Origin of the sequence: Salinisphaera dokdonensis CL-ES53 (assembly GCF_040361215.1) — a bacterium.
In the GTDB taxonomy this organism is placed as follows: domain Bacteria; phylum Pseudomonadota; class Gammaproteobacteria; order Nevskiales; family Salinisphaeraceae; genus Salinisphaera; species Salinisphaera dokdonensis.
Genome location: NZ_APND01000002.1, coordinates 518685 through 576355 on the forward strand (window position 1 = coordinate 518685; position 57671 = coordinate 576355).

The 57671-nt window shown below is 62.5% G+C and carries 52 protein-coding genes (1 of these 52 only partly in view); 25 read left to right on the forward strand and 27 right to left on the reverse strand.

All coding sequences use genetic code 11. The features are described 5' to 3' along the window. Positions 1-107 precede the first annotated feature (107 nt). The 4 genes from SADO_RS08240 (at position 108) to SADO_RS08255 (ending at position 2891) form a co-directional block, all read left to right on the forward strand. Positions 108-587 (forward strand): nuclear transport factor 2 family protein, encoded by a 480-nt coding sequence (locus SADO_RS08240; RefSeq protein ID WP_353110697.1) that lies wholly within the window; start codon positions 108-110, stop codon positions 585-587. 33 nt (positions 588-620) lie between these two features. Further along, positions 621-1874: an Nramp family divalent metal transporter gene (locus SADO_RS08245; RefSeq protein ID WP_353110698.1), complete on the forward strand. Its 1254-nt coding sequence runs from the start codon at positions 621-623 to the stop codon at positions 1872-1874. 83 nt (positions 1875-1957) lie between these two features. Next, entirely contained in the window at positions 1958-2383 is a 426-nt protein-coding gene (locus SADO_RS08250) for a VOC family protein (protein WP_353110699.1), read from the forward strand. A 25-nt stretch (positions 2384-2408) separates the two neighbouring features. Continuing rightward, positions 2409-2891, forward strand: coding sequence for a GNAT family N-acetyltransferase (locus tag SADO_RS08255; protein WP_353110700.1), 483 nt, complete (start codon positions 2409-2411; stop codon positions 2889-2891). 61 nt (positions 2892-2952) lie between these two features. On the opposite strand, the gene SADO_RS08260 is transcribed toward SADO_RS08255, so the two are convergent. Then, positions 2953-3747 (reverse strand): helix-turn-helix transcriptional regulator, encoded by a 795-nt coding sequence (locus SADO_RS08260; RefSeq protein ID WP_353110701.1) that lies wholly within the window; start codon positions 3745-3747, stop codon positions 2953-2955. 136 nt (positions 3748-3883) lie between these two features. Here SADO_RS08260 and SADO_RS08265 point away from each other — a divergent pair, with 136 nt between their 5' ends. Next, positions 3884-4933 (forward strand): MBL fold metallo-hydrolase, encoded by a 1050-nt coding sequence (locus SADO_RS08265; RefSeq protein ID WP_353110702.1) that lies wholly within the window; start codon positions 3884-3886, stop codon positions 4931-4933. 51 nt (positions 4934-4984) lie between these two features. Here the strand turns inward: SADO_RS08265 and SADO_RS08270 are convergent, their stop codons facing one another. Next, positions 4985-6295: an MATE family efflux transporter gene (locus SADO_RS08270; RefSeq protein WP_353110703.1), complete on the reverse strand. Its 1311-nt coding sequence runs from the start codon at positions 6293-6295 to the stop codon at positions 4985-4987. A gap of 170 nt (positions 6296-6465) precedes the next feature. Here SADO_RS08270 and hslO point away from each other — a divergent pair, with 170 nt between their 5' ends. Both hslO and SADO_RS08280 read left to right on the forward strand, forming a co-directional pair. Then, positions 6466-7368, forward strand: coding sequence for an Hsp33 family molecular chaperone HslO (hslO, locus tag SADO_RS08275; RefSeq protein WP_353110704.1), 903 nt, complete (start codon positions 6466-6468; stop codon positions 7366-7368). 491 nt (positions 7369-7859) lie between these two features. Continuing rightward, the gene (locus SADO_RS08280; protein WP_353110705.1) at positions 7860-8687 is read left to right on the forward strand and encodes a GGDEF domain-containing protein; all 828 of its coding nucleotides are present in this window, start codon (positions 7860-7862) and stop codon (positions 8685-8687) included. Positions 8688-8743: 56 nt separating this feature from the next. Here the strand turns inward: SADO_RS08280 and SADO_RS08285 are convergent, their stop codons facing one another. The 4 genes from SADO_RS08285 to SADO_RS08300 form a co-directional block, all read right to left on the reverse strand. Further along, positions 8744-9460, reverse strand: a complete 717-nt coding sequence (locus SADO_RS08285) for an NADPH-dependent F420 reductase (protein ID WP_353110706.1) — start codon at positions 9458-9460, stop codon at positions 8744-8746. A 53-nt stretch (positions 9461-9513) separates the two neighbouring features. Continuing rightward, the gene (locus SADO_RS08290) at positions 9514-10515 is read right to left on the reverse strand and encodes a 1-acyl-sn-glycerol-3-phosphate acyltransferase (RefSeq protein WP_353110707.1); all 1002 of its coding nucleotides are present in this window, start codon (positions 10513-10515) and stop codon (positions 9514-9516) included. A gap of 99 nt (positions 10516-10614) precedes the next feature. Next, positions 10615-10803 carry a DUF3072 domain-containing protein gene (locus SADO_RS08295; RefSeq protein ID WP_353110708.1) on the reverse strand — a complete coding sequence of 63 codons (189 nt, stop codon included), beginning with the start codon at positions 10801-10803 and terminating at the stop codon, positions 10615-10617. A gap of 131 nt (positions 10804-10934) precedes the next feature. Further along, positions 10935-11480, reverse strand: coding sequence for a lysozyme inhibitor LprI family protein (locus tag SADO_RS08300; RefSeq protein ID WP_353110709.1), 546 nt, complete (start codon positions 11478-11480; stop codon positions 10935-10937). Between SADO_RS08300 and SADO_RS08305 the strand changes: the two genes are divergently transcribed. Then, on the forward strand, positions 11479-12108 hold the full coding sequence (locus tag SADO_RS08305; protein ID WP_353110710.1) for a hypothetical protein: 630 nt from the start codon (positions 11479-11481) through the stop codon (positions 12106-12108). The genes SADO_RS08300 and SADO_RS08305 overlap by 2 nt on opposite strands. A 17-nt stretch (positions 12109-12125) precedes the next feature. On the opposite strand, the gene SADO_RS08310 is transcribed toward SADO_RS08305, so the two are convergent. Then, positions 12126-12338: a DUF3820 family protein gene (locus SADO_RS08310; RefSeq protein WP_353110711.1), complete on the reverse strand. Its 213-nt coding sequence runs from the start codon at positions 12336-12338 to the stop codon at positions 12126-12128. A gap of 143 nt (positions 12339-12481) precedes the next feature. Here SADO_RS08310 and SADO_RS08315 point away from each other — a divergent pair, with 143 nt between their 5' ends. Together SADO_RS08315 and SADO_RS08320 are read left to right on the forward strand one after the other, a co-directional pair. Next, positions 12482-12952: an IMPACT family protein gene (locus SADO_RS08315; protein WP_353110712.1), complete on the forward strand. Its 471-nt coding sequence runs from the start codon at positions 12482-12484 to the stop codon at positions 12950-12952. A 24-nt stretch (positions 12953-12976) separates the two neighbouring features. Then, entirely contained in the window at positions 12977-13111 is a 135-nt protein-coding gene (locus SADO_RS08320; protein ID WP_353110713.1) for a hypothetical protein, read from the forward strand. Between the two features lie 768 nt (positions 13112-13879). Here the strand turns inward: SADO_RS08320 and SADO_RS08325 are convergent. From SADO_RS08325 to aceE, 9 genes are all read right to left on the reverse strand, one after another. Further along, the gene (locus tag SADO_RS08325; RefSeq protein WP_353110714.1) at positions 13880-14158 is read right to left on the reverse strand and encodes a peptidylprolyl isomerase; all 279 of its coding nucleotides are present in this window, start codon (positions 14156-14158) and stop codon (positions 13880-13882) included. A gap of 184 nt (positions 14159-14342) precedes the next feature. Further along, the gene (locus tag SADO_RS08330) at positions 14343-14789 is read right to left on the reverse strand and encodes a protein tyrosine phosphatase family protein (protein WP_353110715.1); all 447 of its coding nucleotides are present in this window, start codon (positions 14787-14789) and stop codon (positions 14343-14345) included. 339 nt (positions 14790-15128) lie between these two features. Next, a complete protein-coding gene (locus SADO_RS08335; RefSeq protein ID WP_353110716.1) occupies positions 15129-16085 on the reverse strand; it encodes a hypothetical protein in 957 nt (318 codons plus the stop codon). 6 nt (positions 16086-16091) lie between these two features. Then, positions 16092-16847 carry a hypothetical protein gene (locus SADO_RS08340; protein ID WP_353110717.1) on the reverse strand — a complete coding sequence of 252 codons (756 nt, stop codon included), beginning with the start codon at positions 16845-16847 and terminating at the stop codon, positions 16092-16094. Between the two features lie 121 nt (positions 16848-16968). Then, positions 16969-17223, reverse strand: a complete 255-nt coding sequence (locus SADO_RS08345) for a HigA family addiction module antitoxin (protein WP_353110718.1) — start codon at positions 17221-17223, stop codon at positions 16969-16971. 465 nt (positions 17224-17688) lie between these two features. Continuing rightward, on the reverse strand, positions 17689-18099 hold the full coding sequence (locus tag SADO_RS08350; RefSeq protein WP_353110719.1) for a GFA family protein: 411 nt from the start codon (positions 18097-18099) through the stop codon (positions 17689-17691). A 121-nt stretch (positions 18100-18220) separates the two neighbouring features. Continuing rightward, positions 18221-20074: a dihydrolipoyl dehydrogenase gene (gene lpdA / locus SADO_RS08355; protein WP_353110720.1), complete on the reverse strand. Its 1854-nt coding sequence runs from the start codon at positions 20072-20074 to the stop codon at positions 18221-18223. A 185-nt stretch (positions 20075-20259) separates the two neighbouring features. Further along, positions 20260-22032 (reverse strand): dihydrolipoyllysine-residue acetyltransferase, encoded by a 1773-nt coding sequence (gene aceF, locus SADO_RS08360; RefSeq protein ID WP_353110721.1) that lies wholly within the window; start codon positions 22030-22032, stop codon positions 20260-20262. An 88-nt stretch (positions 22033-22120) separates the two neighbouring features. Continuing rightward, a complete protein-coding gene (aceE, locus tag SADO_RS08365; RefSeq protein ID WP_353110722.1) occupies positions 22121-24811 on the reverse strand; it encodes a pyruvate dehydrogenase (acetyl-transferring), homodimeric type in 2691 nt (896 codons plus the stop codon). Positions 24812-24953: 142 nt separating this feature from the next. On the opposite strand from aceE, the gene SADO_RS08370 reads away from it, so the two are divergent. Further along, positions 24954-25961, forward strand: a complete 1008-nt coding sequence (locus SADO_RS08370) for an amidoligase family protein (protein ID WP_353110723.1) — start codon at positions 24954-24956, stop codon at positions 25959-25961. Positions 25962-25970: 9 nt separating this feature from the next. Then, a complete protein-coding gene (locus tag SADO_RS08375; RefSeq protein ID WP_353110724.1) occupies positions 25971-26654 on the forward strand; it encodes a gamma-glutamyl-gamma-aminobutyrate hydrolase family protein in 684 nt (227 codons plus the stop codon). A gap of 99 nt (positions 26655-26753) precedes the next feature. On the opposite strand, the gene SADO_RS08380 is transcribed toward SADO_RS08375, so the two are convergent. Both SADO_RS08380 and SADO_RS08385 read right to left on the reverse strand, forming a co-directional pair. Beyond that, positions 26754-26960, reverse strand: a complete 207-nt coding sequence (locus SADO_RS08380; protein WP_353110725.1) for a CsbD family protein — start codon at positions 26958-26960, stop codon at positions 26754-26756. 80 nt (positions 26961-27040) lie between these two features. Then, positions 27041-27901, reverse strand: coding sequence for a formate/nitrite transporter family protein (locus SADO_RS08385; protein WP_353110726.1), 861 nt, complete (start codon positions 27899-27901; stop codon positions 27041-27043). 115 nt (positions 27902-28016) lie between these two features. Between SADO_RS08385 and SADO_RS08390 the strand changes: the two genes are divergently transcribed. After that, positions 28017-28787 carry a glutaminyl-peptide cyclotransferase gene (locus SADO_RS08390; RefSeq protein ID WP_353110727.1) on the forward strand — a complete coding sequence of 257 codons (771 nt, stop codon included), beginning with the start codon at positions 28017-28019 and terminating at the stop codon, positions 28785-28787. Between the two features lie 12 nt (positions 28788-28799). On the opposite strand, the gene SADO_RS08395 is transcribed toward SADO_RS08390, so the two are convergent. From SADO_RS08395 to rpmH, 5 genes are all read right to left on the reverse strand, one after another. Next, a complete protein-coding gene (locus SADO_RS08395; RefSeq protein WP_353110728.1) occupies positions 28800-29201 on the reverse strand; it encodes an ectoine synthase in 402 nt (133 codons plus the stop codon). 122 nt (positions 29202-29323) lie between these two features. Continuing rightward, positions 29324-30682: a tRNA uridine-5-carboxymethylaminomethyl(34) synthesis GTPase MnmE gene (gene mnmE, locus SADO_RS08400; protein ID WP_353110729.1), complete on the reverse strand. Its 1359-nt coding sequence runs from the start codon at positions 30680-30682 to the stop codon at positions 29324-29326. Positions 30683-30692: 10 nt separating this feature from the next. Continuing rightward, on the reverse strand, positions 30693-32438 hold the full coding sequence (yidC, locus tag SADO_RS08405; RefSeq protein ID WP_353110730.1) for a membrane protein insertase YidC: 1746 nt from the start codon (positions 32436-32438) through the stop codon (positions 30693-30695). Between the two features lie 18 nt (positions 32439-32456). After that, positions 32457-32846: a ribonuclease P protein component gene (gene rnpA, locus SADO_RS08410; protein ID WP_353110731.1), complete on the reverse strand. Its 390-nt coding sequence runs from the start codon at positions 32844-32846 to the stop codon at positions 32457-32459. A gap of 10 nt (positions 32847-32856) precedes the next feature. After that, on the reverse strand, positions 32857-32991 hold the full coding sequence (gene rpmH, locus SADO_RS08415; protein ID WP_353110732.1) for a 50S ribosomal protein L34: 135 nt from the start codon (positions 32989-32991) through the stop codon (positions 32857-32859). Positions 32992-33170: 179 nt separating this feature from the next. On the opposite strand from rpmH, the gene dnaA reads away from it, so the two are divergent. The 4 genes from dnaA to gyrB all read left to right on the forward strand — a co-directional run bounded on the left by dnaA (position 33171) and on the right by gyrB (position 39411). Further along, positions 33171-34487, forward strand: a complete 1317-nt coding sequence (gene dnaA, locus SADO_RS08420; RefSeq protein ID WP_353110972.1) for a chromosomal replication initiator protein DnaA — start codon at positions 33171-33173, stop codon at positions 34485-34487. Between the two features lie 251 nt (positions 34488-34738). Continuing rightward, the gene (gene dnaN, locus SADO_RS08425; protein WP_353110733.1) at positions 34739-35839 is read left to right on the forward strand and encodes a DNA polymerase III subunit beta; all 1101 of its coding nucleotides are present in this window, start codon (positions 34739-34741) and stop codon (positions 35837-35839) included. A 15-nt stretch (positions 35840-35854) separates the two neighbouring features. Continuing rightward, entirely contained in the window at positions 35855-36931 is a 1077-nt protein-coding gene (gene recF / locus SADO_RS08430) for a DNA replication/repair protein RecF (RefSeq protein WP_353110734.1), read from the forward strand. A gap of 59 nt (positions 36932-36990) precedes the next feature. After that, positions 36991-39411, forward strand: coding sequence for a DNA topoisomerase (ATP-hydrolyzing) subunit B (gene gyrB / locus SADO_RS08435; protein ID WP_353110735.1), 2421 nt, complete (start codon positions 36991-36993; stop codon positions 39409-39411). Between the two features lie 42 nt (positions 39412-39453). Here the strand turns inward: gyrB and gmhB are convergent, their stop codons facing one another. Genes gmhB through glyQ form a run of 3 tightly spaced genes read right to left on the reverse strand, consistent with a single transcriptional unit; the run spans position 39454 to position 43016 of the window. Then, positions 39454-40017 (reverse strand): D-glycero-beta-D-manno-heptose 1,7-bisphosphate 7-phosphatase, encoded by a 564-nt coding sequence (gene gmhB, locus SADO_RS08440; protein WP_353110736.1) that lies wholly within the window; start codon positions 40015-40017, stop codon positions 39454-39456. A 36-nt stretch (positions 40018-40053) separates the two neighbouring features. After that, a complete protein-coding gene (glyS, locus tag SADO_RS08445) occupies positions 40054-42126 on the reverse strand; it encodes a glycine--tRNA ligase subunit beta (protein ID WP_353110737.1) in 2073 nt (690 codons plus the stop codon). Beyond that, positions 42123-43016 (reverse strand): glycine--tRNA ligase subunit alpha, encoded by an 894-nt coding sequence (glyQ, locus tag SADO_RS08450; protein ID WP_353110738.1) that lies wholly within the window; start codon positions 43014-43016, stop codon positions 42123-42125. Before glyQ ends, glyS begins: the two co-directional genes overlap by 4 nt. 258 nt (positions 43017-43274) lie before the next feature. Between glyQ and glnA the strand changes: the two genes are divergently transcribed. The 4 genes from glnA to glnG all read left to right on the forward strand — a co-directional run bounded on the left by glnA (position 43275) and on the right by glnG (position 48218). Then, on the forward strand, positions 43275-44684 hold the full coding sequence (glnA, locus tag SADO_RS08455) for a glutamate--ammonia ligase (protein ID WP_353110739.1): 1410 nt from the start codon (positions 43275-43277) through the stop codon (positions 44682-44684). A 134-nt stretch (positions 44685-44818) separates the two neighbouring features. Then, a complete protein-coding gene (locus SADO_RS08460) occupies positions 44819-45505 on the forward strand; it encodes a DUF4124 domain-containing protein (RefSeq protein WP_353110740.1) in 687 nt (228 codons plus the stop codon). An 85-nt stretch (positions 45506-45590) separates the two neighbouring features. Continuing rightward, positions 45591-46667, forward strand: coding sequence for a nitrogen regulation protein NR(II) (gene glnL, locus SADO_RS08465; RefSeq protein WP_353110741.1), 1077 nt, complete (start codon positions 45591-45593; stop codon positions 46665-46667). A gap of 72 nt (positions 46668-46739) precedes the next feature. After that, positions 46740-48218, forward strand: a complete 1479-nt coding sequence (gene glnG / locus SADO_RS08470; RefSeq protein WP_353110742.1) for a nitrogen regulation protein NR(I) — start codon at positions 46740-46742, stop codon at positions 48216-48218. 36 nt (positions 48219-48254) lie between these two features. On the opposite strand, the gene SADO_RS08475 is transcribed toward glnG, so the two are convergent. Then, positions 48255-49586 (reverse strand): NAD(P)/FAD-dependent oxidoreductase, encoded by a 1332-nt coding sequence (locus SADO_RS08475; RefSeq protein ID WP_353110743.1) that lies wholly within the window; start codon positions 49584-49586, stop codon positions 48255-48257. Positions 49587-49663: 77 nt separating this feature from the next. Between SADO_RS08475 and SADO_RS08480 the strand changes: the two genes are divergently transcribed. The 4 genes from SADO_RS08480 to SADO_RS08495 form a co-directional block, all read left to right on the forward strand. Beyond that, positions 49664-50443 carry an NRDE family protein gene (locus SADO_RS08480; RefSeq protein WP_353110744.1) on the forward strand — a complete coding sequence of 260 codons (780 nt, stop codon included), beginning with the start codon at positions 49664-49666 and terminating at the stop codon, positions 50441-50443. After that, positions 50440-52398: an alpha/beta hydrolase family protein gene (locus SADO_RS08485; RefSeq protein ID WP_353110745.1), complete on the forward strand. Its 1959-nt coding sequence runs from the start codon at positions 50440-50442 to the stop codon at positions 52396-52398. Before SADO_RS08480 ends, SADO_RS08485 begins: the two co-directional genes overlap by 4 nt. A gap of 173 nt (positions 52399-52571) precedes the next feature. After that, positions 52572-54437 (forward strand): autotransporter assembly complex protein TamA, encoded by a 1866-nt coding sequence (locus SADO_RS08490; RefSeq protein WP_353110746.1) that lies wholly within the window; start codon positions 52572-52574, stop codon positions 54435-54437. Further along, positions 54434-57671, forward strand: the 5' portion of a protein-coding gene (locus SADO_RS08495; protein ID WP_353110747.1) for a translocation/assembly module TamB domain-containing protein. Its footprint extends 680 nt past the window's final position; only the first 3238 of its 3918 coding nucleotides appear in the window; the start codon lies at positions 54434-54436; its stop codon lies beyond the right edge, outside the window. Before SADO_RS08490 ends, SADO_RS08495 begins: the two co-directional genes overlap by 4 nt.

Genomic DNA, 57671 nt, shown 5'->3' on the forward strand with positions numbered 1-57671 from the left:
CACGCCGCGCCGGGCAAAGCCGGTCGGCCCGGCATCGCAGACGCGGGCATAATCAAAGCACGGCCCGTTGAACTGGAAGCTGTACCGCAATGAACGCCCTAAAACGAATGGTCCGCCTCGTGCTGATCGGCCTGATGCTCATGCCGGGTGCCGCCGTTGCATCCGAGGCCTCGACTCTGGATGACTCGGCCCGCGCAGCGATCGTGCAGCTCGTCGACGATTATCAGGCGGCGCGGACTGAAGGCGATCGCGCCGCGCTGGAAACGCTGCTGCGCGCCGATATGGATCAGCTGACTTCGTCCGGCCAATGGCGGCGAGGGCGCGATGCAGCGCTCGCGGGCATGCAGCGCAGTTCCAGCCAAAATCCGGGCGAGCGGCGGTTGCACGTGGAACAGGTCCGCGCCCTGGGCGTTGAGGCTGCGATCGCGGATGCCCGCTATGTGATCGTGCGCGCCGACGGCCAGCGGCGCGTCATGTGGTCCAGCTTTGTGGTGGTTCGGGATGCCGACCAGTGGCGTATTGCCGGCATTCGCAACATGCGGCCTTCGCCGCTCGGCGCGCCGGCTGCGGAAAAGGATTCGCCATAGCAGCACCGAGAAGGGTCTCTCGGGACGCGGCGCATGCCGCTATGCCATGCTGAAGACGTCATGCTGAAACGGCTCAAGCAATTCGGCCCCGGCCTGTTGGTGGCCGCCGCCTTCATTGGCCCGGGCACCGTGACCACCGCCAGCGTCGCGGGCGCCGAGACCGGCTATGCACTGCTCTGGGCGCTGGCGTTTTCGATCTTCGCGACCATCGTGCTGCAGGAAATGAGCGCGCGGCTGGGCATCGTCAGCCGGCTCGGGCTCGGCCAGGCCCTGCGCGAAAGCTTCGATCACCCGCTGTTCAAGGGCTTGGCGGTCGCTCTGGTGCTCGTCGCCATCGGTTTCGGCACGGCCGCGTTCGAGACCGGCAACATCACCGGCGCCGCCCTGGGGCTGGAAACCGTCGTCGGCCTGCCGACCCGGGTCTGGGCGCTGATCGTCGGCGCGAGCGCCTTTGCGCTGCTGGCGACCGGGCGCTACCAGCTCATCGAGCGCGTGCTGATCGCGCTGGTGCTGACCATGAGCGTGGTTTTCCTGCTCACTGCGATCATCGTAAAACCCGACATCGGCGCGCTGCTGTCGGGTTTGTTCGCGCCCGGCATTCCGTCCGGCTCGGTACTGACCGTGATCGCGCTGGTCGGCACCACGGTCGTGACCTACAACTTCTTCCTGCATTCGGCCGCGGTCCAAGACAAATGGCCCGAACAGATCGCCACCGACACTGCGCTCACCGAGTCCCGCCGCGACACAATCATCTCCATCATCCTGGGCGGTGCGATCACACTCGCGATCGTGATCACCGCGGCCGCGGCTTTCTTCGCCACCCAGACGCCGATCGAGGACGCCGGTCAGATGGCGACCCAGCTGGAACCGCTGCTGGGCGTGAGCGCGAAATGGTTCTTTGCCATCGGTCTGTTCGCGGCCGGCATGACCAGCTCGGTCACCGCGCCGCTGGCTGCGGCCTATGCCGTGACCGGCGCACTCGGCCTCAAACCGGATCTGGCCAGCCTGCCGTTTCGAGCCGTGTGGGCCGTGATCATCCTCATCGGCACCGGCTTCGCCTGGTTCGGCACCAGCCCGGTGCAGGCGATTGTCGTGGCCCAGGCCGCCAACGGCGTGCTGCTGCCGCTGGTCGCGCTGTTCCTGCTGCGGGTGATGAACCGTTCGGCGCTGCTGGGGCGTTATCGCAACGGTGTGCTCGGCAATATCCTCGGCGCGATCGTGCTCTTCGTGGCGACCGGGCTCGGCGTCTATACGCTGCTGAGCGTGTTCGGCGTGGTCTCCAGTTAGGTCAGTACGCCACAAATGTTGGATTGCGGGCGGCTGTCTCGGTCGAACACAATCGACCGTATCGATTCGAAGCGAGGCCCCTCATGGCGCTTTCTCCTTTTCATCTCGCGATCCCTGTCCACGACCTGCCGGCGGCACGCCGTTTCTACGGCGAGACCTTCGGCCTGAGCGAAGGCCGCTCGGCCGAGCAATGGGTGGATTTCGATTTCTATGGCCATCAGCTGGTCATCCACGAACATCCGAAAACGCCCTCGCAGGATGATGTCCACACCAACGCCGTCGACTGCCACGACGTGCCGGTGCCGCATTTCGGTATCGTGCTCGAATGGGCGGAATGGGAAGCGCTGGCCGAGCGCCTGCGCGGGCTGGATACCAATTTCGTGATCGAGCCGCATGTGCGCTTCAAAGGCCAGCCCGGCGAACAGGCGACCATGTTCCTGCTCGACCCCTGCGGTAATGCTCTAGAATTCAAGGCCTTCCAGGATCGCGGCCAGCTGTTCGCGAAATAGGCGCCTTACCCAGAGCATCCAGACCATGTCCGATCTGACCATCCGCTCGGCCGAGCGCGCCGACGCCGCGTTGATCCTGCGTTTCGTGCAGGAACTTGCCGTTTATGAAGAAGCGGCCGACGAGGTCGTCGCCACCGAAGCGACCGTCGAGGAATCGTTGTTCGGCGACGCGGCGAGCGCCTTCGCCTTCATCTGCGAGGACGCCGGCGAGCCGGTCGGCTTCGCGGTCTGTTTCTACAACTACTCGACCTGGCTCGCGCGTAACGGGCTGTATCTCGAGGACCTATATGTCACGCCGGATGCCCGCGGGCGCGGCGCCGGCAAGGCACTGCTCAAATATCTCGCTCGGTTGGCGGTCGAGCAGGGCTGCGGCCGGTTCGAGTGGAGCGTACTGAACTGGAACACACCGGCGATCGAATTCTACGAAGCCGCCGGCGCGCGGCCGCAATCGGAATGGACGACTTATCGTCTGACCGGCGACGCCTTGGTGGCTTTCGCCGGCAGCTGACGACAGCAGCCTGACGGCCCAGGCCGTCGCGCGCCGAGCAGGCCTGTGCCGGCGATGGCATTCACTCTCGCAGGCGCGCCAGACTTACCGAGGGCGGCGCGCCGAAAGTGCGGCGGAAATCGTGGTTGAAATGGGACTGGTCCGAAAAACCCGCGGCGTGCGATGCCGCCGTGAAGTTGGCGCCGGCCACGATCGCTTCGATCGCCACCCGCATCCGAGCCCATGCACGATAGCGGCGGAACGGCACACCGACCTGCCGACTGAATAGATGCTGGAAACGCGAAACGGATAAACCCGCGTCTGCCGCGAGCCGGGCGAGCGGCAGCGGCGCCTCCGCGACCCGCGCCAGGGCCGCCACGCTGGCCGTGATCCGCGTATCCATGCGCGCCGGCGCACGGGCGCTGGAAAAACACAGCAGGTCGTTCAACAGCAGCCCGGCCGACGCCAGGCCCGTGCGGCCCTCCCAGAGTTCGCGAATCAGCGCGTATTCCCCGCCGGCGCTGGTCAACACGCCGTTGATTTCACGCCGATGTCGCAGCAACGGCAACAGCGTATGAACGCCGTCGATCGACGGTTCGAGATACAAGCCCGCGACCGGGTTGCCGTGGACCTGGAGTTCATGCGCCACGCCGGCGGGAATCACCGCGGTACGACAGGATTGCCAGCCGCCGCCTTCGACGCGCAGCTCGAAACGGTCGTGCATGCCGGCCAGAAAAACCGGCGCACCGTGCTGGTGAACATGGTTATGCCACAGCGGCGCTATGAACAGCATCCGCCCGGTATCCAGATGCCACAGGGCATCGGCCGTCTTGCGCTGCTCGGCAGCACGTTTGTACAAGTCGCGGGAAGCGTCCATCGGCCAATCTCCAACCCATGCGCTCGCGCTGTGTAATGCGCAGCATCGGTGACCCAGCCGACAGAAGCCGGGCAACCGTGCGAATCAAGACGATAGCAGCTGCCATGCCCTGTGCGCCCACGAATGGAGAGAGCCGATGTTCAACACCCACCCCGATATCACCCGCCGCCGCATTCTCGGTGCCGGCGCCGCCGTTCTGGCGTTGCCGACCATCGGCCGACAACTCGTGCGCCCGGCGCAGGCGGCGGCCCCCGCGCTCGGCCCGGCACGGCCCACCCATTACCGCTTCCAACTCGGTGATTTCGAGGTGACCACGCTCCTCGATGCCGGCGCGATGCTCGACGGGCCCTGGCCCGTGGTGGGCGAAGATCAGCCGGCCGAGGCGGTGCAGCAGTTGATGCATGCCAATCTGCTGCCCCAGACGCGATTCCAGCCCGGCTTCACCCCGGCGCTGGTCAACACCGGCAAGGAACTGATTCTGTTCGATACCGGCAATGGCGCAGATGGTTTCGTGCCGCCACCCGACGGCGGCTGGCTGGCGCGCATGCTCGGCCCCGCCGGCTACAGCCCCGAGCAGATCGACGTCGTCGTGCTCACCCACGGCCATATCGATCATATCGGCGGCATGCTTCACGACGGCCGGGCCGCATTCCCGAACGCGCGCTACGTCATGGGCGCAAAGGAGTTCGAGTTCTGGGCCGCCACCGAGGACAGGCTGCGCGCGCCCAAGGGCGATATCGAGCATATGTCCGGGCGCCTGTTTGCCACCCATGTCGTGCCCTTCGCCGAGCGGATGCGCCTGATCAAGCCCGGCGGCGAAGTCGCCTCGGGCATTCATGCCCTCGAAGCCTATGGCCATACCCCCGGCCATCTCGCTTTCCATATCGAGAGCCGGGGCCAACGCCTGCTGCTCTGGGGCGACTGCGCCCATCACGAGGTGGCCTCGCTGGCACGGCCCGGCTGGCACGCCCTGTTCGATCGCGACAAGGCCCAGGGCGCCCGCACCCGTGAGCGCATCTATGCCATGGCGGCCCAGGAACGCATACCGGTCGTCGGCTACCACACCTCGTTTCCATCCGTGGGTTTCGTCACCCCCCAGGCCGACGGCTATCGCTGGATCCCGGTCAGTTACCAGTTCGACGTGCCGCCGGCCGAGGGCACGCGATCAGCGGCCCGGCCGGCATGACTTAGGCACTGCAAGGAACCGGCGGCGTTGTCATTCAGCGTGTTCGGCCCTTCACGCGCCGGCCACCGCCCAATGAGTCGAGCGCGTGCGCAGCACCACCGCGACCATCCGGGTGACGAGAAACATGGTCAGTCCGATCCAGATACCGGTCAGGCCCCAGCCGAACGCCCACGACAGCCAGATCAACGGCAGGAAGGCACCGAGCGCGCAGGCCAGCGTGGTGGTGCGCAGAAAACGCGTATCCGCCGCACCCAAAAGCACGCCGTCGAGCGCGAACACGATGCCCGCCACCGGCTGCTGGGCCACGAACAGCCACCAAGCGTGGGGCACCTGGGCGAGCACAGCCTCATCGTTGGTGAAGACATGCGGCAGCACGCCGGCCAGAGCAGCAAAAACCAGCGCCAGAAACACGCCCAAGGCGAACGAATAACGGGTGATCTGCCAGGCCGCAGCGCGGGCACGAGCCACACGCTCGGCGCCCAGCTCGGCGCCGATCAACGCCTGGGCCGCGATTGCCAGCGAATCCAGGATCAGCGACAGAAACACCCACAGCTGATAGACGATCTGGTGCGCGCCGAGCGCGGCCGCCGACTCGCGGGCGGCCACGGCAGCCGCCGACAGAAAACAGATCTGGAACGACAGGCTGCGCAGGATCAGGTCCCGGCCGAGTACCATCTGCGCTTTCATGATGTTCCAGCGCGGACGCACCATCGAACGCTCGGACCGCAGCGCGATCAGAAACAGCCCGGCGGCCGTGTACTGCGCGAGCACGTTGGCGATCGCCGAGCCTTCGAGGCCGAAACCCAGCGGATAGACCAGTAACGGGCAAGCGATCGCCGACAGGACGTTGCCCGCGAGGATGTAGTACAGCGGTCGGACCGTGTCCTGTATGCCGCGCATCCAGCCGTTGCCGGCCAGCGTGATCAGGATCGCCGGCGCGCCGATGATGGCGATTCGCAGCCACGACGCTGCGGCGTCCGCCACCGCCGGATTCCCGGCCAGCGCGGACAGGATCGGATGAGCAAACAGCTGGCCGAACACCAGCACCGCGAGACCGACGAAAATCGCCAGCCACGTCGCCTGACCGCCTTCCGCAACGGCTTCCGTACGCCGGCCGGCACCGTAGAGGCGCGCCGTGCGCGCGGTGGTGCCGTAGGACAGAAACGTCAGCTGGCTGGTGAGCACGGACAAGACCGTACCGCCGAGAGCCAGGCCGGCCAGCGGCACGGCACCCAGATGGCCGACGACGGCCGTGTCCACGAGTACATACAACGGCTCGGCCGCGAGTACGCCGAGTGCCGGCACCGCCAGCGCGAATACGCGCCGGGCGGTCACGGGCGCGTCGGTATCCTCAGCTGTCATCCATCACACCTGTCGAAAACCGGCTTGTCGTCGGTCGACCGGCCGGGCAAAGGCCGAGGAATCTATCATTGCCGGGCCAATACGGGCAGGGCGGCCCATGTCGTCACAGTCAGCACATTGAATTCTGCCCGCACCGGACACATTTTTCGGTCTGATCCCGGAGTGAAACAATGCCCGACATGCCCACAGACCTACTGCAGCGCTTCCTGTTCGACCACACCCAGGTCCGCGGCGAAATCGCCCAGCTGGAAGCGACCTATCAGGACGCGATCGCCAGCCACGACTATCCGCCCGCCATCGAGCGCCTGCTCGGCGAACTGCTGGCAGCCTGCGCGCTGCTGACCGCGACCATCAAGTTCGACGGCATCCTGAGCGTGGAGATCCGGGGGCAGGGCGCATTGCGTCTGTTGATGGCCGAATCCAACCCCGGCGTGAGCGAACGCGCCCAGCGGCTGCGCGGCGTTGCCCGCTTCGACGCCGAGGCGCTGGCTGCGCTCGAGGAACACACGCTGGAAACGCTTGCTGAAGGCGGCCATGTCGTGATCACGCTCGACCCCGAAGAAGGACAGCGCTATCAAGGCATTGTCGCGCTGGACAAACCGACCATCGCCGGCTGCCTCGAGGAATACTTCGCCCAGTCCGAACAGCTGCCCACGCGGCTATGGCTTGCCACCGACACCGAGCGCGCCGCCGGCCTGCTGATCCAGAAGCTGCCCGAGCAGGACGACGTCGCCGACCCCGAAGCCTGGGACCGGATCAATCATCTCGCCGACACCATCACCGGCGACGAACTGACCGGCCTGGGCGCCGAGCAGGTGCTGCACCGGTTGTTTCACGAGGAACAGGCCCGAGTATTCGAGCCGGCGCCGGTGAAATTCAGCTGTACCTGCACCCGCGAGCGCTTCGGCCGTGCCCTGCACCAGCTCGGCGCCGAAGAACTGCGCAGCGTGCTCGAGGAACAGGGCCAGATCGAGACCCAGTGCCATTTCTGCAACACCTGGTACGTATTCAGCCCGGCGGATGTCGAAGCGCTGATCGACAACCCGGACGCGCCGCCGCCTACGCTGCAGTAGGGCCGCGTCGCCACGAGGCATCTTTCGGCGATAGAAAAAACCAAGATCCGCATATCGAGTTGCGCGGCTCGCATGGCCATTCGCCCACCATCCCGGACAAGGGTGGGCGCTGGCCTTGCGCCCGTCGTCGCCCTAGATGCTTCGCCGCCCGGAACTCTGGCACACGACCACGCTGGCCGAAAGCTAGTGTGTACGGGCGTTTTGACACCCGGGTACACAGTGAGCTGACACGTCGCACAAGCTGGGATTCAACGCAGCGCGGCGTGGCCAACCCCTATCACGACCGTGTATAGCGAAGCAGTGATTGCACACAGGCGTTGTCCGGGCCACATTTGACCCTGCGAGGCTTATCGATCCGGGGGGATTGCATTAGCACTTCAGAGCGGGAACAGCACCTCAAGCTTGAGGCGCTAAAGGCGCTGCCCGACCCGATCTTCATCATCACGGAGAGCGGGCGTTACGCAGCCATCATCGGCGGGGAGGACCGTGAGATGTACCACGACGGAAGCTGCCTCGTGGACTTCAGCCTGTTCGACGTTCTGCCCCGCGAGAAGGCCGAGTGGTGCCTTGCCGAAATCCAGCAGACCCTGGCCGACAACTGCCTGCGCATCGTGGAATATACGCTGGCCGGCGGTGAGGTCGGCGTAATCGACGAGAACGCGGGGCCGGCAGGCGAGCTGTGGTTCGAAGGGCGCATTAAACCCATGCACACGTTGGTCGACGGCGAACGCGCGGTGCTCTGGCTCGCCAGCAATATCTCGCAGCGCCACCATCTGGAAGCGCGACTGCGGCAGTTGAGCGAGACCGACGAACTCACCGGCCTGTGCAATCGCCGACGGTTCATGCAGATCCTCGGCCAACAGCTGACCGACTATGTACCCGAGACAGCCGACATCGCGCTGCTGATCGTCGATATCGATCACTTCAAGCCAATCAACGACCAGTACGGCCATCTCGATGGCGACTTGATCATCAAGACGCTCACCGCTGTCTGTGCCGCAGAGCTGGACACAAACGCTCTATTCGCACGTCTGGGCGGCGAGGAGTTCGCGATCGTGCTGACCGACACGACACCCGGCGCGGCACTGCGCATCGCCGAACGGCTACGCCAGGCGGTTGCTGCAAGCCGGTTCGAGCTGGAGTGCGCGACCGTGGTTCCCGTCACCATCAGCATCGGCGCAAGCGTGGTTCGCCCGTACCGACGGCGCATCAACGAACTGTTGCGCGATGCCGACATTGCCCTCTACGAAGCCAAGAGCCAAGGTCGCAATCGTGTGGTCATGGCGCGCGACCCGGATCCCGCCTCCCGCCGGGCCTGATCAACGCCGTGGCGCACCGCGTCGTACTCAGTCACACGAACCGGTCCGGGGCGCCCTCAGTACTCGCGCGCGTTCTCCAACCCGCCCTCGTAGACCGGCGTGCCGCCGGCATCGTGGATGAGCGCTTCGGCAATATGGCGGGCGGACTCGTCGTTGACCGTATAGGGCACCTCGAAATCGGCGGACTCGACACCCTCCGGTGAGGGAAAACTGCCCGCGCCCTTCAGATTGAAGGCACGGATAAAGCGCGTGCCCTCGAAAAGCTGCGCGGAATAGACCGCCTCACCCACGGCCTCGGCCTTTGTCGCGACCTCGCCGTCGCGATGCTCGAAGGCGTTGTCCACGTTCACGAGCACCTTGCCCTTCATCGCCGCGCCGTGGGCCTTGGCGATGGCCGGTTCGGCGCCGTAGGGCACGGCCAGCGTGATGATGCCCGCTTGTTCGATGGCTTTAGCCACCGTTGCCGCCTCTGCGCCGTGGCCGGCTGTGGCGACCACGTCATCGAGTTCGCCCGGATTACGGGTGGCAAAAATTACATGATAGCCGGCTGCCGCCCAGAGATTACCCAGCGCCTGACCCATGTTGCCGGCGCCAATCATGGCGATGGTGCTGGAGATCGGCGCCTTGGCCTGCGCCTGTTCGGAGGCGGCCGCCGGAGACAGGCTGACGGCGCACAGCAGCAATGCGCACACACCGATCATCAGTCGTCCGACCGGCCTGCAAGGGGCAAAGCGACTCGTGCGGGCGGCGGCAAAATGGGTGGATCTCGTCATGACAACGTACCGGGTGAAGGCCTGGGTCGAGTTTACCCATGCCCGCCTGAAACTCACGAACGCGAAACCCGCGTACGAGGCAGTTCGCTCGGATCAGCGCCTGGCGGGGCGAAGAGATCACGCATGGTCGCCAACACGCGCTCGCGAGCCGTACCGCTCGTGATCTGATCGGCCATGCGTATCGGCGCGCCGAAAACCACGGTGGGCGCCACATCGGGCGGCTCGGCCTCGAGCATCTGAAGGGTGGCGGCCAGCCAGTCCCGATCCCGCGCGTCGCGGCGCAATCGTGTCAGCGGGTTCTGCATCGCGGCGGACGAAAGCACGCCGCTGACCGCCACCGGCACGATCGTCAGATCCGGGACGCGCCGCGCGAACAGATCGACACAGCCAGACCATCGCGCGAGCGCGCCCACCGCGCCCGGGCGCACTGCCGGGTCCGGCTCGATACGGCCGCCGGGAAACGTGAGCACGGCGCCGCCCAACCGCATATGACGGGTCGCGTCGCGTACGGCCGACAGGCGACCACGCCCCGCCTCGGGCACGGTAATCAGACGTCGATGAACTGCCGGCAGCGCATCGAGCAGCCGACGCGGCGCGGCTAACACCTGCAGATCGGCACGCGGCAATTGCGCGAACAGCGCGGCCGCATCGGCCAGCCCCGGGTGGTTGGCGACGACCAGCAGCGGCCCCTCGCGTGGCACGGCACTCAGACCTTGGACCGTGACGCCCCGGGTGAACTGGCCCAGGGCATAGGCGCCGGCACGCTGCAGTCCCTGCTCGGCGACCATCCCATCAAAGATCAGCAGCCGCCGAGCGAGCCGCTCGACGGGCGTTGCAAGCAGGCGGCCAGCGAAGCGCCGCGCGATCCGCTGGCGCGCCCCGAAGAGCCCGAACGCGCCGAGTGCATCAGCGAGGCAGGCATCCGCAACACGATGCAGCGCCGTGCTCTTTGCCTGCGATCGCAGCGGGGCCTGCAGGTCGCCGACCACCTCGACCATGCCGCGTGCGGTCTCGGGCTCGAGGCAAAAGCGATGCTTGAACGCCGGTTCCTGCATGTCGATAACGGATCAGGAAAACCTGCTATCCATTGTCTGCGTCTGGCAGTACGCCGTCGACTACCACGGCCTGCACGACAAGAGTGCGAGCGCTACCGCCTAGCGTTCACCGGCCCCGGCTTCCAGTTCCTTGATGCGTTCGAGTGCCTGCGCCTCGGTCCAGGCGTCGTCGTACGCAACGCCGGCCTGCTCGCATAGACGCTGTAGATAGATTCGCTGCGCGCCGGTCATCGTCTCCGAGCTTTCGGGCCAGATATTGTTCTCAGCGCTGTGGGCATGATCGGTCATGGAGTAACCTCCGGTAATTCCAGGACAAATCACTACGCCGCCCGCTCGCATCGTGGATGCGAACCCGTTGTTCGTGGGTCCGAGGGCGGCAACACCGGCAACTGGTAAGCAACACCTGCCGCCCCCGAGACCTAGAACGACTCGAGATACGACCAGAGTTCTTCCACCCGCTTATAGACCAGCGCATTTCGCGCGCCGCCCACCGTCAGCACCACCGAGCTGCCATGGCTTTGCCGGGTGAAGGTTTCGCTGAGGAATGCGAACTCTGCGTCACGGTATTTCAGCCACTGCCGCTGCGACGCGCGAAGCGCGGCCTGCTGTTCATCCGACAGCCGCGCCATGAGCTGCCTGTAGGCCGTATTGAGCTCGCGATCCAGGGCCTCGGCCATCGCTACGTAAGCCTCGCTCATGGCCGCCGTCGTCTGCCCCTGTTGGATCTGCGCCTGATAAGGCGCCATACGCTCATGGAACGCACGCACATGCGCCGGGGCATCAGGATCCACGACCGCAGCGGCCATGGTCGCGTACAACAACAGAACGAGGATCAGATACTTCATGGCGAGCTCTCGAGTCTTCGCCTTATCCTCATGGCACCGGAGTCGGCCGCCCACGCAGATATCGGCTAGGATGCGGCGCCTGTAATCGCCAAGGCGACAAAGCGCGTAGTAGATGACCATGAACAACAATGCCCAAAACACACGGGTGCGCCTAGCAGCGCTATCCGGCGTGCTGATGACTGTGGCGATGATTGCCTTGAGCGGCTGCTCGACGCTCGGTGCGGATGCCGCGGGTACTTCATCGTCTCGCCATGCCGAAGCGCAGTCCGAGCGGGACCGGCTCAACGACGGCTACAGCGATCTGTACTCCACCGCAGCCTCGCTGGCGAAGACCGACCAGATCTTCTACTTCAAGATCGAGTCCGACGACGTGGAGCGGGTGGTAGAGACCATGACCGACTACAGCGGCGAGCTCGCCGGCCGGCTGGAAAGACTAACCGAGGAATTCCCCGCCCTCGGTCTGCAACGCCAGGTCGACCCACCCATCATCAACGCCGCCCGTGAGGCCCAGCGCAAAGCCACCGTGAAGCGCTTCGCGCCGGTTGTCGGCGACTCCGGCAAGGTATTCGAGCGCGGCCTTCTGATCCGACTGCTCGGGGCCGCCGATCAGCAGCACTATTTAGCCGCCACATTGGCCGAGCGCGAGCCGAACCCGGCGCTGGCGAAAATCATGGCGAACGCCGGCGAGCGCTACGCCGAGTTCTATGAAGAGATCGACGCACTCCTCGTGGAGCGCTTCTATCGCTAACGACAGCTAATCGACGGCTAGTCAACGCGTAGCGGATCGAGCAGCGGCGACAAGCCGTTGTGGTCGATCTCCTGCATGAGCGCGAGCAGACGCCCGATCTCCCCCTTCGGAAAGCCCGCGCGGGCGAACCAGTTCAGGTAATGGCCCGGCAGATCAGCGATCAGCCGGCCTTCGTACTTGCCGAACGGCATGGTGCGAGTCACGAGTTTGCGAAGGTCTTCGGTATTCACGAGGCGGCGGTATTTCTTCGATCCTCCGCCCAGCCTAGTCGGTTCCCAACCTGCCTGTCGCGGCCGGTATAGGCGACGCGTTCAGCGGCGTTCACGCAGAATGTCCGGCCTGACCCTGATTGAACGCATCCCGCGGAGTTTTGATGCGCTATTCCATGCCGGCCGCGAGTGTCGACACGCCGCATACCGCGACGATCGAAATCCAGAAAAGCCGTTTCATCGGCTGGTGTGCGGCAATCGACAGCGTTGACGACGCCGAACGGCTGATCGCCCTCGCGCGCGAGCACTACCCAGACGCCTCGCACTACTGCTCGGCCTATATAGCCGGCGCGCCCGGCGAAGATCGGGCGATCGGCTTTTCCGACGACGGCGAACCCGGCGGCACCGCCGGTCAGCCGATGTATCGCGTGCTCGAAGGCAGCGGCCTGGGACGTATCGCCTGTGTGGTCATCCGCTATTTCGGCGGCACCAAGCTCGGCACCGGCGGCTTGGCGCGGGCGTACGGACAGACGGTGAGCGAGCTGCTCACCGAACTCCCGACGCGCCAACACGTACCACGTCGCCGCCTGGCGCTGAATCTCACCTTCGCCGACGAGCAGCCCGCGCGGGCCTAGCTTGGCGAGCACGAAGGCGAAATCGTGGAGGCGACCTATCATGCCGAGGGCGTGACGCTGGATGTGGAATGGCCGTTGGATGCCGACGCGGAGATGGCGGAGCTTGATGCTCGGCTTAATGGGCGATTGGTCGTTCGTGTAGATGAGACGTTGCCTTAAAAGGCGCACCTCAAGACTCACCAAGGCTGCTGTGCGGTTTTCAGGCCGAATCGGCCTCGACCACCTTGGGGTTTCGCACTGAGCTGCGACTTTCGTGCTTTCGCTTGTCCGAAAGAAAGTAAGCAAACAAAAAGACACCCGGCACGGCTCCGGCTGCGCCGGTGCACTCCGATGCTTACGGCGAAGGGATGCGGCCCTTCAGAAATCTCACTAGGTCGGATCGCTTTGGCGATCCTCAGACAGCTGGCCGCACTGGCGCGGTGCGCCGGACACCCTTCGCCACTGTGCGTCTCCGTCGCCACGCAAGGGGCTTTAATACAAGCACTGCAATTCAACACGCGAGGCCAACTCGAATGCAGAGCCAAAAGCGGAATACACGCCTGTTCTCCTAGCGGATTACGCCTGCAGCTAATCCGACCCGCGAATGTCCGACCTTGAGCGAGCGAAAGCTAGCCTGCCTGTATGGGGCCCCTTTGGCGTAGCGCCGAGCAGCGGAGCACGGCCGGGATCAAGCAGCCGGATGTCTGAGCGCAGCGAGTTCCGGCTGCGCCCGGCCGGGCGAGCAGCGCAGGGCACCGATGCGAAGCATCGGCGCAAGACAGGGTGTCTTCTGTTTTGGTGCCTTTTATTTGGACAAGCAAATAAAAGACACTCGCGCAGCAGCGCGAAACCCCAAGCCGACCCAAAGCGAAATCGCTTCAGACTACCGCTCAGCGAGTCACCGCCGAAGAATCAGGGCCGCCCACCAAGCAAGCGACCCCGAGACCGCTAGCCGCGCTCGGTCACTTCCAGCAAGTGATAACCAAACTGCGTCTTAACCGGCCCCTGCACCTCGTTCAACGGCGCACTGAACACCACCTCGTCGAACTCACGCACCATCTGGCCGGGGCCAAACGTACCGAGGTCACCGCCCTTGCGGCCGGACGGGCACGAGGAATGCTCACGCGCGACTTCGGCGAAGTCGCTGCCGTTCTCGATCTGGTCCTTGAGTTCGGCGCACTTCTGCTCGCTGTCGACGAGAATATGACGGGCACTGGCTTTGGCCATGACGGCTACTCCTGCTAGGAAAGTTACGGGAGCGCCATATTACGGCAATCGCCCCGAAGTACGGCACCACTTGCTTACCAGGCACCGCAGTTCGCGGGAATAACGGCTCAAGGCCATCGCCGTTCACGAGGCGCGTCGCCGATGGAAGAGCGGCGGCGGACGCCCGAAGCGGTAGCGCGTTACGTCAGCCGATCTTCTGGGCCACCGCTTCGACCAAGGCCCCATCGGGATCAAGGCCGGCGACGATGCCGAGGCCCATGGATTCGTGGTCATTCTTGTGCTGGATGAAACGCGCGCGATACGCGATCAGCGCGCCGACACGGTTCGCGCTGCCGCAATGCACCAGCGCCGGCAACGCGCCGGGCACCAACGCCTCGTCGAGGAGGCGCGCGTTCGCCTCGTTGATATCGTCCGGGCCGGCGACCGGGATATGCACGTAGTTCATGCCGACTTTCTTGACGAGTGCCGCCTCATCGAACTCCTGTATCTCGCCGTCCGGCCGCAGGTTGATCACGGTCTTCACGCCCTGCGCCTGCGCGGCTTCGATCTGCTCGGCGGTGGGCTGGCCGGCCGTGATGATCCCGGGTTCGAACCGGTTCGCGTTAGCAAGACCTTCGGTGTAATCGGGCATACGGTTTCCTCTTGCCGCTGAATCGACTGGCGTAGAACTGGCGCTTGAAGCCGCCACCGACGCCCAATCAAATCAACGGTTCGTGAATTGATGCCTCGATATGATACTTATCATTCAGCGATGTGAAAGTTTGATCAATCCAACCGCGCGTTATGGGGAACGGTGTCTTCTGGACGTTCCGCTTCCGAATGCTCCGGACTTTAGGGACGCGTACGGCGAACGATCGGAAATTGAACTCACCCTGTTTTATGCAAATTGCAAGAGCTGACCCTCAAGCTCCATGACCCTCGATTTCCGCTCGATTTTTCATAACAAACACAACCACGCCCTTCTCGCGAATCAAATGATTGTATTGCTGTTTTCTACAAATTGAGAGCTAGACCTTATAAAAGAACACGCGACGAAAACGTATTCCACTGCGACCTGCGGACTGATATCCCACGTCGCCTGAACGTCATCGTCCACGCCATGGTCGGCCGCGTTCCGTAAGTGCCCCAAATACTTGGAATAGTTTAATAATTTTTTGGGTAGCTTCGCGTTTCTGCTTAACTCCTCCGCTTTAGCATTAATGCCATGCTTTCCGACCAAGCTTACGGCTTGTTTCTCTCCATAGGCCCCTAAGTACGACTCTATCGCATTTCCCGCCATGGTAACTGCGCCAATCCCATCATGATCTCTCGCCCGTAATAACGCATCGGCTAGGTGCTGTATTACCTCGGCCCGAGGTATGTTCGGCACAAAATCTGCGCCGATTTCTCTGCACACTAGACTTTCAGCCTGATGCAGATCAGAACAGGCGCCAGCCAAGGATTGTAGATCGTGCGCGGCACCTTCCTCAGCAGCTCTATAAGCTCCTCCGCCTTCAGCGATAAGCGCGCGGCAGTACTGCCCTAAACTCAGCAACGTCTCTTTAATTTCATCGAAATGGTTAGACAGATCGAGGAGTTGCTTCAATTGCCTCGCAGCTGTCGGTGCGTCACCAGTAGTGATTAATCGATCACGAAATAAGATGAAGGGCTCGTAATCCTCTAGCGCCAATCTTAGGGCCGTAGCTTTTCTTTGCTGGTTACTGGTCACTAACGCTCGGCAAAGGCAGTTCGCTGTTACATACTCGCCGTTCTCTTCGCGCAGTAAGTCTAAGTCGACTGCTAGCTTAAGCGCCGCGTAAGCATTCTCACGAGTTAATTGGCAAAACTCTGAAACATAGATCTGGTCTACCGGCTTGGCCGCAATATAAGCAGCGTCAACAGCCGCTACAACGGCTTCGGCAGTAGCACGCCAAAATTCGCGACTCATATATATTTATGCGTCGCTTGAGTCGTCATCTTCAGTATCGTTCTCGATCACACGTATCAGCTCTCTGAGCCTAGGCCCAAGGGTACTGATTTCATCAGGAGTGCAGTTTATCGATACTTGGATATTCAAAGTGGCTGAGACAGTACCGGAGCATTCTAAAGATCTACTTAACGAACTTTTTACAGGAGCTTCTAGACCCTCATTTTCTACCTTCCCCAAGTTTACGTCCGGCTCAGCCGGCTCCATAGACACTGCATTTTCCCGAGTTAAGAAGTCCCCTTGAATTATTAGAGTTCCATCTTCGTCTTCTAAGACATTTGCAGCCTTCATAATATCTATCAAGGCGCCGGCCCCTACCATCGTCGGCGACTTCTTGGTTGCGCCAGCGGTATAGGCTATATGCGACCTGAGAGCGGATGGTTCCATGCCTCCACGAATTCGAACCGCCGAGATTATTTTCCGAAAGAACGAACTATCGATTATCATCTCTCGCCATGCGGAAGAGATCTCATTAGGCATCTCGAAATCCAAGGCTTTCGCTAGATTACGGCCATGAGAGGTTAGCGTTTTTTTCTGCTTTCCTTGAATTATTCCAATATTCAAAAGGAACGCATTATTTCTACTGACTTGCGTCGGATCTATAATAGCGCGCTCGGCTACATCTTTAGGCGATGCCTGGTCGGGCGAATGGCCATAGGCTCGTATGATTTTAGCCAGCTCGGCGTAAGACGATCCGGGGAGCTTAAAAGCGTCTTCGTCCACTTGAAGTCCTTTTTCCTGAGTTAAAAATAATCTAACCGTGTTTATTCGTCAGGCGCTATTAGCTTTAGTATTGCGAGCAAAAGCCAGAATAAATCTCGTGAATGGCGTCACGTGAATGGTGTCAGGTCTTGCACTGTGCAGCCTCCGCATCGTAATCCGCCTGCAATCCCAACCAGAACTGCACCGACGTGCCAAAGAACCGGCTCGGCCGAAGAGCGATATCGGGATTTACTTGGCGCCGCCCTTCCATCAGCGAAGTTAGATCGGCTTGTAGAAGACCAGTCGCATTAGCGACGTTGCGAAGGGTTAAGCCCATCGGCGCGATAAATTCTTCGCGCAACACGTCGCCCGGATGAACATTCGCAAGCTCGGCCATGTCTCCCCCTCGAAGCAGCATTGATAACTACTAACTAGAACAATAGAGAAGCGAATAGACCGAGTAAATGCAAAATGCATAAAAAAGGCCGGCGAATTACCGGCCTTTAGTCGTAGAGGATAGCGTTTAAGCTACTTCTTCTTCGGAATATACAAATCCGGCAAAGTACCGGCCGCGGCCTCGGCGGCCGTGCCGACCGTTTCCGACAGCGTTGGATGCGGGCAGGCCTGAGGGTCAGCTCTTGCATTGTGCATTTTTCGGCCAATTCGCTGCCCGGGATGACGCGAAAACCCAGGCCGAAGTTAAAGACACCTCAGCGCCAAGGCTTGCGATGCCAGCTTCTGCTTGCTCGCACGACTCGCGTTCGTCTCTGCGCCGTTGGCATCGAGGATGCAAACGTAGCTAAACAGTCAGCCGCATATGGGCGCCAAACTCACTTACGCCCCAGACAGGCGATCTCGCCAGCTATGACGCCGGCAGCGTGTCGTAGGTTTCGACATCCGCCGGTATATGATGGAAACGCTGCTTTTCGGTCGTGAAGATCGCGATCTGCGCGCCACCGAACGAACTGGGATCGTCCAGCGTGCCTATCTTGATCAGGGCCATGCCGGGCAGGGCCGGCGACCAAGATACCAATTGGGTCCCGCATTCACCGCAGAAATCGCGGGTCACCGGGTTGTCCAGATCGCTGCGCGTAAACTGTTTGGGCGTACCCTTGGTATAGGAGAAGTCGGCTTCAGGGATGCCTTGGGTCAGGTTCGACGAACCACCGGCAAAGTACTGGCATTCCCGGCAATGACATTGAGCTTTGACCGCAGGCTCTGCGTCCGTGCGATAGCGTATCGCGCCGCAATAGCAACCACCTTCTTTACTCATGATTCTTCTCCGTTTTTATTATGTAATGAGCGTCGAACGGTAATGCCCGCCCGGCTATTCTCGACTTATCCGAAGGCCAGCATAAACCCGGCATTGAATCTCGCCGTACTGTCGAAAACTACTACTTCTTCTTCGGAATATACAGATCCGTGAGCGTTCCAGCCGCGGCTTCGGCAGCCATGCCCACGGTCTCCGACAGGGTCGGATGCGGATGCACGGTCAGGCCGATGTCGTGCGCGTCGCAGCCCATCTCGATTGCCAGGCCCAGTTCGGCGATGAGTTCGCCGGCACCGGGGCCGACGGCGCCGGCACCGATGGCGATACCGCTGTCCTTGTCGAACAGGATCTTGGTAGTGCCTTCGGCATTGCCCATGCCGAGCGCGCGGCCGCTGGCGGCCCAGGGGAAGGCGCCCTTTTCGTATTCGATGCCGTCTTCCTTGGCCTGGGTTTCGGTGACGCCGGTCCAGGCGACTTCCGGATCCGTATAGACGACGGACGGGATGACCTTGGCATCGAAGGCGGCTTTTTCGCCGGCACAGCATTCGGCCGCGACCTTGCCCTGGTGGGTGGCACGGTGGGCGAGCTGCGGTTCGCCGGAGACATCGCCGATAGCGAAGATGTTGTCGACGCTCGTGCGGCACTGCTTGTCGATGGTGACGAAGCCGCGGTCGTCGACCTTCACGCCAACGTTTTCGGCGCCGATCTTCTTGCCGTTGGGCTTGCGGCCGATGGCGGCGAGCACGCGATCGTAGTCCTTGCTCTTGGGGGCATCCTTGCCCTCGAAGCTGGCCTTGAGCGACTTCTTGCTGGCCTTGATGCCGGTGACTTTGGTGCCAGTCCAGATATTGCCGCAGCGGCTGCTCATGCGCTTCTGGAGCGGCTTGACCAGGTCGCGGTCGGCGCCGGGGATGAGCGTTTCGGTCATCTCGACGATGTCGACATCGGTGCCGTGGGCGGCATAGACGTTGGCCAGTTCCAGGCCAATGATACCGCCGCCGATGACGAGCAGCGATTTCGGGATTTCGTCCGGCGACAGGGCGGCTTCGGAATCCCAGATGCGTTCGTCCTCGGGCCAGTCGGGCAGGATGACCGGCTCGGAGCCGACGGCGATGATGCAGTTGTTGAAGCTGATCTCGCTGGTGTCGCCATTGTTATGGCTATCGCCTTCGATGGACAGGGTGTGGTCGTCCTTGAAGGTGCCCGTGCCGGTGACGACGTTGACCTTGCGCTTTGAGGCCATGGATTTGAGGCCGCCGGTGAGCTTGTCGATCACCGACTGCTTGAATTCCATGAGTTTGGGCAGCTCGATCTTGGGCTTGCCGAAGGACACGCCGTGGTTGGCCATGTCGGCGGCGTCCTCGATGACCTTGGCGGAATGCAGCAGGGCCTTGGACGGAATGCAGCCGATGTTGAGGCACACACCGCCGAGCACGCTGTGGCGTTCGACCAGGGTGACATTCAGACCCATGTCCGCGGCGCGGAAGGCGGCCGTGTAGCCGCCAGGGCCGGAGCCGAGCACCAGCACGTCGCAGTCGTAGCTGTGGTCTTTCTTGGCGCCAGAGTCGGATTTCGACTTTTCGCTGCTCTTGCCTTCTTTTTCGGTCTTTTTCGACGACGATGACTTCTTTTCGTCGCTTTTGGCGCTATCCGATGCTTTTTTCTTGTCGCCGGAGTCGGCCTTCTTCTCGTCGGCCTTGTCCTGCTTGTCTTCTTCACCGCTATTGTCGTCGCCTTGGCTATCGGCGGCTTCGAGCAGGGCGATGACGTCGCCTTCGGAGACTTTGTCGCCTTCCTTTACCTTCAACTCGGTGATCTTGCCGGCGGCGGACGAGGGCACTTCCAGCGTGGCCTTGTCCGATTCCAGCGTGATCAGCGCCTGTTCTTCCTCGACATCGTCGCCCGCGGCGACCAGTACCTCGATGACCTCGACTTCGTCGAAGTCGCCAATGTCCGGAACCTTGATTTCCTGCGCCATGGTTTAACTACCTTGACCGGCCCAAAGGCCGGATTGTGCGTTCAAGAAGCGAGCGATCGAAGCGACAAAACCTCGATCGCCCGGCGCGAGTCATGAGGCGGCAAGACAAGGCGCCGCGAGCGCCGTGTAGCAACGCTACACAAGCGATCGGCAACGCCGTATTGCAGTCTCATGGCCGCGGCCTCCTAGAGAAGCAACGTACGAAGATCAGAGAGTTTCTCGCTGAGGAACCCGGTAATCCTTGCCGCCTTGGCGCCGTCGATCACGCGGTGATCGTAGGACAGCGACAGCGGCAGAATCAGGCGCGGCTCGAACTCGCTGCCGTTCCAGACCGGCTGCCAGCTGTGCTTGGACACGCCGAGGATGCCGACTTCCGGGCTGTTCACGATCGGCGTGAACGCAGTGCCGCCGACGCCGCCCAGGCTGGATATGGAGAAGCACGCGCCCTTCATCTCATCGCCCTTGAGCTTGCCTTCGCGGGCCCGGCCGCTGATGTCGTCCAGCTCACGGGCGATCTGGTAGATGCCTTTCTGATCGACGTTCTTGAGCACCGGCATGAGCAGGCCGTTGGGCGTATCCACCGCGATGGCGATATGCACGTACTGCTTGTGTACCAGGCTCTCGCAGTCTGCGGTGAGCGAGCTGTTGAGATCCGGGAATTCGCGAAGCGCAGCCGCCGCGGCCTTGAGCATGAACGCCAGCGGCGTGAGCTTCACACCGTCCGCCTTGGCCTTTTCCTTGTTGGCCTGGCGGAAGGCTTCCATCTCGGTGATGTCGGCAGTGTCGAACTGGGTGACGTGCGGGATCAGCAGCCAGTTGCGATGCACGGCCTTGGCCGAGAGCTTGCGGATACGGGGCAGCTCGGTGGTCTCGACCTCGCCGAACTGGCTGTAGTCGATATCCGGCTGGGCCGGCACGCCGCCGCCACCGGCAGGCGCGCTGCCTGCACCGGCGCTTGCGCCTCCCTGGACCTGTTCCAGCGTCTTCTTGACGTAGGTCTGGACGTCTTCTTCGAGGATGCGCCCCTTGCGGCCACTGCCTTCGATACGCCCGAGATCGGCGCCGATCTGGCGTGCGTACTTGCGCACGCTCGGCGAGGCATGAGCCTTGTTGAAGCGATCCTCGTCGACGCTCTTGAGCTTGCTCGAATCGCCGCTGTCGTCGGACTTGGGCGCCGGCTGCGTGGGCGCGTCGTCCTGCGGTTCGTCCTTGCCGCTCTTGCCGCGTTTCGGCGGCTTGGATTCGCTGTCTTTCTTGGGCTTCGAATCGGCCTTGGACTCGGACGACTTCTTGCTGCCCCCGGAAGCCTTCTTGCCACCGCCGGCGGTTTCCAGCATGGCGATCACGTCGCCTTCGGAGACCTTGTCGCCTTCCTTGACCTTGAGTTCGGTGATCTTGCCGGCGCCCGAGGACGGCACTTCCAGCGTGGCCTTGTCCGATTCCAGCGTGATCAGCGGCTGTTCTTCCTCGACATCGTCGCCTTCGGCAACCAGCACCTCGATGACCTCGACCTCGTCGAAGTCGCCGATGTCCGGGACCTTGACCTCGATGGTCTCGCCGCCGCCCGAGGCGTCGTCATCCTCGTCGTCGCTGTCGTCGTCTTCGGATTCCGAGTCGTCGGCTTCTTCTTCGCCGTCGTCCTCGCTGTCCGAATCGTCTTCGGCTGCGTCGCCCGAATCGGCCTCGTCGGCCTCATCTTCCGACTCGTCGTCGGAGGCGTCCGCGGCTTCGAGCATGGCGATCACGTCGCCCTCGGAGACTTTGTCGCCTTCCTTGACCTTGAGCTCGGTGATCTTGCCGGCCCCGCTGGACGGCACCTCGAGCGTGGCCTTGTCGGATTCGAGGGTGATGAGCGGTTGCTCCTCCTCGACCTCGTCACCCTCGGAGACCAGCACTTCGATGACCTCGACCTCGTCGAAGTCGCCGATATCCGGGACCTTGATTTCCTGCGCCGCCATAAAGCGTTTCCTTGATCCGGTAGCGCGGCCCGCGGACGGGCCGCGCTTTTAAAGCATTGTTTCGACTGGGTGATCTGTCCTCAGACCCTCAGTGGGTAATGGGCTCCGGCTTGTCCGGATCGATGCCGTACTTGCGAATCGCCTCGCCCACCTGCTTGCGCTCGATAGTGCCTTCGTCGGCCAGCGCCTTGAGCGCCGAGACGGTGATCCAGCGGCGATCCACTTCGAAGAAGTCACGCAGCGCTTCGCGCGTGTCCGAACGGCCGTAACCGTCGGTGCCGAGCGTGTGATACGCCACCGGCATGAACGGCCGGATCAGGTCTGCATAGCCGCGCACATAGTCGGTCGCGGCAATGGCCGGGCCCTTGGCATCGGCAAACTTCTTGCCGATGAAGCTCTGGCGCGGTTCTTCCTCCGGATGCAGCATGTTCCAGCGCTCGGTGGTCAGACCGTCGCGGCGCAGCTGGGTGAAGCTGGGCACGCTCCAGACCGTGGCACCGACGTTATATTCCTTCTCGAGCATTTCGGCGGCCACGATCGCTTCGCGCAGGATGGTGCCGGAGCCGAGCAGGTTGACCTGCTTCTTGTAGCGCTTGTTGCCTTCCGAGAACTTGTACATGCCGGCGATGATGTCGTCTTCCACGCCTTCCGGCATCTCCGGGTGGCTGTAGTTCTCGTTCATCATCGTGAGGTAGTAGTAGACGTCCTTCTGCTCTTCGTACATCTCGACCAGACCGCGATGGATGATCACCGCCATCTCGTAAGAGAAGGTCGGGTCATAGGCGCGGCAGTTCGGCACGAAGTCGAACATGATGTGGCTGTGGCCGTCCTGATGCTGCAGGCCTTCGCCGTTGATCGTGGTACGACCAGCGGTGCCGCCCAGCAGGAAGCCGCGAGCACGCATGTCGCCGGCGGCCCAGCAGAAATCGCCGACGCGCTGGAAGCCGAACATGGCGTAGTAGGCATAGAACGGGATCATCGTCTTGCCGTGGTTCGAGTACGACGTCGCCGCGGCGATGAATGACGAGATGGCGCCCGCCTCGGTGATGCCTTCCTCGAGAATCTGCCCCTTGACCGATTCCTTGTAGAAGGCGAGCTGGTCGGAGTCTTCCGGCTTGAACAGCTGGCCGACCGGCGAGTAGATGCCCAGACTGCGGAACATGCCTTCCATGCCGAAGGTACGCGCCTCGTCCGGGATGATCGGCACCACGCGATCCTTGATGTTCTTGTCACGGGTAAGGATCTGCAGGATGCGCACGAAGACCATCGTGGTGGCCATTTCGCGATCACCGGAGCCGTCGAGCAACTTCTGGAACGCCGACAACGGCGGGATTTCCAGCGCGTCGCCCTCGGTACGGCGCTGCGGCAGATAGCCGCCCAGTTCCTTGCGGCGAGCCTTGAGATACTGGATCTCTTCGGAGTCTTCGGCCGGCTTGTAGAAGGGCGCCTCGGCGATCTTGTCGTCGTCGACCGGGATCTCGAAGCGATCGCGGAATTCCTTGAGCGCGTCCTCGCCCATCTTCTTCTGCTGATGGGTGATGTTCTGGCCTTCGCCGGCCTCGCCCATGCCGTAGCCCTTGACCGTCTTGGCCAGGATCACGGTCGGACGCCCGTTCTTGTTGTTCACCGCGCTGTGATAGGCCGCATAGACCTTGTGCGGATCGTGGCCGCCGCGGTTGAGCCGGCGGATGTCCTCGTCAGACATCGAGGCGACCATCTTCTCGAGCTCCGGATACTTGCCGAAGAAGTTCTCGCGCGTGTAGTCGCCGCCGTGGGCCTTGTAGGCCTGGTATTCGCCGTCGACCGTCTCGTTCATCAGCTCGACGAGCTTGCCGTCGTGATCTTGGGCCAGCAGGCCGTCCCAGAGCGCGCCCCAGATCACCTTGATGACGTTCCAGCCGGCGCCGCGGAAGGAGCCTTCCAGTTCGTTGATGATCTTGGAGTCGCCACGCACCGGGCCGTCAAGGCGCTGCAGGTTGCAGTTGACCACGAAGATCAGGTTGTCGAGGCCTTCGCGGGAGGCGATATCGATCGCGCCCATGGACTCGGGCTCGTCCATCTCGCCGTCGCCGCAGAAGCACCAGACATGGCGGTCGCTGGTGTCCTCGATGCCGCGGTTGTGCAGGTAGCGCATGAAGCGCGCCTGGTAGATCGCGTTGATCGGGCCGATGCCCATGGACACGGTGGCGAACTGCCAGTAGTCCGGCATCAGCCAGGCGTGCGGATAGCTGGACAGACCCTTGCCGCCGGATTCCGATCGGAAGTTGAGCAGCTTGTCCTCATCGATCCGGCCTTCCAGATAGGAACGCGCATAGATGCCCGGCGCGGAATGGCCCTGGATATAGACCAGGTCACCGCCGTGGTCTTCGGACGGCGCATGGAAGAAGTGGTTGAAGCCGACTTCATACAGCGTCGCGGCCGAGGCGTAGCTGGCGATATGGCCACCCACACCTTCGTGGTGGCGATTGGCCTGAATGACCATGGCCATCGCATTCCAGCGGATGATCGAGCGGATGCGCCATTCGATCGCCGGATCCCCCGGCGAGCGCTCTTCCCGATGCGGCGGGATGGTGTTCACATAGGCCGTATTCGGCGAGTAGGGGATATAGGCCCCCGACCGCCGTGAACGCTCGATGAGCATTTCCAGCAGGAAGTGCGCCCGTTCCGGGCCTTCGCGTTCGATGACGGCGTCGAGCGCGTCACGCCATTCGGCAGATTCCTGCGCATCGACGTCTTCTGCGTCGTCGGCGTGCTCGGGGTGCGGGCTCGCCTGGGCCATAAGGCGCTCCTTGTGTAAGAGTCGTGGAAAGACAGTCTGTAAGCGATACTACGCCCGCCTTTCGAGAGCAGACAACTGGCCCGCGCGGCGTGTCGGTGGCATGATTTCAAAGTTTTTCGATAATGTTGCGTTGCACTATACAATGACCACTTCCGATGCAGCCGCGCCCAAGTGCCCGTTGCGCCAGCCATCAAGGCTCCATACGGTATCGAACGGCGAAAGACGTGTCGGTGTGGAACTTGAATTTACCGGGCTGACGATCGAACGCATCGGTGAAACCCTGCGCCAGACACTCGGCGGCGAGATTCGCCCGCACAGCGCATATGAATACACCGTGGCCAACACCGCGCTGGGCGACTTCGCGATCGAGCTCGACTACGCCTTTCTCAAGGAACGCGGCCGTCGCGAAGGCGAAACCGGGTTGCTGGACGAGATCGAGCGGGTCTCCGAAGACGTCCTCGGCGCCCTGGCCAAACGCGTGGTTCCGTTCGAAATTGTCGGTCCGCCCATCGCCATAAGCGACCTGCACGGCATGAACCCGCTTATCGACGAGTTGCGCGCTGCCGGCGCCCGCGGTACCAGTCAATCGGCGATCTATGCCTTCGGACTGCATCTCAACCCCGAGCTGCCGGATCTCGAAACGCCCACCCTGGTGAACTATATCCGCGCCTTTGCCGTGGCCTTCGACTGGCTTCGCCGGGTGAGCGAGATCGATATCAGCCGCCGCGTGTTCCCGTACATCCAGCCGTTTACCAAGGCCTATGTGCGCCAGGTCTGCGATCCAGGCTATGCGCCCACGCGCACGGCAATGATCGACGACTACCTCGCAGAAAACGCGAGCCGCAACCGCGCGCTGGACATGCTGCCGGTATTCGCCCACCTGGACGAGCCGCGCGTGCGCGCCGCCGTTGCGGACGGGCTGGTTAATGCCCGGCCCACCCTGCATTACCGCCTGCCCAACTGCGAGATCGAGCAGCCGGGCTGGGATCTGCATCCGGCATGGGATCACTGGCTGGTGATCGAAGAGCTCGCCGCCGATGAGGACCGCCTGCTCGAAATCTGTGCCGAGTACTGCGCCACACTCGACAAGCCCTTCGGTGACTGGCTCGGCCGCTGGGCCGATCGCTTCGAACAGTTCATCGAAGCCTGAGGCAACAGCTTGGCCTCTAGACGACCGCTGATCGCTGTCACCGGCAAAGCCAGCCGCTGGGCGCCAGGCTGGTGGGCCGCCTGGCTGGCTATTGCCCTGGCAGGCGGCCGTGCCATCCGCGCCACGCCCAAACGCCCCATACCGGCACGCATTGATGGACTGGTGATTGGCGGCGGCGACGATATCGCCACCGATCTCTACGGGGCGACCGCCGCCTACGACAACACCGCCGATCGTGCACGAGATGCGATGGAACTGGCAGCCATCGAGCAGGCGCGGGTCGATAAAACGCCAATTCTCGGCATCTGCCGTGGCGCCCAGTTGATCAATGTCGCGGCTCGCGGTTCGCTGTATGCGGATATCAGCGATCTGCGCCGATCGACCTCGAACCGGGTCAATCCGCTCCCCTGCAAGCCCGTCGCCATCAAGCGGCGCTCACGATTGGCGGCCGTAACGGGCACTCGGCGAATGCGCGTCAACAGCTTGCATCATCAGGCGGTGCATACCCTCGGCCAAGGCCTGCAGGCCAGTGCACGCGACGCTGATGGCTTCGTACAGGCCATCGAAGCACGGACAGGCGCCTTCGTGATCGGCGTGCAATGGCACCCGGAATACCTCTGCTACCGACCGAGGCAGTATCGGCTGTTCCGCGCGCTGGTCCGAGCCTGCGAACGCGCCAACGACGGCGACTGAACTCCCACGAAGCGTTCAATCGCTTGCAGCCGAGCGCCGAGCGCACGCAAAAAAAAGCCGCCCGGCAGTACCGGGCGGCTATGCGAGGCGAGTCTGACGTTACAGATGCTTGCGTTCGAAATCCTTGAGCATCTCTTCGGCCTTTTCCTTGGTCTCGCCGTACTTCTCCTGGATCTTGCCCAGCATGTTCTGGCGTTTACCGGCCGTTTCCTCGACCTCGTCGTCGGTCAGGCGGCCGAAGTGCTCACGGGCCTTGCCCTTCACACGATCCCAGCGGCCTTCCCATTTATCGTCGGATTCTGCCATGACAGATTTTCCGTTTGAGTGGTAACTGGACTATAACGCAACGCACCATTGCTGCCATCACGCGCTGATGACAAGTTTTTTTACTCGCTCTTGTCGACGTCGCTGTCGTCTCGATCCGAGTCGCTGTACGCCACCTGCGCATAGTTGACGGCTGCGACCAGCGCCACACCGCCGATGACATTGCCGAGGATCGTCGGCACGAAGAACACGCTGACGAAATCCATGATCCCGTGAGCGCCGGTGAACACACCGTAAAGCGCGGCCACGGAACCGGCGATAATGTGCGGAAAATGCGCGAGGCCGATCACGTAGGTCACCAGAATAATCACGGCAACCCGGGCCGTCTCGGCGAAGGGCATCAGCCAGAGCATGAGCGCGACCAGCCAGCCGGCGAAGATCGCGCGCACGAACATGGTGCCGAAGCCGTATTCATATTCCTTGGCGGCGATCGAGGCCAAAGCGCCATTGATCTTGGGATCGAGCACGTCGAAATTCGCCAAGGTCACGGCAAATATCGCGGTGCCGACAATATTGGCGATAAGCACCACCCCCCAAAGGTTGAGGGTTCGCGTCACCGTGGATCGGCGCCGTACGCGCAGCACCTCCAGCACCGGCGTCAGCGTATTTTCGGTAAACAGCTGCTGGCGGCCGAGAATCACGAACAGAAAGCCGATCGAGTAGCCAAAGCTGGCGATGATCGGCCGCCAGGCGGATTCGGGCGTATAGCTGTAGAGCAGCGCCTGGGCGATGAACGAAAAGCCCATCGAAAGGCCGGCAGCCAGCGCGGAGAAGGCCAGACCCGGCAGCGGCCGAGTCAGTTCGGATTCGGCCTCGCGCCGGATCGCCTCGTAGACGACAGCGGCGCTGGGCGCTTCACGACGACGCGCATCGCGCTTCTGATTCGAATCCAGATCGTGTTCGGTGTGTTGGTGTTCGGCCATTCGTGGCGTTCCGTAACGGTTACAAGTGAACCATGATAATCGGCTTTTCCCTGTCGTAGCAGACCACTTGTCGCCCAGTCCGCGGGATACAGGGCCGGCACGCTACCATGCACGCATGCCGCGTTTTGCTGTCGTATCCCTCCTGTTCCTGACGCTGATTGTCTCGACCGCCTGCCGGGCGGATAGCGAGGCGGTCACGATTTTGGCAAGCACAGCCCACGACGCACGTGCGTTCACCCAAGGCCTGCTCTACTACGACGATTCGCTCTATGAAAGCACCGGCAAGCACGGCAGCTCGACCCTGCGCCGCGTCGACCCGGGCACGGGAGAAGTGCTTGCGATGCGGCACCTGCCGGCCCGTTATTTCGGCGAGGGACTCGCGCGCATCGACAATCGCCTTTATTGGCTGACGTGGAAATCCGGCGTGGCGTTCGTGTTCGACGCACATACGCTGAAACCGATCGGCCGACGCTACTACCAGGGCGAAGGCTGGGGGCTGACCTTCGACGGCGAGCACCTGATTCTCAGCGACGGCAGCGATACGCTACGCGCGCTTGAACCCGACGATTTCTCGGTGGTGCGTCGTATCGCGGTACGCGATGACGGTGAACCGGTCCACAATCTCAACGAGCTCGAGTATGTCGACGGCGAGATCTGGGCCAATGTCTGGTTCGACGACGATATCCTGCGAATTGATCCGAAAAGCGGCAGCGTACTGGGGCGCCTCGGGGCCTCGAACCTGCGCGAGGCGCTACCCAAAGGCAGCCGCGCCGAGGCCTTCAACGGCATCGCCTATGACAGCGCGAACGACCGCGTCTATGTCACCGGCAAATACTGGCCGAGGATGTTCGAGATCCAGAAGCCTGATCCGACCTGTTGCCCATAGCGCAAGCCGCGATTAGCGCTGGAGCACGCTGCCGTCGTCGTCGAGTAGTGGATAGCTGCCCTGTTCATCGTGATCTTCGGGCCCGACCAGCGCCGGCGAAAAGCAGCACAGCACGGTCATGCCCTTTTCGCTCGACAGGATATGCTGCTGGTTCTTGTCCAGCGCGTAGAGCACGCCGGGCTTGAGGGCCCACTTGCCGCCTTCGGTGAGATCCTCGATCTGGCCTTCGCCCTCGATGCAGATCACCGTTTCCTTGTGGTTGCGGTACCACATATGCAGGTCGCTACCCGGCTTCACATAGGTCTCGTGGAAGGAATGACCCATGCCGTCGGCGCGCAGCGTGTAGCGACGGCTGATGAATTTCTCTTCGTCGATCGCGGTCTTTTCCGCGTCGTCATGGTCACGAACAATCATGTCGATGCCTCTGCTCGAGCGACAAAGGGCGCTGAGCCAGTCGCCGCTGAAAATCGGCGCACAGCCTAGAAAACCCGATGCGCGCGCGAAATCCGGCAGATTACGGACCGATCGACGCGGGCTTACTTGCCGATACAGAAGCTCGAGAAGATTGCACCCAGCAGGTCGTCGCTACTGTAGGCACCCGTAATCTCGCCCAGGGCCGCGTGAGCGAGGCGCAGTTCCTCGGCCAGCAGATCACCCGCCGCATCAATAACCAACCGTTCGTGGCCGGTATTTAACGCCATCTGCGCCCGATTCAGCGCATCGAGATGCCGACGACGTGCAACGAAAGCAGGTGTGCTTTCCTGACCCAGGCCAGCGGCCTCCTTGAGATGTGCGGCGAGCTTGTCGAAGCCGGCGCCGGTGGTGGCCGACAGCCGGATTGCATCGTGGCCGTCCGCGATCGTCTGCGCGGGCGAAGAACCACTGAGGTCGATCTTGTTCGAGATGATCGTGACGGGACAGCGCCCGTCGATCTCGGCGAGCAACGCTCGCTCGGACGCACCCAGGCCGACACTATCGTCGATGACAAGCAGCACTCGGTCAGCGCGTTCCAGCTCCGCCTTGGCACGACGTACGCCCTCTGCCTCGATCGGGTCGTCCGTCTCGCGCAGCCCAGCGGTATCCACCAGGCTGAGCGGCAAACCGTCGATGGCCAGCTGTTCGTGGAGCACATCGCGGGTGGTCCCTGCGATCGCGGTCACGATCGCCGTATCGCGCCGGGCGAGACGATTGAGCAGGCTCGACTTGCCGACATTCGGCTGCCCCAGAATCACGAGCCGCAGACCTTCGCGCAGGCCAGCGCCTTCGCGTGCCTGCGCGGTCAACGCATCGACACGTTGCCGAATACCATTCAGGCGACGCTCGATCTGGCCATCGCCCAGGAAATCGACATCATCCTCATCCGGGAAATCGATCGCCGCTTCGGTATAGATGCGCAGATCGACCAGCGCATCGCAAAGGTCATTGACCTCGCGCGAGAACACGCCCTCGAGCGAGCGCATCGCGGCCGTCGCCGCTTGCTGGCTGCCGGCATCAATGGCATCGGCAATGGCTTCTGCCTGATCGAGACTGAGCTTGTCGTTGAGGAAAGCACGCCGGGAAAACTCGCCGGGCTCGGCCAGCCGGACGCCCAACTCGAGCAGGCGCGCCAGCAGCATATCGACCAGCACCGGGCTGCCGTGGCCCTGTAGCTCGAGCACGTGCTCGCCGGTGAAGGATGCCGGGGCGGGAAAATATAGCGCGACGCCGCGATCGATCGCCACGCCCTGCGTGTCGACGAACCCGCACAGGTGCGCCTGACGCGGTGACGGCAGGCGACCGATCAGTGCTTCGGCGATCGCCGGAACGGCCGCGCCGGACACCCGGATCACCGCAACGCCGGCCCGGCCTGCGCCGCTGGCCAGCGCGGCGATGGTGTCGCCGGGCGTGCCGCTCATGCCGTCAGCGTCAGCTGCTGGCGGCCTTGTGGCCCAGGCCTTCGGCGTCCAGCTTGCGGTAGATGTACCACTGCTGGGCGATCGAGAGCAGGTTATTGGTACACCAGTAGAGCACCAGACCCGCCGGGAAGAAGGCGAAGAACACCGCCAGACCCACCGGCATGATCTGCATGATGCGCTGCTGCATCGGGTCCATGGTCACGTTCGCGGTCAGCTTCTGCTGCAGGAACATGGTCACACCGAAGACCACCGGCAGGATGTAATACGGATCGGGCGCGGACAGATCCTGAATCCAGAGCATGAACGGCGCGTGGCGCAGTTCGACGGATTCGCGCAGCACCCAGTACAACGAGATGAAAACCGGCATCTGCACGAGCATCGGCCAGCAGCCGGCGAGCGGATTGAAGCCCTCTTTCTTGTAGAGCTCCATCATCTTGGACTGCAGCTTCTGGCGGTCGTCGCCGTACTGCTCCTTGAGCTGCTGCATGCGCGGCGCAAACTTGCGCATGCGCGCCATCGCCCGGTACTGCGTTTCCGACAGCTTGTAGAACACGAGCTTGATCAGGAACGTCAGCAGGATGATCGCCACGCCCCAGTTTCCGACCAGCGCGTGTAGATGCTCCAGCACCCAGAAGATCGGCTTGCCGATCACCGTCAGCCAACCGTAGTCAACGGTCAGGCCAAGTCCAGGGGCGGTGGCATCGAGCGCATCAGAGATTTTCGGGCCGACGAATAGTGTGGCCTCGAAATCCGACTGCGCACCGGCTGCGACATTTTGCTGGGCGCCGATAAAGCCGGTGGCGAAGCCGCCGGAAGCGTTGGGCACGTCCTTGGGCTGGCCAAAGAATCGCGCCTTGGCATCGGCCGGCGGGATCACCGCACCAATGAAGTAGTGCTGGATCATGGCCACCCAGCCACCCTGCTGGGTCAGCTCCAGCGGGTTTTCCGCCAGATCCTCGTGGCTTTCCGTACGGTAGCTATAACTATCGCCGTCTTCCGCCTGGTTGTACCAACCGACGCCAAAGAACGCCTGGGCGAAGGGCACATCGCCGGTGATCTCGAACGGGGCACGCCAGAACCGAACGTACTGAGACAAGCGCCAGTCGCTATCCGCGTTGTTGACCACCTTGTGGTTCAGACCGATGCGATAACTGTCGCGGTTGAAGGTATAGACCTTCGTGACCTCATGCCCGGCATCGTTCGTCCAGGTCAACGGCACCTCGAGGCTATCCTGGCCATCCTCGAGCTCGTACTCCTTCTGCTCGCTGCGATAGGTCGAGCGGTGATCGGGCGCGCTCGCGCCGTCCGCCACCAGCCCGCTCTGGGTAATGAAGAAGTTGGGTGCACTATCGTTGATCAAGCGCAGGTTGGTGTCCGGCTTTTCCGAGGACACCGGCACACCGCGCAGTTCGACCTTACGCAGGTCGCCACCGCGGGTATCGATAATGACGTCCAGCTTGTCGGTTACGACATGAATCTGGTCGGCTTCACCGACGACCGGCTGATCGTCCTGGCCGGTCTGTTCGCGTCGCGAATCCGAACGCTGCTCGGGGCCGTCTTCTCCCGCTGGCGCGGACGACAGCGACGGCACATCGTCGTCATCGCTACTGGACGCGTAATCCTGCTGACTGCTGGTCTGACCGTTGGCCGAAGTCGCATCTGCATGCGTCGGAGCGTAGTCCGTCTGCCAGGCCTGATAGAGGAAAAAGCAGAGAACGCCGACAGCGCAGAGGAGTCCGAAACGAATATTTTCCATGCCTGGGGGAATCCCTCGTTAACGGGTCTTGCGCGACCCGTGATCGTGCGGCGGCCGGTTATCGAGGCGAACCAGCTGGGGCCAGATTTCGGCAAGCTGGGCAAAGAGCGCCGCGTTGTCTATCGCGGCGGTACGGCTTCTGGCCAGCACCACTACATCGATTGGCCCGAGTCGATGGCGGTTCAGCCGAAACGATTCACGCAAGACGCGTTTAACCCGGTTTCGGTCAACGGCGCGCGCAATTCTGCGCTTGGCAAGGGCAAGCCCAAGCCGCGGCTGATCCGCGCCACCAGGGGCTGCGATGATCACAAAACCGCGGCTTACAAACTTGCGACCCTGCGCGAAAACAGCGCGGAATTCGCTCGCTTGCCTGAGGCGCGCAGTCGCGGGAAACCCAGCCTGCGCCACCCGATTTTCCTTACGGCGTCAGGCGCTTGCGGCCCTTCGCACGACGCGACGCCAGCACGGCACGTCCATTTTTGGTGGCCATGCGCGCACGGAAACCGTGGGTCCGCGCACGATGCAGGTTGCTCGGCTGATAGGTTCTTTTCATGACAGTCTCGACTCGGCGACCTGATGGACGCACTTCGCGTTAAAGAGCGCGGATTCTAGTCGCCCTCGCCATGCCGTTGCAAGCGGTGAAAAACGCTGTGGATAAGTTGTGACTCGTACGCTAGGGTAAGGCGCCAGCGCGCCAGCTTGGCAGCGCTTTTTTTCGCTACGGAGTATCGGATCTTGGCTGACACGCTCTGGCAACGCTGTCTCACGCATATCGAGGCACGGCTGCCCGAAAAGGACATCAACCTCTGGCTGCGACCGCTCGAAGCCGAGTTCAACGACGATGGCCTGGACCTGATGGCGCCGAACGAAGTCGTGCGCGATCAGGTCGAGCGCGAGCTGCGCACCCCAATTGCGAATGCGCTCAACGATCTGGGCGCATTGCCCAAGCGCATCCGGGTTCTCGTGGGCGGCGGCCGCAAGCCACAAGCCTCTGCAGCGAGCGAAGCGGCCGCGCCGCCGCCGACCGCCCGCCATAACTTGGACAATCGCTATACCTTCGAGGCCTTCGTCCAGGGCAAGTCGAACCAGATCGCCCGCGCCGCCGCCGAGCAGGCCGCGAATCCCGACAACATGGCCTACAACCCGTTGCTGATCTACGGCGGTGTAGGTCTGGGCAAGACCCATCTGATGCAGAGCGTGGGCAATCGCCTGCTGGACAACAATCCACGCGCCAAGGTCGCATACGTCCGCTCAGAGCATTTCGTGAACGAGATGGTCACTGCCATCCGCCACAACCGCATGGATCGCTTTAAGGCGCACTACAGGTCGCTGGACGCGCTGTTGATCGACGACATCCAGTTCTTCGCGAACAAGGATCGCTCCCAGGAAGAGTTTTTCCATACCTTCAACTCGCTGCTCGAATCGAACCAGCGGATCGTGATCACCTGTGATCGCTTCCCGAAGGAAGTCGAAGGGCTCGAGGATCGGCTCAAGTCGCGATTCTCCTGGGGCCTGTCCGTCGCGGTCGAGCCACCCGAGCTCGAGACCCGAGTGGCGATCATGCTTTCCAAGGCGGATGCCCACGGTGTCACCTTGCCGCAGGAGGTCGCGTTCTTCATCGCCAAACGCGTGCGATCGAACGTGCGTGATCTCGAGGGGGCGCTTCATCGACTCAAGGCGTCGGCCCAGATCACGGGCACGCCGATTACCGTCGATTTCGCCAAGCAGGCGCTCCACGACATGCTCGCCGTCTACGACCGCCTGGTCACGCTGGAGAACATTCAGCGCACGGTCGCCGAGTATTACAAGATGCGGTTGGCGGATCTGCTGGGCAAAAAACGTACACGCTCGGTCGCTCGTCCTCGCCAGATCGCGATGGCGCTGGCGAAGGAACTTACCAACCACAGCCTGCCGGAGATCGGTCAGGCGTTTGGTGGCCGAGACCATACGACCGTGCTCCACGCCTGCCGCAAGATCAAAGAGCTGCGTGAAACCGACGCTCGTGTGGATGAGGACTATGCAAACCTGAGCCGGATACTCACAAGCTAGCTGGGGATAAAGCGGGGATAAGTCGGGATCCGCTTTTTAATAGCGCCGCTCGAATAATCCACGCACATACTGTCCACAGCGATGTAACAACATTCAGACCGCTTTCTCAATAGAATCTAAACAGGCTCAAGCATCTGTTTATGAATAATAAAATCGAGTTCTCAACAGAATTCGGCTGACACTGTTACTACTACTACTAACTTTTCTTATATCCCTTAAGACAACAAAGACGACTGTTCCCGGAGCCCGCCATGCAATTCACCGTGCAGCGCAAGGATCTGCTCACTGCTCTTCAGACCGTGATTGGCGTCGTAGAACGACGCCAGACGATGCCGATTCTTTCGAACATCCTTATTCGGACGAAAAACGATCGCATCGTGGTGACCGCGACCGACCTAGAGCTCGAGCTTATTACCGACACCCCGGCGGTCATTGCGGCGCCCGGTTCAGCCGCTGTTCCGGCACGTAAACTGCTCGACATTTGTCGGGGGTTACCGGACGACGCGGAAATCACGCTGCATCACGATCAGCAGCAAACCCGGGTTCAATCCGGACGTTCGCGATTTACTCTCGCGACCATGTCTGCAGACGACTGGCCGTATCTCGATGAAGTGGACGAAGGGCAACGCATTACGCTTTCGGAACGCGTTCTAAAAGGCCTGCTCGATCGCACCCATTTCGCGATGGCCCACCAGGATGTTCGGTATTACTTGAATGGCTTGTTGCTATCGCTCCGAGATGATCGTGCACGTTGCGTTGCAACAGATGGTCATCGGCTAGCGCTGAGCGACGCCCAGGTAAAGATCGGGATCGAAGAACCGATTCAAGCGATCGTGCCTCGTAAAGCGATCACAGAGTTGGTGCGGCTACTAGATAGCAGCGAAGCGGAAATCAATCTGCAGCTGTCTTCCAAGCACTTGCGGTTGCAGTTGCCAGGTCTCGTATTCACGACCAAATTGATCGACGGTCGTTTCCCCGATTACGAACGCGTCATTCCAGCCGACGCGGATCGCTGCATGTATGCCGATCGCGACACGATTCGTCAGGCCCTGTCTCGTACCGCGATTCTGTCCAACGAGAAGTTCGGCGGGGTTCGCCTCGCGCTGAGTTCGCATAGCTTGCGGCTTCAAGCGCAGAACGTAGAGCGCGAAGAAGCCGAGGATGAGATCCAGGTGAGCTACGACAGTGACCCGATCGAGATCGGCTTCAACGTGAATTATTTGCTTGAAGCACTCGGTGCGATGGATAGCGGGGAATTCACGCTGTCGCTTTCCGGTCCGGACAGCAGCGGGTTACTGCAGGCCGCGAATGACCCCGCTACGCGTTATGTCGTAATGCCCATGCGTTTGTAGTGCAGTAGCGCTGCGATGCATCTCACCCGTCTACGGTTGCATGATTTCCGGTGCTTCGAGCAGGTCGAGATTGTTCCGAGCGCGACCACCAACGTAATAACGGGCGACAACGCCTCGGGCAAGACAAGCTTGCTCGAGGCGATTTTCTTTCTGGGGCGCGGTCAGTCGTTCAGGCAGTCGGGGCCACGTCCCGCAATTCGACGTGGCGCAAACGCATTCACGCTCAATGCAGAGATCGGCGTGCCCGACGGCCTAAGCCATCGGCTTGGGATCCATCGCGACAAACGCGGTATTGCTTATCGGCGCGATGGCGAGAATGCGACAACGCGACTCGATCTAATCAACACGCTTCCTCTCCAGATGATCGACCCGAATGTTCATCGTCTGCTTGAACAGGGCCCGCGCTATCGACGCCACTTCATGGACTGGGGTGTGTTTCACGTGGAACACACGTTCTTTCCTGCTTGGCGACGGTATCGACGCGCATTGCGCCAACGTAACCGGGCTCTCAAATCACGATGGCCGAAGAAAGACGTTATTGCGTGGGACGCGGAGCTCGTTCGTAACGCGGAGCTGGTCGATGCGTCGAGGCGTGCTTATATCGATTATCTATACGCAGGCTTGCCGGCCCAGGCGCAACGTCTGCTTGGTGGCGAGCCCGTCACGCTCGAGTACGAAAGCGGCTGGCGTGGCGACGATGGTTTTGGCCATGCGCTCGCAGCTAACTTGGACCAGGACCTTCGGGCCGGTTTCACACAACAAGGCCCGCATCGCTCCGATCTTCGAGTGTCAGTTGCGAGCACCAAAGCGCGTGACTGGGTTTCGCGCGGTCAGCAGAAAATACTGACGACAGCCCTGTTGTTGGTTCAGGCGGAGCTTCTTTACCAGCGACGTGGTATACGGCCCGTCTTGTTAATCGACGATATGGCGGCAGAACTAGGGGCGCGTTATCGAGAGGTGCTGGCCGAAGAAATTGCGCGTATCGGCGGGCAATCGTTCATCACATTTTTGGAGCCGTCCCTCGTTCCGCAGGCGCTTTCCGATGCGGCTATGTTCCACGTGGAACACGGGGCTGTAGCCGCTCCATGCTAGGCAACATGGTAGAATTGTAGGATTGATTCGGATGAATCCTGCTCGATCTGCGGTGCAATATGGCGGAATCCAACGGCGACTACAACTCCAGTAGTATCAAAGTTCTGAAAGGCCTCGAGGCGGTGCGTAAGCGCCCCGGGATGTATATCGGTGACACGGACGATGGCACCGGTCTTCATCATATGGTGTTCGAAGTCGTCGACAACGCGATCGACGAAGCGCTCGCAGGCTACTGCAACGAAATCCACGTCGCGATCCACCGCGACCAGAGTATCACCGTGACTGACGATGGGCGTGGTATTCCCGTCGATCACCACGAGGGTGAAGGGCGTTCAGCGGCTGAAGTCATCATGACGGTGCTGCATGCCGGAGGTAAGTTCGATGCGAACTCCTACAAGGTGTCAGGCGGTCTGCATGGCGTAGGCGTATCGGTGGTCAACGCGTTGTCCGACCACCTGGAACTGAATATCTTCCGCGACGGTAAGCATTACCGGCAGGCCTACAGCATGGGCGAGCCTCAGGCGGATCTGTCGGCGTTGGCGGACACCGAGAAAACCGGCACTTCGATTCATTTTCACCCGAGTGCCGAAGTCTTCACGAACATAACGTTCAGCTTCGACATTCTGGCGAAGCGCCTCAGGGAATTGTCGTTCCTCAACTCCGGTGTACGGATCCGCCTGAGCGAAGACGCGAGTGAGCGCGATGTGGTTTTCGAGTACGAAGGCGGCATCCGCGCGTTCGTGGAGAACCTCAACGAGAACAAGACACAGCTTCACGAGACGGTCTGCTATTTCACCGCGGAACGCGACGACATCGTTGTCGAAGTGGCGATGCAGTGGAACGACTCCTATCAGGAAAGCGTGTTCTGCTACACAAACAACATCCCGCAGCGCGACGGCGGCACCCATCTGGCCGGCTTCCGCGGCGCCCTCACGCGTACGTTGAACGGTTATATCGAATCGGAAGGCCTGGCCAAGAAAGAGAAGGTCGCCCCCGCCGGAGATGACGCACGCGAGGGGCTTACAGCGGTCGTGTCAGTAAAGGTTCCGGACCCGAAGTTCTCCTCCCAGACGAAAGAAAAACTGGTTTCGTCCGAAGTTCGTGCCGTTGTCGAGTCGACCGTAAACGAGCATCTAAGCGATTTCCTGCTCGAGAACCCCCGGGATGCCAAAGTCATTGCCGGCAAGGTGATCGAGGCTGCGCGAGCCCGTGACGCAGCGCGTCGGGCGCGGGACATGACGCGCCGCAAGGGCGCGCTCGATATCGCCGGTTTGCCGGGCAAACTCGCCGATTGCCAGGAAAAGGATCCTTCGCAGTCTGAAATCTTCCTGGTGGAGGGCGACTCAGCGGGCGGCTCTGCGAAGCAGGGTCGCGATCGCCACAACCAGGCGATTCTGCCGCTCAAGGGCAAGATTCTGAACGTCGAGAAGGCGCGATTCGACAAGATGCTGTCCTCGGTCGAAGTCGGCACGCTGATTACGGCTCTGGGTTGTGGCATTGGCCGTGATGAGTTCGACCCGGCGAAGCTGCGTTATCACCGCATCATCATCATGACTGACGCGGACGTGGATGGTTCGCATATCCGCACGCTGCTGCTGACATTCTTCTATCGGCAGATGTTCGCCCTGATCGAAGCAGGCTACGTCTATATTGCCCAGCCGCCCCTGTACAAGGTGAAGAGCGGCAAGCAGGAGTACTACGTCAAGGACGACAAGGAGCTGAGTAACTATCTCCTGCGCCTTGCCTTGAGCAAGGCCGAGTTGCGTGTCAGCGCAGATGCGCCGCCGATAGCCGACGATGCCCTCGCCGAACTCTCCCATCGCTTCATGGGCATGCTGGAAGATATTGATCGTCTGACGCGCCGTTTCGATCCGGCGACGCTCAAGGAGATGACTTATCTGCCCCCGATGACGCCGGAGTTGTTCTCCAACACCGAGAGCATGCAAGCCTGGGCCGAGCAGCTGCAGACCCGTCTCGATGCTCGCAACGAAGCACGTCATCGCTACGAGGTGCAGATCAAACCGGCCGATGACGAACGGCCCCTGCATCTTCAGGTGACGCGCTTCAGCCACGGTATTCCGCATACCTTTGTCTGGCACGAGGATTTCTTCACGGGCGAGGAGTATCAGCGCATGGCCAGCCTCGGCAACGAGTTGCTCGAGCTGATGGGCGAAGGTGCTCAGGTCAGCCGCGGCGAGCGTACGGAGAGTGTCGAGACGTTTGAGGCTGCTTACGAGTGGCTACTGTCCGAGGCGAAGCGTGGACAGAACGTGCAGCGCTACAAGGGCCTGGGCGAAATGAACCCGGACCAGCTATGGGAAACCACGATGGATCCCAACAGCCGTCGCTTGATGCAGGTGAAGATTGACGATGCCGTCGGTGCGGATCAGATCTTTACGACGCTCATGGGCGACCACGTGGAGCCGCGCCGCGAGTTCATCGAGCGCAATGCGCTGATGGTGTCGAACCTGGACGTATAGATCTGCGCCAAAAGCGCTGGAAGTATAGAAAGCGGCTGTCTATCAGCCGCTTTTTTTATGTCGGCGTGCAGTCTGTTCTTCGATGAGAGCATCGGCCGCGGCCGCTAGATTGGCGTGGACCACCACGTGATCGTTGGCGTCGTATTTGTCGTTACTGCCCGGTTTGCCCGTGCGTACGAATATCGGCCTTGCGCCAGCGGATTGGGCCGCCTGCATATCTGTATCGCTATCGCCAATGAACGGCACGCCCTTTATCGAGACGCCGAACCGGCGCGCGATATCGTCGAGTAGGCCGGTGCCCGGTTTGCGACAGGCGCAGCCGTCGTCCGGGCCGTGCGGGCAGAAGAAGATCCCATCGAGCTGGGTTCCGATATCGGCCAGCATCCGGGTCATCTTGTCGTGGATAGCGAACAGCGTGTCGTAATCGAACAGGCCGCGTGCGAGCCCGGATTGGTTGCTCGCAACCGCGACCCGGAAACCCGCATGCTTGAGTTTCACGATGGCTTCGAGGCTGCCCGGTATCGGGCGCCATTCGGCCGGCGACTTGATGAAGTCGTCGCTGTCTTCGTTGATGACGCCGTCGCGATCGAGGATGACCAGTTTCATGCGGCCAGTCTGTTGTATGTCGATGGGGGCGTCCAGTCAGTCCAGCGATAGGCAGGCGATATCCGCAACTTCCCGGCATAGCCGGTCGAGCGTGCGGAGCAGCGCCAGGCGATTCCGACGGAGCTCATCGTCGTCGGCCATGACCATGACCTGATCGAAGAAAGCGTCGAGAGGCGCAGCGAGCGCGGCAAGGCCTGCGAGAGCAGAGGCCGGGTCCCAGTCACTCATGGCGCGCGTTACGGCCTCTTGCTGCGTACTCAGCGCGTCCGCAAGATCGCGTTCGGCACCCGACTCTGTTAACGCCCTGGCGAACGGCGCATCACCCACTTCGTCGGCATTCTTTCGGAGAATATTGCGAATGCGTTTGTGCGCGCTGCAGACAGTCTGTGCGGCGGCCTCGCGGCCAAACGCGTCGACGGCGATGATGCGACGTTCGAAGTCTAGAAGGTCGGTCAATTCGAGGTTCGCGACCGCTTCAAAGCGATCGGACCCGATGCCACGGTCGGCGTAGTAGCCGCGTAGACGTTCCATGTGGAACACCCAGAGCGCTTCGACGCTGTCTTCTGCAGCGCTTACCGGTTGCAGAGCGACGGCGTGAGTCAGTTCTGCCTTCAGGTCTACCGCCAAGCCACCTTCGATGATCGTCCTGAGTACCCCCAGCGCGGCACGACGCAGCGCGAACGGGTCCTTGTCGCCACTCGGACGTCGATTGATTGCGAAGATGCCGGCCAGCGTGTCCAAGCGGTCCGCCAGAGCCAGAGCCCGACCTGCGGGCGTCGATGCGATGGCGGCGCCGGCTCGTGCGGGAGCGTACTGCTCCGCGATCGCTTGAGCGACGGCTTCGGGCTCGCCGCCGTCCTTCGCATAGTAGTAGCCCATCAGACCCTGCAGATCTGGGAATTCGCCGACCATTTCCGTGAGCAGGTCGGCTTTGGCCAGGGTGGCGGCGCGCGCAACAATGGCGGCATCTGCCTCGGCCGCGGCGGCCAGTCTTTCGCTGAGGCTTGCTACACGTGTGCGCTTGTCGCCCAGCGAGCCCAGAGATTTCTGGAAGGTCACCCGGTTCAGACCATCGACTAGAGCCTCGAGTCCCTGCCGGCGGTCCTGATCCCAGAAGAACAGCGCATCGGCCAGTCGTGGGCGCACGACGCGTTCGTTGCCGGCGATCACCTGAGCGACGTCGCGGCTCTCTATATTGGCCACCGTGATGAAGCCTGCCATGAGCTGGCTGTCGGCAGACTCGATCGGGAAATAGCGCTGATGTTCCTGCAGCGTCGAGATCAGTACCTCTCGCGGCAACACGAGGAAACGCTCGTCGAAACTGCCTGCGATCGCGACTGGCCATTCGACCAGTGCTGCGACTTCCTCAACCAGTGCGTCGTCGATCAGCGCGCGGCCGCCGAACTGCTCGCCGGCGTCACGCACCTGTTGGTCGATGCGTTGCTTGCGGATATCGGGATCGGCAATCACCTGCCCCGGTTCGAGCAGCCGCGCCGAATAATCGTCAGCGTTGTCGAGCGCGATCGCCTCAGGGAAATGAAAACGATGGCCAAAGGTTTGGCGGTCGCTTTTCTCGCCGAATACCTCGAGCGGGACCACGCTCGCACCATGCAGCGCAACAAGCCAATGCACCGGCCGCACGAATGCGGCGTCTGTATCGCCCCAGCGCATGAGCTTCGGGATCGGAAGTGCGCGTAGCGCCTGGTCGACGACGCCTTGAAGCAGCGTATCGAGCGACTTGCCCGGCTCGGTTGCGCGATAGACCAGGCGTTCGCCCTTGTCGCTATCTTCGCGATCGAGTGCGTCGACCGTGGTGCCGAGCGAGCGCGCGAAGCCTTCTGCTGCCTTGGTTGCGTTGCCGTTGTCGTCAAAGGCGATGGCAACAGTCGGCCCGGCTTTCTCAACGGCCTCGGGTTCGGTCATGCCGGCGACGTCGGCGATCGATACCGCCAGCCGGCGCGGCGTGGCATAGCGCTCGGTCTTTCCGATGGCCAGGCCGGCTTCATGCAGACCGCGCGTTACACCGTTGGCGAACGCGTCCGCCAACGTGCGCATGGCTTTCGGCGGCAGTTCCTCGACGCCGATTTCGATCAGGAGCGTGGCGGTCATGCGACCTCGCTTTTTTTGAGCAGCGGAAAGCCAAGTGTTTCACGTGAAGCGTAGTAAGCCTGTGCGCAGGCGCGAGCGAGCGTGCGTACCCGCAGGATGTAGCCCTGGCGCTCGGTCACAGAGATCGCGTGTCGGGCATCCAGCATGTTGAAGGTATGCGAGCACTCGAGCATGCGTTCATAGGCAGGGAGTGCCAGTTCGGTTTCGATCAGGTTCTGGCATTCGGATTCGAGCACGTCGAAGCGCTGAAACAGTGCCGCCACGTCCGCATGTTCGAAGTTGTAGCGGGACTGCTCGACCTCGTTCTGATGGAACACGTCGCCGTAGTAGATGGTGCCCGCCGGCGACTTTGACCACACCAGGTCGTAGACGCTCTCCACATTCTGGATATACATCGCGATCCGCTCGAGCCCATAAGTGATCTCGCCGGACACCGGTTTGCAGTCAATGCCGCCTACCTGCTGGAAATAGGTGAACTGGGTGATTTCCATGCCATTAAGCCAGATCTCCCAGCCCAGTCCCCAGGCGCCAAGCGTGGGCGACTCCCAGTTGTCCTCGACAAAGCGCACATCGTGAATCGACATATCGAGGCCGAGGGCTTCCAGCGACTGCAGATAGAGCGACTGGATATTCTTCGGCGACGGCTTGAGCAGCACCTGGAACTGGTAATAGTGCTGCAGCCGGTTCGGGTTCTCGCCGTAACGGCCATCGGTAGGCCGACGAGACGGCTGCACATAGGCTGCGCGCCACGGCTCCGGGCCGATCGATCGTAGAAAGGTAGCGGGATGAAACGTCCCGGCGCCGACTGGCATATCCAGTGGCTGCACGATGGCGCACCCCTGTTCGGCCCAGAATTGCTGCAGCCGGAGAATGAGCTGTTGGAAATCCATGCGAACTGTCCTTGATTCGAGCGCGGAGTATAACGAAAACAGGCCGTTTTCATGCTGGCGCCGGCCTGCACCAGAACGGCGCAGTAAAATATGAATGCGCGTTATTGGTGCGTTGTTCGCACCGTCATGGCGCTTTTGGCGTCGACATGACCCGAAAACAGGCAAAGATGACGTGGCACGGAGAGTGCATTTATAGTGGTTCACCTCGTTGCCCTGCTGCAGACAGTTCAACCGGGTTCTATTTACAAGGAGTCATCAATGTCGAGTAGCGAAGTCCTCAAGCTCATCAAGGAAACAGAAGCGAAGTTTGTTGACTTCCGTTTCTGTGACACGCGCGGTAAGGAACATCACATGACCGTGCCGGCGCACTCGGTCGATGAAGAGGCCTTGGAAGAAGGCAAGATGTTCGACGGTTCGTCGATCGAAGGCTGGAAAGGCATCAACGATTCCGACATGGTGATGATGCCCGACGTCACCTCGGCTCTGCTCGACCCGTTCATGGAAGAGCCGACTGTCATCCTGCGCTGCGATGTGCTCGAGCCGAACACCATGATGGGCTACGAGCGCGATCCGCGGACCATCGCCAAGCGCGCCGAGGCTTATCTGTCATCGACCGGTATTGCCGATACCGCGCTCTTCGGCCCGGAAGCCGAGTTCTTCGTGTTCGATTCGGTCAACTGGCAGAACGACATGATGCGTACCGGATTCTCGATCGAATCCGAAGAAGCCGCGACCAGCAGCAGCGTCAAATACCCCGAAGGCAACATGGGTCATCGTCCGGGCGTGAAAGGCGGCTATGTGCCGGTTCCGCCGGTCGACTCGCATCACGACATGCGTTCCGCCATGTGCCTGGCCATGGAAGAAATGGGCCTGACCGTCGAAGTGCATCACCACGAAGTGGGCACTGCCGGCCAGGGCGAAATCGGCGTGCTGTTCAACACGCTGGTCAAGAAAGCCGATGAGTCGCTCGTCTACAAGTACTGCGTGGCCAACGTTGCGCACGCCTTCGGCAAGACCGCGACCTTCATGCCCAAGCCGCTCGTCGGCGACAACGGCTCGGGCATGCATGTGCACCAGTCGCTGTCCAAGGACGGCAAGAACATCTTCTCCGGTGAGGAGTACGGTGGCCTGTCCGAAGAAGCGCTGTTCTATATCGGCGGCATCATCAAGCACGCCAAGGCGATCAACGCGTTCGCGAACGCGTCGACCAACAGCTACAAGCGCCTGGTGAAGGGCTTCGAGGCGCCGGTGCTGCTGGCCTATTCGGCCCGTAACCGCTCCGCTTCGATCCGTATCCCCTGGGTTTCGAGCCCGAAGGCACGTCGTATCGAAGTCCGTTTCCCGGATCCGACCGCCAATCCGTACCTGGCCTTCGCGGTCATGCTGATGGCCGGCCTGGACGGCATCCAGAACAAGATCCATCCGGGCGAAGCCATGGACAAGGATCTCTATGACCTGCCGCCGGAAGAGGAAAAAGCGATTCCGACCGTGGCCCAGTCGCTGGAAGAAGCGCTGGAAGCACTGTCTGCCGATCGCGACTTCCTCAAGAAGGGCGACGTGTTCACCGACGATCTGATCGACGGCTATATCGAACTCAAGATGGAAGAAGTGCTGCGCATGAAGATGAGCACGCACCCGGCCGAGTTCGACATGTACTACTCCTGCTAGAGCGGGACTCCCGCTTCAGGGGAGGCCGGTATGCCGTGTCCGTCTGAGGGCGGACATGGCCGTCGGCCAGCAGGGCGCGCCCTTTCATCGGGTGCGCCCTTTTTTATGCGCGCGGCTCGCGCTAGATTGAGCCCATGAACAAGCTGCTCGTCTTTCTCGGCGTCGCACTCGCGGCAGGCACGGCCCAGGCCGACATCTACACCTGGGTCGATGCTCAGGGTGTTCGCCACTACAGCGACAGCGCGGCGCATGGCGGTGCCAAGCGCGCCAATCTGCCTGGGTTGCAGCAGGCCGATGGCAATCCCCGGGCGCTGGAGCAACTGCGTTCGGTATCGCGCGCGTACAGCACCGACAGCCCACAGAACGGCACCGACGCGCGTGCGCCGCAGATTCTGCGCCCCGAACCCGAAGAGACCTTTCGCGACGGCCAAGGCATCGTGCCGGTATCGGTGACGATCGGCGGCGCCGATGGCCTGCGATCCGGCGAGCAGATCACCTACTATCTCGACGGCAGCCCGATTCCCCAGTCGCCGACCGACCAGACCCAGCTGCAGTTGGGCAACGTGCCGCGCGGCGCGCATACGCTCAGTGCAGCGTTGATCTATCAGGGTCAGGAGATACGCCGTACCGCGCCGGTGACCTTCTACATGCAACCGCCCTCGGCGATTTCGCCGCTGAATGCGAACCAGGGCGGCGGCACGTCGAACAGCGAGACGCCCTCCGGAAGCGCAGCGGCGCCCCCCGCCGGCAACAGCGCCGGCGCACCGGCGGCCCCGCGTTTCAACACCACCACCAGCGCCGCAGGACAGCCGCCCAGCTAAAGCACTATAGTGGTGCAGAGCCACCGCGCCCCGGCGCGCCATGCCGGTACGCGGTACTGGCCCGAGTCTTGCTTCTGCAGCCATCATGAGTCCTCGCGACAGCATCGGCGTTCGCCCCGACACGATCCTCGATAATCTCAAGACAGCGGTCGTCTGTCTGGATGCCCGGTTGCGGGTGACCTATCTCAATACCGCCAGCGAAATGCTGTTCGGCGTGTCCGCACGCCATTGCGGTAGCGAGCCCTTCGATCGGGCGTTGCCGTATCTGGCTGATCATCGCCACAAACTCGAGTCCGCGCTTTACGAAGGCGCAGCGTTTACCGAGCGTGAGTTGCACTTGCGCGCCGGGGTGGGCGAACCGCTCACCGTGGATTGCACCGTGACCCCGTTCACGGACCGCAACGGCTGTTCGGCCCTGTTGCTCGAATTTCTGTCTCTGGATCGCCAGCTGCGTATCTCGCGTGACGACCAGATGCGGGTCCAGAATCTCGCCAATCGCGAGATGATTCGCGGTCTCGCGCACGAGATAAAGAACCCGTTGGGCGGTCTGCGTGGTGCGGCACAGTTGCTCGAGCGCGAGATCGACGACAACGGCCTGAAGGAATTCACCACCGTCATCATCCGCGAGGCGGATCGGCTGCAAAATCTCGTCGATGGCCTGCTGGGGCCGCGCCGGCCGCCGAACAAGCAGCCACTGAATATCCACGAGCCGCTCGAGCATGTCCGCGCGTTGATAAGTTCCGATCTACCCGAAGGGATAACGCTGCAACGCGACTTCGACCCGAGCATTCCGGACATAAAGGCCGATCGGGAACAGCTCATCCAGACCCTGTTCAATCTGGTTGGGAACGCGGTGACAGCTCTGGAGGGCAACGGCGACATTTTGTTGCGAACCCGTACGCAGCGCCTGTTCACGATCGGTGGCACCCAGCATCGGCTGGTCGCGCGTGTCGACGTGATCGACAACGGCCCGGGGATTCCGCGCGATCTGCTGCCGCGAATCTTTCATCCGATGGTCAGTTCGCGCGCCGAAGGCACCGGCATGGGCCTGCCGATCGCCCAGTACCTCATTCATCTGCACCACGGGCTCATCGAATGTGAAAGCCGTCCGGGGCAGACCGTATTCAGCGTCATTCTGCCTCTGGAGGCCGTCGATGACTAAAGCAATCGTTTTCGTTTGCAGGCGCGTTGCGCGCGCCCGTTTTCAGGCCGCTTCCGTGGGGGCGCAATGACTATGACCGCCACGCTGACGGCCTGGATTGTCGACGACGACGAATCCATTCGCTGGGTGCTCGAACGGGCGCTCAAGAGTGCCGACATCAACGTCAGAACCTTTCCCGGCGGCGCCGAGCTGCTCGATGCCATTGAGGACGAAGTCCCCGATGTGATGCTCACCGATATTCGCATGCCGGGTATCTCGGGCCTGGATCTGCTCGACCGGGTGCGGGCGGTGCAGCCGGAACTGCCGATCATCATCATGACCGCGCATTCCGATCTGGACAGCGCGGTTTCGGCCTATCGCGGCGGTGCTTTCGAATACCTGCCGAAACCGTTCGATCTGGACGAAGCGGTCGAACTGGTCACACGCGCCGCACGCCTGGCCCGCGAGAGCGAGCCGGAAAGCGAGGCCGCGCGCCCGAAGACGTCGATCATCATCGGCGAGGCGCCAGCGATGCAGGAAGTCTTTCGCGCCATTGGCCGGCTTTCCGCATCCAACATCACGGTATTGATCACAGGCGAGTCCGGTACGGGCAAGGAACTCGTCGCCCATGCGCTACACGAGCACAGTCCACGGGCCAGTCGACCGTTCATCGCCGTGAATACCGCGGCGATCCCGAAGGATCTGATGGAATCCGAGTTCTTCGGTCACGAGAAAGGCGCTTTTACCGGCGCTGCCGCACAACGGCGCGGGCGCTTCGAGCAGGCCCACGGTGGCACCCTGTTCCTCGACGAGATCGGGGATATGCCCGCCGATCTGCAGACCCGCCTGCTGCGTGTGCTGCAGGACGGCCAGTTCTATCGTGTCGGCGGGCATGCGCCGGTATCGGTGGACGTGCGCATTATCGCCGCGACCAATCAGGAGCTTGAGAACGAAGTCCGCAAGGGGCGCTTCCGCGAAGATCTGTTCCACCGGCTCAACGTGATCCGTCTGCGCGTGCCGCCGTTGCGCGAACGCCGCGAGGATATTCCGCTGCTGCTGGATTTCTTTCTTGGTCGCGCGGCCCAGGAACTCGATATGGAACTCAAGTCGTTGGGGCGCCCGGTCAGCGAGTTCCTCAGTGCGCTGGACTGGGCCGGCAACGTGCGCCAACTCGAGAACCTTTGCCGCTGGCTGACCGTGATGGCGCCGGGCCGTGAAGTGGTTTTCGAGGATCTCCCTCAGGAACTGCGGGATGGTCGGGTCATGCCGGCAGCGCCCAGCGCCACGCCGATGCCCGCGATGACCAGCCCGGCCGTCACCGGCGAGTCGGCCACCTCGGTCGCTGGCTCCGGCTGGGACGATCAGCTTGCGCACTGGGCACATGCCCGCTTGGCGGATGGCGCCGATCACCTGCTCGACGAAGCGATTCCGAGCCTGGAACGGGTGATGATCCGGGCCGCACTCGCGCGCACCGATGGCCATCGCCAGGAGGCCGCGCGTCTGCTCGGCTGGGGCCGGAACACGCTCACCCGCAAGATCAAGGAACTCGGCATGGAGGCCGAAACGGCCTGAACAGGCTTTGCCGGCTGCCCGGCAAGCAGGACAGGCTCAGTCGTTCGGGTGTCCGGCGCTTCGGGTTTCGCGGATACGCTGGGTGTTCGGCGGGCGCCCCGTGATCAGCCGATCACCGGTCCGCCGGGTGAAGTATTTCCATACCCATTGCAGCATGACCCGCAGACGTCGTTCGCTGCCGATCAATGCATAGATGTGGACCACGACCCACAGCAACCACGCGCTGAACCCGGCCACGGTGAAGCCCGGCAGGCTGCCTACGGCACGGTTGCGACCGATGACTGCCATGCTGCCCTGATCCTTGAACTTGAAGGCGGTCGTGCGCTTGTCTGCAGCACGCCGTTTGAGCAGCTTGGCCACAAACTCGCCTTGCTGAATCGCAGCGGGTGCCAGGCCGGGCACCTCTTTGCCGCGCCGATCGGTGACAGCGGCCAGATCGCCGATAACGAAGATCTCCGGATGGCTGGGCAGCGCCAAAGAGCCGTCGACCTTCAGCCGTCCACCGCGTTCGCGTTCCGCCCCGGTGCGTTCGGCGAGCACTTCGCCGAAAGCGGAGGCGCGCACGCCGGCGGCCCAAAGCACGGTACGCGAGGCCACGCGCTGCTCGTTCCCGTCCGGACCTTTCATCACCACGCCGTCTGCATCGATCGACGAGACGAGCGTGCTGGTGACGATTTCCACGCCCAGTTCGGCCAGCATGGCCTCGGCTTTTCGTGACAGCTTTTCGGGATACACCGGTAGCACGCGATCTGCCCCTTCGACCAGCAGGATACGGGCGTTCTGCGGATCGAACTTGCGGAAATCGTCGACCATGGTGCGATGCGCGAGCTCGGCGATCGCGCCGGCAAGCTCTACGCCGGTCGGCCCGGCGCCAACGATGACGAAGTTCAGCCACGGCGCGCGTTCGTTTTCGTCGCTGGTAAGCTCGGCGGTCTCGAACGCATAGAAGATCTTGCGGCGCATGCGCAGCGCGTGTTCCACGGTTTTGAGTCCGGGCGCGAATTCGCCCCACTGGTCGTTGCCGAAATAGGCATGCTTGACGCCGGTGGCGACGATTAGCGTGTCGTAGTCGAGCTCGCCGGCCTCGTGGTAGAGCACGCGGCGATCGGGGTCGACATCGTAGGCCGTGCTCATGAGCGTGCGCACGTTCTTCTTGTGGCGCAGCGTCACGCGGTGCGGTGTACAGACATCGCCCGTGGTGAGCATGCCGGCCGCGACCTGATAGAGCAGAGGCTGAAACGTATGGAAATTACGCTTGTCGAGCAGGGTCACATCGTAGCCGCTGCGGCCCAGCTTGCGTGCGGCGAACAGACCGCCGAAACCGCCACCCACAATCACGACGCGATGTCGTTTTTCTTGTTCTTGCATTGTGCTGACCTTGTCCCCGGGGGCCGTAGCTTAGCAGTTGGCTCGCGCTGTCGGCCCCTGTCCGTCGAGGCGTGCTCATGTGCCTGATTGCCTTCGCCTGGCAGGCCCATGCCGACCTCGATCTGGTGGTCGCGGCCAATCGCGACGAGTTTCATGCGCGGCCCACGCAACCGGCGCATTGGTGGAGCAACCCGGCCGGCGTATTTGGCGGCCGCGATCTGGAAGCCGGTGGCGCCTGGTGCGCAACAGACCGCTATGGCCGCTTTGCGGCAGTGACCAACGTGCGTGAACCGGCCAGCGCCACGCCGGCCCGCTCGCGTGGCCTGCTGGTGCGCGATTATTTCGCCGGGACTAATGACGCCCGCGCCTGGGCGGCACGTATGGCCGATGAAGGCCCGGCCTTCGGGCCGTTCAATCTGCTGGTCGGTGACTGCGACAGCCTATGGTTCGTGTCCAACCGCGGGCCGGTACGTCATATGGCGCTTCGCCCTGGCGTGCATGCCATTTCCAACGGCCACTGGGGTGACCATTGGCCCAAGACCGAACGGGCTCAGGCCCGTCTGCGTGACATGCTTGATGTGGATCGCTTCGACGACGCGGCCTTGCTGGAACTGCTAGCCGATACCGACACGGCGCCGGTAGCGGATTTGCCAGATACCGGTATCGGCAGCGCACGCGAACGTTTTCTATCGCCGCTGTTTATCCGCAGCGGGCTTTACGGCACCCGCGCGTCGACCGTCATCCGGCGCGATCGCAGCGGCGACACGCATTTTCACGAAAGCGGCTTTGATGCTGCCGCACAAACCACCCATCGTGTCGATGAAGATTGGCGTATCTCCAAGGAAGAAAGCCCATGACCGATTCGCAGCGCAGTGTCCGTGCCTACGGCAGCTGGCCGTCGCCGATCACGGCCGATCATGTGGCCGCAGCCGGGCGCAAGCTCACCGATATCCGTGTCGACCGCGCGGCCGAGGCGCCGGTGCTCTACTGGATCGAAAGCCGGCCGGACGAGGCGGGCCGCAATACGATCATGCGTCTCGACGACGATGGTGAAGCGCAATCTTTGCTGGACGCGCCGGCGAGCGCGCGCAGCGCGGTCCACGAATACGGCGGTGCGGCGTTCACCGTGCATGCCGGCACGGTCTGGTTCGTCAATGCCGCCGACCAGGCGATCTGGCGGCGAGCGCCCGACGGTGATCTTGCGGCGCTGACCGACACGGACGCGCCCGGCCAGTTTGCCGATCTGCAATTCGACGCGACCCACGATCGCCTGTTCGCCATCGCCGAAATACCGCGCGCGGACAACGAGCCACGGGCTACGGTCGAATGTATTGATGCCAAAGGCGAGCGTCTCGTAATCGCCAGCGGGCATGATTTTTATGCCAGCCCGCGCCTGTCGCCGGCCGGCGACCGATTGGTCTGGCTGGCCTGGAACCATCCCGATATGCCTTGGGATGCCACCGAACTCTGGCAGGCCGATGTCGCGGCCGATGGCAGCGTGGGCACGCCGTATCGGCTGTGGGCGCCGGACGATGCCTCGTTATTCGGTCCGTGTTTCGACGCACAGGGGCGTCTGCATACCGTCTGCGATGCGAACGACTGGTGGAATATCCACCGCGAGCGCGAAGACGCGGCCGGCTTCGAAGCACTTACACAGGAACGCGCCGAGTTCGGCGTGCCGCAATGGGTGTTTGGACAAAGTACCTATACGTTCACCGACGACGGTCGGTTGATTGCCATGGCCACCCGCGACGGTGTCTGGCAGCTCGGCGAAGTCGACCAGACCTCGGGCGCGTTCACGCCGTGGCCGCTGGCCCACGACTTCTACGAGCAGTTGCAGCCTTTCGGCGACGACATCGTCGTGATCGCAGCCGATGCACGCACGCCGAAACAGTTGATGGCCGCGTCTGCCGATGCTGTGCCACGAGTACTCCGCGCCACGGACGGCCTGCCGGCCGAAGCCGAACTGGCCGCGCCCGAGCCGGTGTCCTGGCCGACGGCCGATGGCGATACCGCCCACGGTCTGTTCTATGCGCCGGCGAGTGCCGCCTGTACCGGCCCGGCCGATGCCGCGCCGCCGCTGATTCTCAAGTGTCACGGCGGGCCCACCGGTGCCACGAGTACGGCGCTGGATGCCCGGATTCAGTACTGGACCTCGCGCGGCTATGCGCTGCTGGACGTGAACTATCGCGGCAGCACTGGCTACGGGCGTGCCTATCGCCAGAAGCTGACCGGCGCCTGGGGCGTCGCGGATGTCGCGGATTGTGTCCACGGCGCGCGTTTTCTTACCGACGCAGGCCGCGTGGACGGCGACCGCGTGCTCATATCCGGCAGCAGTGCGGGTGGTTATACGGTCCTCTGCGTGCTCACCTTTGCCGATACGGCCGCCGCGGGCGCGAGCTACTACGGTATCGGCGATCTGACGCGTCTGATGGCATCGACCCACAAGTTCGAGTCGCGTTATCTGCACCGTCTGATCGGCGACGCACCGGAGCGGCTGGTCGAACGCTCGCCTCTTTCTCATGCCGAGCGGCTCAACTGCCCGGTACTGTTCCTGCAGGGACTCAAGGACAAGGTGGTGCCGCCGGATCAGGCCGAGACCATGGCCGCTGCGTTGCGCGAGCGCGGCGTGCCGGTTGCTTATGTGACTTTTGCGCAGGAGCGCCACGGCTTTCGCGATGCCGACAATATCCGTACCGCGATCGAGTCCGAGCGGGCTTTCTATACCCGTGTTCTCGGTATTCCCGATGTTGAGGATACGATTGCGCTGACGATCGATAACTTCGAGGAACCCCGCCAAGGAAGGTCTTGAGCTCATCCGAACCGAGGCGCCTGGCGTAAGCACAAACCAGGATTCGCCGCGCGCGTGTTGCGAGCGTATCCGCGGTTTGGGGTAACCTAGATTCGCGCACCCGGCGGCGTTCGCGGCCATGGGTCTGATTTTTGGGGGTTTGTTGCCGCGACGGCGACAGGCACAACAACCGCTTGGGTACTTCGGGCAACGTGATCGAGCGCTATCAAAAGATTCTGAAACGGCGACACCTGCCGCTGTTTATCGTCATCGCGCTTGCGGGAGCGCTGGTACGCCCGGCGGTGGCGGATGTCGTCAACGTCAATGTCGACGGCATCGAGGATCCGCTGCTGTCGAACGTGCGCAAGTCGCTGTCGGTCGCCGGTTCGCATGAAGCGCCCTGGTCGGCCGGCCAGATCCGCCGGCTCTATCGTCTGGCGCCGAACGAGATCAAGAAAGCGCTCGCGCCCTACGGTTACTACAACCCGGTCATCGAGCAGAACCTGGTCGAGCCGAAAGGCGAAAGCGATACCTGGCAGGCCACGTTCCGTATCAAGCGCGGACCCAGGACCAAGGTCACCGCGCTCAATCTTGCGGTGACCGGGCCGGGCGACGAACTGCCCGAGATTCGGGAAGCGTTGCGTACAAGCCAGCTGGCCGAGGGCAAGCGCCTGATCCATGCCCAGTACACCGCGACCAAGAACGCGCTCTATACCGCGGCCTATCAGGCCGGCTATCTCGACGCGCGCTTCGACAAGTCCGCGATCCGCGTACGCCCGGAAGACAATGCCGCGCAGATCGATCTGGTGCTGGATACCGGCGAGCGCTACTACTTCGGCGATGTCACTTTCGACCAGGACGTGCTCAACGACGATTTCGTGCGCCGCTTCGTACCGTTCTCGCCCGGCGAGCCATTCGATGCCGAGCGCCTGGTCGATCTGCAGCTGATCCTGTCGGACACCGATTACTTCAACAAGATCGCGATCCAGGCCGAACGCGGCCAAGCCACCCGCGAAGCGCCGATCGACGACTGGCTGTTCGATATTCTCTATCCGCCGGAAGATCCGCTGATCAGCATCGGCCGGCTGCAGGTGCCGGTCGGCGTGACCGCCGAGCCCAGCAAGCCGCAGAGCTACGAGCTCTCCGGTGGTTTCGGTACCGATACCGGCCCGCGCGTAGGTGTGGGCGTGAAGTTCCGGCACCTGAACAAGCGCGGCCATCAGTTCCGCAGCGATCTACGCCTGTCGACCGTGAAGCAGGCGCTGCAGGCGTCCTACGATATTCCGATCGAGAACGTCGCCGAGGACAAGCTCAGCTTCACGGCCAAGGTCGCGAACGAGGAGTTCGGCGATATCACGTCGCTCGTCTACGGGGTCGGCGCAGTTCGGGATACGGGGTGGTCGCTGGGCCGCAAGCGCGCCTATATCAATCTCGAGCGCGAAACCTACGATCTGGGCGACGACTTCGGCGATCGCACGTCCACGCTGTTCTACCCCGGCTATACCATCACGCTGCAGAAGGCCGACGACCTGCTCAACACCCGCAAGGGCGTGAGTGCGTCGCTGGACGTGCACGGCGGCAGCGAGGCGTTGGCCTCGAGTGTGGATTTTCTGCAGGCCACGGTGAGTGGCAATGTCGTGCTCCCGCTGACGTCGAAATCGCGCTTGCTGCTGCGTAGCCAACTGGGCGCCACCGAAGTCGACGACTTCGACCAGTTGCCGCCTTCGCAGCGGTTCTTCACCGGTGGTGATCGCACCGTGCGGGGTTACGGCTACCAGCAGATCAGCCCCGAAAACGAGGACGGCGACAACATCGGTGGCCAGTATCTGGCGGTCGGCAGTATCGAGGCGGACTACAAGGTCTACGGCGACTACGGCGTGGCTGCCTTCTTCGATGTCGGCGATGCCTCGAACACCACCAGCTTTGATCTCAAGCGCGGCGTGGGCATCGGTTTTCGCTGGGCCTCGCCCGTTGGCCAGATCCGGCTCGATCTTGCCCACCCGCTGGATGACCCCGACAGCGATTTCCGTATCCACTTCAGCCTCGGCCCGGACCTGTGAGCGACGACGAAAACGACAAGCCCGCGAACCAGCCGACACCCGAAGACGGGCCGGCTGCGCAGAAGTCTGCGACGAAAAAGAAAACGCCCAAGCGTGGCCGTTCGCGCGTCTGGCGCGTCGTCAAATGGACGCTGCTGATTCTGTTGCTGCTGATCGTGGTGATCGTCGGGCTGGTCGCCTGGGTAGCCACTACGCGTAGCGGCCTCGATTTCGCCTGGGGCCAGATCGGTCCGCGTCTGCCGGAAGGCATCGAAATTGCCAGCGTCGAGGGTCGACTGATCGGCCCGCTCGAAGTACGCGGCGTGAAATACGAAACCGACACGATGAAGGTCGCGGTGAACGCCGTGGACTTCGATTGGACCGCCAGCGAGCTGCTGTCCACGACCGTGCATATCCGCAATCTCGCCGTGCGCGGCGTGGATTATGAAGTCACGAAGATTGTCGACACGCCCGAGCCCGAACCGGAAGAACCGGCCGAGCCGTTCAGCCTGCCGGATGCCATCGACCTGCCGGTGACGGTACAGATCGACAACGTTGCGCTCGATGATATTTCTGCGATCACCGCCCCCGACGCCGAGCCGTTCGAGGTCGATTCGGTGCGGCTCGCCAACGCGCGGCTCGATGGCGAGCAGTGGCGGATCGAATCGCTAACCGGCCACGGGCCGATGTTCGATATCGATGCCCAGGCTGATCTCAACCCGCGTGGCGGCTATGCCACGAATCTAAGCCTCAATGCCGCACTGCGCCTGCCGGACCTGGCGCCGATCGAGGCGGACGCCGAGATCAAGGGCGACCTGGCCGATCTCGGCCTGAGCGCGACCGTTGCTGCGCCCTACAACGTGAACCTCGATGCCCGGCTGACCGACGCGCTGGAGCAGCCGGCCGTCGATGCCACGCTCAAGCTGGACGACACGCGTCTGCCGGCGATTCGCGAGGATCTGCCGAAAGCCGGTTTCACGGCCACCATCGGCGCCAAGGGCCCGCTCAATGATCTGGGCGTGAATCTCGATGTGGACGCCGACAGCGCCGACTTTGGCCGCGCCGCCCTCACGGCCGCACTGCGCTATACCGGCGAAGCGGTTGCGATCGAGCGCCTGAATCTGTCCAGCCCGGATATGCCCGGCACGCTGAATGCCGAAGGCCAGGTTGCGCTGGCCGAAGGCAATGCGATGGATCTGTCGGTGGACTGGGCTGATCTGCAGTGGCCGCTGGCCGGCGCGCCGGCCTATCGCTCGCAGAACGGCACGGTTCGCCTGACCGGCGAGATGACCGATTACGATCTGGACACCGATCTGGCCTGGCAGGTGGTCGGCCAGACCGCCGGCAAGCTGGCGCTTGCCGGCAGCGGCAGCATGGAAGCCTTCGAACTCGCCAAGCTGAACGTCACCGGCGGGCCGGGCGATATCAGCGGCAACGCCTCGGTGCGCTGGGCGCCGGCGCTGGACGTGACCGCGCATCTGGAAGGCAAGGGCATCAACCCGGGCGCGGTTGTGGCCGACGTACCGGGCGATTTTAATCTCGTGGCCGACGTGCGCGCCAAGCAGGACGGTGAGCAGATCGTCGCCAATATCGACAAGCTCACCGCGCGGGGCAGCCTGCGTGGCCAACCCCTGCGGCTCGACGCCAAGGCCCAGTACCTCGGCGACCACGTACTTGTGGACAACTTCGATCTCGTCTCGGGCGCGACCAACGCCAAGATCAGTGGCCGCTTCGGCTGGACGCCCGATGCTGCGCTCGACGGCCGCTGGACGATCGATTCGAGCGATCTGTCCACGGCGTGGCCGACGCTGGCCGGCACGATCCAGAGTGAAGGCACGGTGAAAGGCCGGGTCGCCGCGCCCAATGTCGACGCGACCCTCGCCGCCCGCAATATCGCGGTGGACGAAAACCGCGTGGCCAGCGCCGACCTCGATGCCAAGGTCGACTGGTCCGGCAACAGCCAGTCGAAGGTGGCCCTCGATATCGCCGGTGTCGATGCCGGCGGCCAGGCGATCGACAGCGTGGCGCTGCGCATGAACGGCACGCCGGGCGCGCATTCGATCACCGCGAACGTCGACAGCGAGATCGCCCAGGCCGATCTCGGCCTGGACGGCGCGCTGAACAAGAACACGATGAACTGGCGTTACACCCTCAACCAGCTGACGGCCGGCTACGGCGAACTTGCGCCCTGGACGTTGGCCTCGCCGGCGTCGGGCGCGGTTTCGGCCAGTGCCCAGTCGATCCAGGACGCTTGTCTGACCTCGGGCGACGCACGCGTTTGTCTACGCGGTTCGCACGACGCGAACGCCAGCGTGGCGCATGTCGAACTGTCCGATTTCGCCTACGACTACGCGCAGATCTATTTCCCTGAAGGTCTGGATATCCAGGGCGCGGTCTCCGGTGTGATCGATGCCCGCCTGCCGGCCGGCGGCGATCCCGATGTGGACGCACAGCTCAATACCAGCGCCGGCAGCGTGTCCATGACTCAGCCCGACGAAAGCGTGGTGCGCATCGTCGATATGGAACCGGGCACGATCCGCCTGCGCATGCAGCGCTCCGCGCTGGACGCTGCCGTGAACCTGCCGTTGGCCGAAACGGGCGGCATCAGCATGGATGTGGCGGTAGCGCCCGGTGCCACCCCGCTGACCGAACGCGCGCTCAGCGGCTCGGTCAATCTGGATATCGAGCGCCTGTCGGTGCTCGAGAAACTCTCCCCCGAGGTGGACGAGTTCAGCGGCCAGATCGCCGGTCAGCTCGATCTCGGCGGCACGCTCGCGCGGCCGTCCGTGCTCGGCGATATCGCGCTCACTGCGTCACGCGTGGTGCTGGTTACGCCGGGGCTGGTGCTCTCCGATCTGCGTCTGGCGGCGACCGGGCGTGGCGACGCCATTGATATCGACGCCACGGCCAAATCCGGCGGCGGCACGCTCAACGCGAATGGCGCCATTGCCTTGAACGACGACGGCCAGGACGTGGACCTGACCATCCAGGGCGAGCGCTTCCAGGTTGTTAACATTCCGGATGCCAAGGCCTATGTCAGCCCTGACCTGAAAGTGGCAGTCACGCCCAGCCGGGTCGACGTGACCGGCAGCGTGACCGTGCCCGAGGCCTCGATCACACCCCGCGATCTGCCGGCGGCGGGTGTGGATACGGTATCGGGTGACCAGGTCATCGTCACCGGCGAGGAAGACAACGCGGCCGTGGAAGCGGCCAGTCGGGCTATTCACGCCGATGTCCGGGTGGTGCTGGGCGACA

Bases quoted from the DNA above. Each gene is read 5' to 3' on its own strand.
- SADO_RS08460 (WP_353110740.1), top strand. From the start codon at position 44,819: ATGAACAAGCTGCTCGTCTTTCTCGGCGTCGCACTCGCGGCAGGCACG.
- aceE (WP_353110722.1), bottom strand. From the start codon at position 24,811: ATGGCCCAGGCGAGCCCGCACCCCGAGCACGCCGACGACGCAGAAGAC.
- lpdA (WP_353110720.1), bottom strand. From the start codon at position 20,074: ATGGCGCAGGAAATCAAGGTTCCGGACATTGGCGACTTCGACGAAGTC.
- aceF (WP_353110721.1), bottom strand. From the start codon at position 22,032: ATGGCGGCGCAGGAAATCAAGGTCCCGGATATCGGCGACTTCGACGAG.
- SADO_RS08265 (WP_353110702.1), top strand. From the start codon at position 3,884: ATGTTCAACACCCACCCCGATATCACCCGCCGCCGCATTCTCGGTGCC.
- SADO_RS08370 (WP_353110723.1), top strand. From the start codon at position 24,954: ATGACCACTTCCGATGCAGCCGCGCCCAAGTGCCCGTTGCGCCAGCCA.
- SADO_RS08280 (WP_353110705.1), top strand. From the start codon at position 7,860: ATGTACCACGACGGAAGCTGCCTCGTGGACTTCAGCCTGTTCGACGTT.
- SADO_RS08300 (WP_353110709.1), bottom strand. From the start codon at position 11,480: ATGGTCATCTACTACGCGCTTTGTCGCCTTGGCGATTACAGGCGCCGC.
- SADO_RS08390 (WP_353110727.1), top strand. From the start codon at position 28,017: ATGCCGCGTTTTGCTGTCGTATCCCTCCTGTTCCTGACGCTGATTGTC.
- glyS (WP_353110737.1), bottom strand. From the start codon at position 42,126: ATGACCGCCACGCTCCTGATCGAAATCGGCGTCGAGGAACTGCCGCCG.
- SADO_RS08240 (WP_353110697.1), top strand. From the start codon at position 108: ATGGTCCGCCTCGTGCTGATCGGCCTGATGCTCATGCCGGGTGCCGCC.
- SADO_RS08250 (WP_353110699.1), top strand. From the start codon at position 1,958: ATGGCGCTTTCTCCTTTTCATCTCGCGATCCCTGTCCACGACCTGCCG.
- SADO_RS08255 (WP_353110700.1), top strand. From the start codon at position 2,409: ATGTCCGATCTGACCATCCGCTCGGCCGAGCGCGCCGACGCCGCGTTG.
- SADO_RS08325 (WP_353110714.1), bottom strand. From the start codon at position 14,158: ATGGCCAAAGCCAGTGCCCGTCATATTCTCGTCGACAGCGAGCAGAAG.
- SADO_RS08380 (WP_353110725.1), bottom strand. From the start codon at position 26,960: ATGGCAGAATCCGACGATAAATGGGAAGGCCGCTGGGATCGTGTGAAG.
- SADO_RS08350 (WP_353110719.1), bottom strand. From the start codon at position 18,099: ATGAGTAAAGAAGGTGGTTGCTATTGCGGCGCGATACGCTATCGCACG.
- SADO_RS08335 (WP_353110716.1), bottom strand. From the start codon at position 16,085: ATGAGTCGCGAATTTTGGCGTGCTACTGCCGAAGCCGTTGTAGCGGCT.
- gyrB (WP_353110735.1), top strand. From the start codon at position 36,991: ATGGCGGAATCCAACGGCGACTACAACTCCAGTAGTATCAAAGTTCTG.
- glnG (WP_353110742.1), top strand. From the start codon at position 46,740: ATGACCGCCACGCTGACGGCCTGGATTGTCGACGACGACGAATCCATT.
- SADO_RS08345 (WP_353110718.1), bottom strand. From the start codon at position 17,223: ATGGCCGAGCTTGCGAATGTTCATCCGGGCGACGTGTTGCGCGAAGAA.
- SADO_RS08330 (WP_353110715.1), bottom strand. From the start codon at position 14,789: ATGCCCGATTACACCGAAGGTCTTGCTAACGCGAACCGGTTCGAACCC.
- recF (WP_353110734.1), top strand. From the start codon at position 35,855: ATGCATCTCACCCGTCTACGGTTGCATGATTTCCGGTGCTTCGAGCAG.
- SADO_RS08395 (WP_353110728.1), bottom strand. From the start codon at position 29,201: ATGATTGTTCGTGACCATGACGACGCGGAAAAGACCGCGATCGACGAA.
- SADO_RS08315 (WP_353110712.1), top strand. From the start codon at position 12,482: ATGCGCTATTCCATGCCGGCCGCGAGTGTCGACACGCCGCATACCGCG.
- SADO_RS08480 (WP_353110744.1), top strand. From the start codon at position 49,664: ATGTGCCTGATTGCCTTCGCCTGGCAGGCCCATGCCGACCTCGATCTG.
- SADO_RS08245 (WP_353110698.1), top strand. From the start codon at position 621: ATGCCGCTATGCCATGCTGAAGACGTCATGCTGAAACGGCTCAAGCAA.
- glnL (WP_353110741.1), top strand. From the start codon at position 45,591: ATGAGTCCTCGCGACAGCATCGGCGTTCGCCCCGACACGATCCTCGAT.
- SADO_RS08270 (WP_353110703.1), bottom strand. From the start codon at position 6,295: ATGACAGCTGAGGATACCGACGCGCCCGTGACCGCCCGGCGCGTATTC.
- glnA (WP_353110739.1), top strand. From the start codon at position 43,275: ATGTCGAGTAGCGAAGTCCTCAAGCTCATCAAGGAAACAGAAGCGAAG.
- SADO_RS08485 (WP_353110745.1), top strand. From the start codon at position 50,440: ATGACCGATTCGCAGCGCAGTGTCCGTGCCTACGGCAGCTGGCCGTCG.
- yidC (WP_353110730.1), bottom strand. From the start codon at position 32,438: ATGGAAAATATTCGTTTCGGACTCCTCTGCGCTGTCGGCGTTCTCTGC.
- gmhB (WP_353110736.1), bottom strand. From the start codon at position 40,017: ATGAAACTGGTCATCCTCGATCGCGACGGCGTCATCAACGAAGACAGC.
- mnmE (WP_353110729.1), bottom strand. From the start codon at position 30,682: ATGAGCGGCACGCCCGGCGACACCATCGCCGCGCTGGCCAGCGGCGCA.
- glyQ (WP_353110738.1), bottom strand. From the start codon at position 43,016: ATGGATTTCCAACAGCTCATTCTCCGGCTGCAGCAATTCTGGGCCGAA.
- SADO_RS08295 (WP_353110708.1), bottom strand. From the start codon at position 10,803: ATGACCGATCATGCCCACAGCGCTGAGAACAATATCTGGCCCGAAAGC.
- SADO_RS08305 (WP_353110710.1), top strand. From the start codon at position 11,479: ATGAACAACAATGCCCAAAACACACGGGTGCGCCTAGCAGCGCTATCC.
- dnaN (WP_353110733.1), top strand. From the start codon at position 34,739: ATGCAATTCACCGTGCAGCGCAAGGATCTGCTCACTGCTCTTCAGACC.
- SADO_RS08260 (WP_353110701.1), bottom strand. From the start codon at position 3,747: ATGGACGCTTCCCGCGACTTGTACAAACGTGCTGCCGAGCAGCGCAAG.
- SADO_RS08290 (WP_353110707.1), bottom strand. From the start codon at position 10,515: ATGCAGGAACCGGCGTTCAAGCATCGCTTTTGCCTCGAGCCCGAGACC.
- SADO_RS08475 (WP_353110743.1), bottom strand. From the start codon at position 49,586: ATGCAAGAACAAGAAAAACGACATCGCGTCGTGATTGTGGGTGGCGGT.
- SADO_RS08385 (WP_353110726.1), bottom strand. From the start codon at position 27,901: ATGGCCGAACACCAACACACCGAACACGATCTGGATTCGAATCAGAAG.
- rpmH (WP_353110732.1), bottom strand. From the start codon at position 32,991: ATGAAAAGAACCTATCAGCCGAGCAACCTGCATCGTGCGCGGACCCAC.
- hslO (WP_353110704.1), top strand. From the start codon at position 6,466: ATGCCCGACATGCCCACAGACCTACTGCAGCGCTTCCTGTTCGACCAC.
- SADO_RS08285 (WP_353110706.1), bottom strand. From the start codon at position 9,460: ATGACGAGATCCACCCATTTTGCCGCCGCCCGCACGAGTCGCTTTGCC.